General features: G+C 53.0%; 53 protein-coding genes and 1 riboswitch (2 of these 54 cut by a window edge). Of the genes, 18 read left to right on the top strand and 35 right to left on the bottom strand.

All coding sequences use genetic code 11. The features are described from left to right. The 3 genes in view from WKI47_RS07820 to WKI47_RS07810 are tightly spaced (at most 48 nt apart) and all read left to right on the top strand, a layout consistent with a single transcriptional unit that may run on beyond the window. Nucleotides 1-254, top strand: the end of a protein-coding gene (locus WKI47_RS07820) for an extracellular solute-binding protein (RefSeq protein ID WP_340226594.1). It extends 1,459 nt beyond the left edge of the window; only the last 254 of its 1,713 coding nucleotides appear in the window; its start codon lies off the left edge, out of view; it ends in the stop codon at nucleotides 252-254. Between the two features lie 48 nt (nucleotides 255-302). Further along, nucleotides 303-1,193 (top strand): ABC transporter permease, encoded by an 891-nt coding sequence (locus WKI47_RS07815; protein ID WP_340226593.1) that lies wholly within the window; start codon nucleotides 303-305, stop codon nucleotides 1,191-1,193. A 16-nt stretch (nucleotides 1,194-1,209) separates the two neighbouring features. Further along, nucleotides 1,210-2,100 (top strand): carbohydrate ABC transporter permease, encoded by an 891-nt coding sequence (locus WKI47_RS07810; protein WP_340226592.1) that lies wholly within the window; start codon nucleotides 1,210-1,212, stop codon nucleotides 2,098-2,100. 535 nt (nucleotides 2,101-2,635) lie between these two features. Here the strand turns inward: WKI47_RS07810 and WKI47_RS07805 are convergent. The 7 genes from WKI47_RS07805 to WKI47_RS07775 form a co-directional block, all read right to left on the bottom strand. Further along, on the bottom strand, nucleotides 2,636-3,229 hold the full coding sequence (locus tag WKI47_RS07805; RefSeq protein WP_340226591.1) for a GNAT family protein: 594 nt from the start codon (nucleotides 3,227-3,229) through the stop codon (nucleotides 2,636-2,638). A 25-nt stretch (nucleotides 3,230-3,254) separates the two neighbouring features. Next, nucleotides 3,255-4,061 carry an AAC(3) family N-acetyltransferase gene (locus tag WKI47_RS07800; protein WP_340226590.1) on the bottom strand — a complete coding sequence of 269 codons (807 nt, stop codon included), beginning with the start codon at nucleotides 4,059-4,061 and terminating at the stop codon, nucleotides 3,255-3,257. 172 nt (nucleotides 4,062-4,233) lie between these two features. After that, a complete protein-coding gene (gene sdhB / locus WKI47_RS07795; protein ID WP_340226589.1) occupies nucleotides 4,234-5,019 on the bottom strand; it encodes a succinate dehydrogenase iron-sulfur subunit in 786 nt (261 codons plus the stop codon). Between the two features lie 496 nt (nucleotides 5,020-5,515). Next, nucleotides 5,516-7,258 carry a succinate dehydrogenase flavoprotein subunit gene (sdhA, locus tag WKI47_RS07790; RefSeq protein ID WP_340226588.1) on the bottom strand — a complete coding sequence of 581 codons (1,743 nt, stop codon included), beginning with the start codon at nucleotides 7,256-7,258 and terminating at the stop codon, nucleotides 5,516-5,518. Nucleotides 7,259-7,275: 17 nt separating this feature from the next. After that, the gene (locus WKI47_RS07785) at nucleotides 7,276-7,947 is read right to left on the bottom strand and encodes a succinate dehydrogenase cytochrome b558 subunit (RefSeq protein WP_340226587.1); all 672 of its coding nucleotides are present in this window, start codon (nucleotides 7,945-7,947) and stop codon (nucleotides 7,276-7,278) included. Nucleotides 7,948-8,551: 604 nt separating this feature from the next. Further along, nucleotides 8,552-9,223 carry a TrkA family potassium uptake protein gene (locus WKI47_RS07780; RefSeq protein ID WP_340226586.1) on the bottom strand — a complete coding sequence of 224 codons (672 nt, stop codon included), beginning with the start codon at nucleotides 9,221-9,223 and terminating at the stop codon, nucleotides 8,552-8,554. Nucleotides 9,224-9,238: 15 nt separating this feature from the next. Beyond that, on the bottom strand, nucleotides 9,239-10,579 hold the full coding sequence (locus WKI47_RS07775) for a TrkH family potassium uptake protein (protein WP_340226585.1): 1,341 nt from the start codon (nucleotides 10,577-10,579) through the stop codon (nucleotides 9,239-9,241). 198 nt (nucleotides 10,580-10,777) lie between these two features. On the opposite strand from WKI47_RS07775, the gene WKI47_RS07770 reads away from it, so the two are divergent. After that, the gene (locus WKI47_RS07770; protein ID WP_340226584.1) at nucleotides 10,778-12,796 is read left to right on the top strand and encodes a CPBP family intramembrane glutamic endopeptidase; all 2,019 of its coding nucleotides are present in this window, start codon (nucleotides 10,778-10,780) and stop codon (nucleotides 12,794-12,796) included. Between the two features lie 566 nt (nucleotides 12,797-13,362). Here the strand turns inward: WKI47_RS07770 and mnhG are convergent. The 11 genes from mnhG to WKI47_RS07715 all read right to left on the bottom strand — a co-directional run bounded on the left by mnhG (nucleotide 13,363) and on the right by WKI47_RS07715 (nucleotide 25,822). Beyond that, complete coding sequence (gene mnhG, locus WKI47_RS07765) at nucleotides 13,363-13,761, bottom strand: monovalent cation/H(+) antiporter subunit G (RefSeq protein ID WP_340226583.1); 399 nt, start codon at nucleotides 13,759-13,761, stop codon at nucleotides 13,363-13,365. Further along, nucleotides 13,745-14,029: a Na(+)/H(+) antiporter subunit F1 gene (locus tag WKI47_RS07760; protein ID WP_340226582.1), complete on the bottom strand. Its 285-nt coding sequence runs from the start codon at nucleotides 14,027-14,029 to the stop codon at nucleotides 13,745-13,747. The genes mnhG and WKI47_RS07760 overlap by 17 nt, the downstream gene beginning before the upstream one ends. Then, nucleotides 14,026-14,505, bottom strand: a complete 480-nt coding sequence (locus WKI47_RS07755) for a Na+/H+ antiporter subunit E (RefSeq protein ID WP_340226581.1) — start codon at nucleotides 14,503-14,505, stop codon at nucleotides 14,026-14,028. Before WKI47_RS07755 ends, WKI47_RS07760 begins: the two co-directional genes overlap by 4 nt. A gap of 6 nt (nucleotides 14,506-14,511) precedes the next feature. Further along, entirely contained in the window at nucleotides 14,512-16,041 is a 1,530-nt protein-coding gene (locus WKI47_RS07750) for a Na+/H+ antiporter subunit D (RefSeq protein ID WP_340226580.1), read from the bottom strand. Next, complete coding sequence (locus tag WKI47_RS07745; RefSeq protein WP_340226579.1) at nucleotides 16,038-16,385, bottom strand: Na(+)/H(+) antiporter subunit C; 348 nt, start codon at nucleotides 16,383-16,385, stop codon at nucleotides 16,038-16,040. Before WKI47_RS07745 ends, WKI47_RS07750 begins: the two co-directional genes overlap by 4 nt. A 1-nt stretch (nucleotide 16,386) precedes the next feature. Then, entirely contained in the window at nucleotides 16,387-19,245 is a 2,859-nt protein-coding gene (locus WKI47_RS07740; protein ID WP_340226578.1) for a Na+/H+ antiporter subunit A, read from the bottom strand. Nucleotides 19,246-19,279: 34 nt separating this feature from the next. After that, nucleotides 19,280-19,939 (bottom strand): hypothetical protein, encoded by a 660-nt coding sequence (locus tag WKI47_RS07735; protein ID WP_340226577.1) that lies wholly within the window; start codon nucleotides 19,937-19,939, stop codon nucleotides 19,280-19,282. A gap of 206 nt (nucleotides 19,940-20,145) precedes the next feature. Beyond that, entirely contained in the window at nucleotides 20,146-22,296 is a 2,151-nt protein-coding gene (gene uvrC / locus WKI47_RS07730; protein WP_340226576.1) for an excinuclease ABC subunit UvrC, read from the bottom strand. A gap of 477 nt (nucleotides 22,297-22,773) precedes the next feature. After that, on the bottom strand, nucleotides 22,774-23,094 hold the full coding sequence (gene trxA, locus WKI47_RS07725) for a thioredoxin (protein WP_037291158.1): 321 nt from the start codon (nucleotides 23,092-23,094) through the stop codon (nucleotides 22,774-22,776). A gap of 221 nt (nucleotides 23,095-23,315) precedes the next feature. Further along, entirely contained in the window at nucleotides 23,316-24,263 is a 948-nt protein-coding gene (gene dnaI, locus WKI47_RS07720) for a primosomal protein DnaI (RefSeq protein WP_340226575.1), read from the bottom strand. A gap of 50 nt (nucleotides 24,264-24,313) precedes the next feature. Continuing rightward, entirely contained in the window at nucleotides 24,314-25,822 is a 1,509-nt protein-coding gene (locus WKI47_RS07715) for a DnaD domain protein (protein ID WP_340226574.1), read from the bottom strand. Between the two features lie 410 nt (nucleotides 25,823-26,232). Here WKI47_RS07715 and hemQ point away from each other — a divergent pair, with 410 nt between their 5' ends. Continuing rightward, nucleotides 26,233-26,979 (top strand): hydrogen peroxide-dependent heme synthase, encoded by a 747-nt coding sequence (gene hemQ, locus WKI47_RS07710; RefSeq protein ID WP_340226573.1) that lies wholly within the window; start codon nucleotides 26,233-26,235, stop codon nucleotides 26,977-26,979. A gap of 460 nt (nucleotides 26,980-27,439) precedes the next feature. Here the strand turns inward: hemQ and WKI47_RS07705 are convergent, their stop codons facing one another. Further along, on the bottom strand, nucleotides 27,440-28,630 hold the full coding sequence (locus tag WKI47_RS07705; RefSeq protein ID WP_340226572.1) for an NAD(P)/FAD-dependent oxidoreductase: 1,191 nt from the start codon (nucleotides 28,628-28,630) through the stop codon (nucleotides 27,440-27,442). Between the two features lie 460 nt (nucleotides 28,631-29,090). Between WKI47_RS07705 and WKI47_RS07700 the strand changes: the two genes are divergently transcribed. The 7 genes from WKI47_RS07700 to WKI47_RS07670 all read left to right on the top strand — a co-directional run bounded on the left by WKI47_RS07700 (nucleotide 29,091) and on the right by WKI47_RS07670 (nucleotide 35,103). After that, nucleotides 29,091-30,092, top strand: a complete 1,002-nt coding sequence (locus tag WKI47_RS07700; RefSeq protein WP_340226571.1) for an NAD(P)/FAD-dependent oxidoreductase — start codon at nucleotides 29,091-29,093, stop codon at nucleotides 30,090-30,092. 382 nt (nucleotides 30,093-30,474) lie between these two features. Next, complete coding sequence (locus tag WKI47_RS07695; RefSeq protein ID WP_340226570.1) at nucleotides 30,475-30,675, top strand: hypothetical protein; 201 nt, start codon at nucleotides 30,475-30,477, stop codon at nucleotides 30,673-30,675. Between the two features lie 24 nt (nucleotides 30,676-30,699). Further along, nucleotides 30,700-31,392, top strand: a complete 693-nt coding sequence (locus WKI47_RS07690) for a TraX family protein (RefSeq protein WP_340226569.1) — start codon at nucleotides 30,700-30,702, stop codon at nucleotides 31,390-31,392. Nucleotides 31,393-31,491: 99 nt separating this feature from the next. Beyond that, nucleotides 31,492-31,812, top strand: a complete 321-nt coding sequence (locus WKI47_RS07685) for a hypothetical protein (RefSeq protein WP_340226568.1) — start codon at nucleotides 31,492-31,494, stop codon at nucleotides 31,810-31,812. 288 nt (nucleotides 31,813-32,100) lie between these two features. Then, nucleotides 32,101-33,138, top strand: coding sequence for an ABC transporter substrate-binding protein (locus WKI47_RS07680; RefSeq protein WP_340226567.1), 1,038 nt, complete (start codon nucleotides 32,101-32,103; stop codon nucleotides 33,136-33,138). Between the two features lie 247 nt (nucleotides 33,139-33,385). Then, complete coding sequence (locus tag WKI47_RS07675) at nucleotides 33,386-34,309, top strand: ABC transporter permease (protein ID WP_340226566.1); 924 nt, start codon at nucleotides 33,386-33,388, stop codon at nucleotides 34,307-34,309. Beyond that, nucleotides 34,309-35,103: an ABC transporter ATP-binding protein gene (locus tag WKI47_RS07670; protein ID WP_340226565.1), complete on the top strand. Its 795-nt coding sequence runs from the start codon at nucleotides 34,309-34,311 to the stop codon at nucleotides 35,101-35,103. Before WKI47_RS07675 ends, WKI47_RS07670 begins: the two co-directional genes overlap by 1 nt. A gap of 794 nt (nucleotides 35,104-35,897) precedes the next feature. Here the strand turns inward: WKI47_RS07670 and hprK are convergent. Continuing rightward, complete coding sequence (gene hprK / locus WKI47_RS07665) at nucleotides 35,898-36,818, bottom strand: HPr(Ser) kinase/phosphatase (protein WP_340226564.1); 921 nt, start codon at nucleotides 36,816-36,818, stop codon at nucleotides 35,898-35,900. A 236-nt stretch (nucleotides 36,819-37,054) separates the two neighbouring features. After that, nucleotides 37,055-37,417: an iron-sulfur cluster assembly accessory protein gene (locus WKI47_RS07660; RefSeq protein ID WP_340226563.1), complete on the bottom strand. Its 363-nt coding sequence runs from the start codon at nucleotides 37,415-37,417 to the stop codon at nucleotides 37,055-37,057. Nucleotides 37,418-37,844: 427 nt separating this feature from the next. Here WKI47_RS07660 and mqnE point away from each other — a divergent pair, with 427 nt between their 5' ends. Together mqnE and WKI47_RS07650 are read left to right on the top strand one after the other, a co-directional pair. Further along, nucleotides 37,845-38,951, top strand: a complete 1,107-nt coding sequence (gene mqnE, locus WKI47_RS07655; RefSeq protein ID WP_340226562.1) for an aminofutalosine synthase MqnE — start codon at nucleotides 37,845-37,847, stop codon at nucleotides 38,949-38,951. A 159-nt stretch (nucleotides 38,952-39,110) separates the two neighbouring features. Beyond that, the gene (locus WKI47_RS07650) at nucleotides 39,111-40,175 is read left to right on the top strand and encodes an NAD(P)/FAD-dependent oxidoreductase (protein ID WP_340226561.1); all 1,065 of its coding nucleotides are present in this window, start codon (nucleotides 39,111-39,113) and stop codon (nucleotides 40,173-40,175) included. 551 nt (nucleotides 40,176-40,726) lie between these two features. Here the strand turns inward: WKI47_RS07650 and WKI47_RS07645 are convergent. Continuing rightward, entirely contained in the window at nucleotides 40,727-40,984 is a 258-nt protein-coding gene (locus WKI47_RS07645) for a YuzB family protein (protein WP_340226560.1), read from the bottom strand. A 203-nt stretch (nucleotides 40,985-41,187) separates the two neighbouring features. On the opposite strand from WKI47_RS07645, the gene WKI47_RS07640 reads away from it, so the two are divergent. The 4 genes from WKI47_RS07640 to WKI47_RS07625 all read left to right on the top strand — a co-directional run bounded on the left by WKI47_RS07640 (nucleotide 41,188) and on the right by WKI47_RS07625 (nucleotide 43,650). Further along, nucleotides 41,188-41,433 (top strand): NifU family protein, encoded by a 246-nt coding sequence (locus tag WKI47_RS07640; RefSeq protein ID WP_037291198.1) that lies wholly within the window; start codon nucleotides 41,188-41,190, stop codon nucleotides 41,431-41,433. 435 nt (nucleotides 41,434-41,868) lie between these two features. Continuing rightward, nucleotides 41,869-42,474 (top strand): TetR/AcrR family transcriptional regulator, encoded by a 606-nt coding sequence (locus WKI47_RS07635; RefSeq protein WP_340226713.1) that lies wholly within the window; start codon nucleotides 41,869-41,871, stop codon nucleotides 42,472-42,474. Further along, nucleotides 42,455-42,961, top strand: coding sequence for a flavodoxin family protein (locus WKI47_RS07630; protein ID WP_340226559.1), 507 nt, complete (start codon nucleotides 42,455-42,457; stop codon nucleotides 42,959-42,961). The genes WKI47_RS07635 and WKI47_RS07630 overlap by 20 nt, the downstream gene beginning before the upstream one ends. Next, nucleotides 42,958-43,650 carry a hypothetical protein gene (locus WKI47_RS07625; protein ID WP_340226558.1) on the top strand — a complete coding sequence of 231 codons (693 nt, stop codon included), beginning with the start codon at nucleotides 42,958-42,960 and terminating at the stop codon, nucleotides 43,648-43,650. The genes WKI47_RS07630 and WKI47_RS07625 overlap by 4 nt, the downstream gene beginning before the upstream one ends. 108 nt (nucleotides 43,651-43,758) lie before the next feature. Here the strand turns inward: WKI47_RS07625 and WKI47_RS07620 are convergent, their stop codons facing one another. The 13 genes from WKI47_RS07620 to WKI47_RS07560 all read right to left on the bottom strand — a co-directional run. Further along, a complete protein-coding gene (locus WKI47_RS07620) occupies nucleotides 43,759-44,622 on the bottom strand; it encodes a MetQ/NlpA family ABC transporter substrate-binding protein (RefSeq protein ID WP_340226557.1) in 864 nt (287 codons plus the stop codon). 115 nt (nucleotides 44,623-44,737) lie between these two features. Continuing rightward, nucleotides 44,738-45,409, bottom strand: coding sequence for a methionine ABC transporter permease (locus WKI47_RS07615; protein WP_340226556.1), 672 nt, complete (start codon nucleotides 45,407-45,409; stop codon nucleotides 44,738-44,740). Continuing rightward, nucleotides 45,406-46,425 (bottom strand): methionine ABC transporter ATP-binding protein, encoded by a 1,020-nt coding sequence (locus tag WKI47_RS07610; RefSeq protein WP_340226555.1) that lies wholly within the window; start codon nucleotides 46,423-46,425, stop codon nucleotides 45,406-45,408. The genes WKI47_RS07615 and WKI47_RS07610 overlap by 4 nt, the downstream gene beginning before the upstream one ends. Nucleotides 46,426-46,637: 212 nt before the next feature. Then, nucleotides 46,638-46,781, bottom strand: a riboswitch (SAM riboswitch). A 342-nt stretch (nucleotides 46,782-47,123) separates the two neighbouring features. Next, nucleotides 47,124-48,029: a COX15/CtaA family protein gene (locus WKI47_RS07605; RefSeq protein WP_340226554.1), complete on the bottom strand. Its 906-nt coding sequence runs from the start codon at nucleotides 48,027-48,029 to the stop codon at nucleotides 47,124-47,126. A 332-nt stretch (nucleotides 48,030-48,361) separates the two neighbouring features. Then, nucleotides 48,362-48,712 (bottom strand): thioredoxin family protein, encoded by a 351-nt coding sequence (locus tag WKI47_RS07600; RefSeq protein ID WP_340226553.1) that lies wholly within the window; start codon nucleotides 48,710-48,712, stop codon nucleotides 48,362-48,364. Nucleotides 48,713-48,925: 213 nt separating this feature from the next. Next, nucleotides 48,926-50,974 carry a methyl-accepting chemotaxis protein gene (locus tag WKI47_RS07595; RefSeq protein WP_340226552.1) on the bottom strand — a complete coding sequence of 683 codons (2,049 nt, stop codon included), beginning with the start codon at nucleotides 50,972-50,974 and terminating at the stop codon, nucleotides 48,926-48,928. A 263-nt stretch (nucleotides 50,975-51,237) separates the two neighbouring features. Further along, complete coding sequence (locus WKI47_RS07590; RefSeq protein WP_340226551.1) at nucleotides 51,238-52,851, bottom strand: polysaccharide biosynthesis protein; 1,614 nt, start codon at nucleotides 52,849-52,851, stop codon at nucleotides 51,238-51,240. Between the two features lie 45 nt (nucleotides 52,852-52,896). After that, entirely contained in the window at nucleotides 52,897-53,376 is a 480-nt protein-coding gene (locus tag WKI47_RS07585; protein WP_340226712.1) for a DUF456 domain-containing protein, read from the bottom strand. Nucleotides 53,377-53,415: 39 nt separating this feature from the next. Continuing rightward, nucleotides 53,416-54,246: a Cof-type HAD-IIB family hydrolase gene (locus WKI47_RS07580; RefSeq protein ID WP_340226550.1), complete on the bottom strand. Its 831-nt coding sequence runs from the start codon at nucleotides 54,244-54,246 to the stop codon at nucleotides 53,416-53,418. 169 nt (nucleotides 54,247-54,415) lie between these two features. After that, nucleotides 54,416-55,390, bottom strand: coding sequence for a Gfo/Idh/MocA family oxidoreductase (locus WKI47_RS07575; RefSeq protein WP_340226549.1), 975 nt, complete (start codon nucleotides 55,388-55,390; stop codon nucleotides 54,416-54,418). Between the two features lie 215 nt (nucleotides 55,391-55,605). Next, on the bottom strand, nucleotides 55,606-56,484 hold the full coding sequence (locus tag WKI47_RS07570) for a metal ABC transporter permease (RefSeq protein WP_340226548.1): 879 nt from the start codon (nucleotides 56,482-56,484) through the stop codon (nucleotides 55,606-55,608). Further along, nucleotides 56,481-57,425 (bottom strand): metal ABC transporter permease, encoded by a 945-nt coding sequence (locus WKI47_RS07565; RefSeq protein ID WP_340226547.1) that lies wholly within the window; start codon nucleotides 57,423-57,425, stop codon nucleotides 56,481-56,483. Before WKI47_RS07565 ends, WKI47_RS07570 begins: the two co-directional genes overlap by 4 nt. A gap of 64 nt (nucleotides 57,426-57,489) precedes the next feature. Next, nucleotides 57,490-57,671, bottom strand: partial view of a metal ABC transporter ATP-binding protein gene (locus WKI47_RS07560; protein ID WP_340226546.1) — the 3' portion only. 592 nt of this gene lie beyond the right edge of the window; the window shows 182 of its 774 coding nt (coding positions 593-774); its start codon lies off the right edge, out of view; the stop codon is at nucleotides 57,490-57,492.

The raw sequence follows: 57,671 nt of genomic DNA, 5'->3' as shown, positions 1-57,671 counted from the left end.
GCGCCTACTCGATCATGGTCGGCGGCAACCCGATCGTCGATACCGAGATGGAACGGATCAACAGCCTGATCTACGAGCAAACGCCGCTGATGGAAAGCCGTTGGGTCAACCTCAAAAAGATGGAAGACGAAATGTTCCTGAAGATCGTGATGGGCGTCGCTCCGGTGGACAGCTTCGATCAGTTCGTCGAGGACTGGAAACGTCAAGGCGGCGAGCAGATCACGAATGAAGTCGCGGAAGCGATCCAACAGTAGTCGGATATGAACGGGACATGCGTTTCCGTTTCAGAAAGGAGTTCATCCATGCGGATCAAAAGCTTCGACAAGCATTACTACCTGATGCTGCTCCCCGGTTATCTGTGGCTGATCGTGTTCAGCATCGTGCCGATGTTCGGGATCGCGATCGCTTTTCAATACTTCAATCCGGGCAAAGGCATTTTCCATTCCGAATGGGCGGGCCTGGAGCATTTCCGCTATATGTTCGTGCTCAAGGACACTCGGGAAGTCTTTTTCAATACGCTTATTATCGCCGTACTTAAAATCATCGCGCATCTGGTCGTGCCGTTGGTGTTCGCGCTTATGCTTAACGAACTGCGCAAGCTGGTGGTCAAACGCTGGATTCAGACCATCGTCTATCTTCCGCATTTTCTGTCCTGGGTTATTCTCGGCGGTATCATTCTCGACCTGTTCTCCTACAACGGTCCGGTGAATCAGCTGGGTGCCCTGTTCGGCTTCAAACCTACCCTATTTTTCGCTCAAGCGGAGCTGTTCCCGTGGTTGGTGGTCGGCAGCGACGTCTGGAAAGAGTTCGGCTTCAATACCATCATCTATCTGGCGGCGCTCACGGGCATCAATCCGGCGCTGTACGAAGCGGCAGGCATGGACGGAGCCGGACGCTGGAAAAGCCTGTGGCACATCACCCTGCCCGGCATCCGCACGACCGCCGTGCTGCTCGCCGTGCTCAGTCTCGGCAACGTGCTGAACGCGGGCTTCGACCAGATTTTCAACCTGTATAATCCGCTCGTCTACTCCACCGGAGACATTATCGACACGTGGGTGTACCGGACGGGTCTGTTGAACTTGCAGTACGAGCTTGCGACCGCGGTCGGCTTGCTCAAATCGGTCATCGGGTTTATTTTGATCAGCGTCTCTTATTTCCTGGCGTATCGGCTGATCAACTATCGCATATTCTAAAGCAGGAGGTACGTCTATGATCCGGGATCGAACATGGAGTTCGCGCCTGACGGATATCGCGATTCTGGTCGTGCTGATCGGAATCACGCTGACCTGTATTTTGCCGATCTGGTACACGCTCGCCCTGTCGCTCAGCTCCAATTCGGCGGCAGCGGCGGGTCAGGTATGGCTATGGCCGGTCGGATTCAACGTTAACGCGTACACGCAGATTTTAAAAGACACGCAATTTTTCGGCTCGTTCTGGATTTCGATTCAGCGCGTAGCGCTCGGCGCGGCGTTGAATTTCGTCGTCGTGCTGCTGATGGCCTACCCGCTCTCGCGCACCAGCCGGCAGTTCAAAGCGCGCGGCGTGCTGATGTGGATTCTGATCTTCTGCATGCTGTTCAACGGCGGCCTGATCCCTTTGTATTTGACGGTAAAAGGTCTCGGCATGCTCAACAGCATCTGGGCGCTCGTACTGGTCGGAGGCGCGCAGACGCTGGTGTTTAACGTTATTTTGACGGTAAACTTTTTCCGCAACTTGCCCAAAGAACTGGACGAAGCGGCTTTGGTCGACGGAGCGGGACCGTGGTATTCGCTGTTCCGCATTTACCTGCCGCTGGCCGTGCCGGTATTGGCGACGATTACGCTGTTCAGCATCGTGTACCATTGGAACGAATTTTTGTACGGATTGATCTTTATGACGCGGGAGCAGTATTATCCGCTGCAAACGTATATTCAGCAATTGGTCGTCTCGGTCGATCCGGCCACGATGAGCGAAGATCAATACCGGCGCTTGTCGGAGCTATCCAACCGAACGCTGGACGCGGCGAAAATCTTTATCGCGATGCTGCCGATCATGGTGGTGTATCCGTTTTTGCAGCGGTATTTTATTCATGGGATCACGTTGGGGTCGGTGAAGGAATAAACGGGAAGCGGGAAGTCCTGTTCGGGAAAGAAGCTGGGAGGCTACGGGAGAAATTGCCAGCATAGGCTTCCGAAGTGCATTTCTTCGAAATGCTTCACAAGACGCTGTTTCACTCGGGAATTCGGATTCAATTTTTATAAGGAAGATTCCCGAGTTCAAAGGCGTATTAAACTGAATTTCTCCCTTCGCCGTGTAGCTTCTGTTTCCGGAAGGACTTCTTTTTTTATTCCTTGGTGGGATCGGCCGGGCATTCTTGCGGAAAAGCAACAATTGTGGTGATGACTTTGGGACAGCTCTTTTGTATGTGGGGAGCTATGAGCAGCGGAATTGTCACTGTAAGGCAGCCCGGAACAAAAAAAGTGACCCGGACGGTTGTCCGGGTCCAATCACTTCTATTTCAAAAGGGGGTCATGTCTTATTTATACCCCACGCATGTTAGAGAACAATGTCGCTTATATTTCAATTGTGTAACAAATCCAGTTATTTGGTAAAAAAATCGTTTTGCCGTTTCAAAAGCTTAAAGTCAATCAAACCATCAAGCTTGGCCTTCTTTGAGTTTTTCGGGCGTCAAGGTGAATACGACAACGCCCAGTTCGTCGTCGCGGCGTTTGACGCCGAAGCCGAATTCGGGGCGGTGTTGGCGCTCCATGCCGATCTTCGCCAGGACGCGCAGCGAAGCTGCGTTTTTGACGAAACAGCGGGCTTGGATGCGTTCCAGCTCCAGATGCTCAAAGCCGAAATCGGCCAAAGCGGCTGCCGCTTCGGTCGCATAGCCTTTGCCCCAATATTCGTGCGACAAAGCGAAGCCCAGTTCTGCTTTGCCGCCTCGGGCATCCCAGCGTTGGAACGAGCACAAGCCGATAATCTCTTCTCCGCCGTGCAAAAAGATGCCCAAGTGAAGCGCGCTCAAGCTGCGGTAGGCTTCTTCGATTTGCCGGTACACGCGATCCGGGTTGCCGATACCAAACGTTCGTCCGGCTGACGCCAAGTAACGGTTCACCTCGGTATCGTCAGCTGTGCGGCTCCATTTCCGAATATCTTCATGAGTCAAGATCCGTAATTCCAGACGCTCCGTTCGAATCGGCAGCCAGCTCGGTAAGCTACCGGAAATTCTCTCTTTATCCGCCATGTCTTCGTTCTCCCCTCGTTATCCGTTAGCGATACAGCTCCAGCCAGCGCACGGCGTAATCCACCAGCACACGCTGGCGAATCAGACGGCATTCCGCTTGGCCGATTTTCCCGCGCAATATGGCAGCGCTCCGTTCGGTCTCGAAGTCGGCTCCCATCCGTTCAAAATCATCCGAATCGAAATTGATATCGCCGAACGATGTCCATTCCGGTCCGTTTTCGCCTATCACTTTCGCCGTGGGACGCAGCTCTTTTTTACCCCTGTAGTTCGCACGGTACTCGCCCAGATGAAACGACGTATTCGTGCCGTATCCGGTGCCCAGCATCAGCACCCAGGCATCCCGCTCGTACAAACGCGCAAGCGGCGAACCTTCTCCTAATCCGTAGCCTAGGGAATGTTTGTCCGTAACTTCCTTTGCCTGAGGTCCGCGTGCGGCAAAAGACAGATGCGGGTGACTGCTGCGGACTGTCCCGCGTTGCTTGCGAAATGTCTCGGGAATCGCCCCCATACCGGTGGTGAGCGTCATATCCGGATCGTAGACAGGCATCTCGTCTCTCACCAGATCCCACCAGCGCGGATCAAGCGGCGGATTCATCCAGATCGCCGGATCGGTCAGCTCCGACGATTGGGTCGGCATGACGAGCGTCCCCTCTTCGCCAAGCGCATCTTCCAGACCAAGTACTGCCGCCTCGGCTCCGCCTGCGATCCATCCACCTATAGCTTTGAGGGAGGAATGCACCAACAGTACAGAACCAGGCTGTACACCGATCGCTCGGGCTTGTTCGGCAATCGAACTTCTTGTATGAGGTCTTTCTGTAATGGGTTGTTTCATCGTACTCACTCTATTCTTTGAATTTACGAAGGCTGTTCTATTAGTGTAACACGAAATACAGCTATAAAGGCCTTTATCCGGAACGATGGATAATGGATACGCAAAAATCCGAGCAGCTCGTTACCGGGCTACTCGGATCGATAAACGGGATCATAACGGCTTCATCCCCTACTTACTGTGCGAACCAACGCTTGAACATCCGCTTTGTCGTCTGTTTGTTCAGCTCGGCGATCGAGGTCGTGAGCGGAATGCCTTTCGGGCAAGCACGTACGCAGTTCTGCGAGTTGCCGCAGCCTTCGATTCCGTCCGTGCCTTCCATCAGCATATCCAGACGATCGTCGGCATTCATCTCGCCCGTTGGGTGGGCATTAAATAGGCGAACCTGCGACAGCGCAGCCGGGCCGATAAAATCGGTCTTGTCGTTGACGTTCGGGCAGGCTTGCAGGCAGACGCCGCAAGTCATGCACTTGGACAGTTCATACGCCCATTGACGCTTTTTCTCCGGCATACGAGGGCCTGCGCCCAGATCGTATGTGCCGTCAATCGGAATCCACGCTTTGACTTTTTTCAACGCGTTAAACATCCGGCTGCGGTCTATAACCAGGTCGCGCACGACCGGGAATGTCGACATCGGCGCGATGCGCACCGGCTGTTCCAACTGATCGACCAGCGCCGAACAGGCTTGACGCGGCTTGCCGTTAATGACCATCGAGCAAGCGCCGCATACTTCTTCGAGACAGTTCGACTCCCAGCATACCGGTGCCGTCGTTCCGCCGCCCGAATTGACCGGATTCCGCTGAATCTCCATCAGGGCGCTGATCACGTTCATCCCCGGACGGTAAGGGAGATCGAACTCTTCGGTGTAGGATTTGCTTTCTGGTGTGTCCTGACGGGTGATAATGAATTTGACTCGTCTGGCTGTAGTCTGAGCTGCGTTCGGTGCAGTTGTTTCCGCCATCGTCTGTTCTCCCCCATTCATTTTACAGAGAAGTCCTGTTCGTTTAAAAGAAGGGAAGAAAGGGTGGGAAAAGGAAGGTCGTTTCCCTTTTCTTCTTCTTTTAAAAACATGACCTCTCCGTTCAATCTTTTTATCGGGTTAAAAGAGGTTCCGCGTCATAGGTCGATGACGCGATCACTGTGATTTTTTAAAAATTAAGTTTGAGAAGATCCTTATTCTCGTCGTGTATCATACGGCTAGCAGTATACAAATATATTAGACTTCATCGCTTCTTCTGAAGCGTGAAGCGCTTTAATAACTACCATCCCCTCAAAGCCCTTGAAGGAGCGAAGCGACTGTGCGGAGGGAGAAATTCAGTGAAGGAACGGTAGTGTTCGCCTTTGAAATCGGGAAGCAACCTTACAAAACTTCGATCAGCTTCCCGATTTTAACACGCGACCGGAACGAATTTCTCCCGCAGCACAGTTTCTAAGCTTCCCTCCCGAACAGGACTTTCTTAATCCTTCGAATAGTCGCGAACGCGGGGCGGGATCAGAGATACGTCGACCGGATCGTACGAGATTTTCGGACCGTCCGCCGTCCATTCGGCTTTCGTCGTCTTCAAGAATTCTTCGTCGTTACGCGTCGGGAAGTCCGGCTTGTAATGGGCGCCGCGGCTTTCGTCGCGCAGCAGAGCACCTTTGGTCATCGCTTCGGACAGTTCAAGCATGTTCCAGAACTGGCGTGTGAACGCGACGCTGGAGTTGTTCCACTTGGCCGTATCGATCATGTTGATGTTCTTGTAACGCTGTTTGAGTTCCTTGATCTTGCCGATCGTCTGCTCCAGCTTGTCGTTGTAACGAACGACCGTCATATTGTCGGTCATCCACTCGCCGAGTTCGCGGTGCAGCACATAGGCGTTTTCCGTACCGTCCATGCCCATAAGCTCGTTGTAACGGGCCGTATGTTTCGCGGTTTCGCGTTCGAATACCGTGCTGGACAGATCGGCTGCCGATTTTTTGAGACCTTTGATATACTCGACCGCTTTCGGGCCGGCGACCATGCCGCCGTAAATCGCGGAAACGAGCGAGTTTGCACCCAGACGGTTGGCACCGTGGTATTGATACTCGCATTCGCCGGCGGCGAACAAACCGGGAATATTCGTCATTTGGTTATAGTCGACCCACATGCCGCCCATCGAATAATGGACCGCCGGGAAGATTTTCATTGGAATCTTGCGCGGATCGTCGCCCATGAACTTCTCGTAAATCTCGATGATGCCGCCGAGTTTGACGTCGAGTTCTTTCGGGTCCTTATGCGAAAGGTCCAAATAGACCATGTTCTCGCCGTTGATGCCCAGCTTCTGGTCGACGCAGACGTTAAAGATTTCCCGCGTCGCGATATCGCGAGGCACCAGGTTGCCGTAAGACGGGTATTTCTCTTCGAGGAAATACCACGGCTTGCCGTCTTTGTACGTCCAGATCCGGCCGCCTTCGCCGCGTGCCGATTCGGACATCAGGCGCAGCTTGTCATCGCCGGGAATCGCGGTCGGGTGAATCTGGATAAACTCGCCGTTCGCATAATGAACGCCTTGCTGGTACACGGCGCTGGCCGCCGTACCCGTGTTGATGACCGAATTGGTCGTTTTGCCGAAGATGATCCCCGGTCCGCCCGTCGCCAAAATAACGGCGTCGGCCACGAACGTCTGGATTTCCATCGTTTTCAGGTTTTGCGAGCTGACGCCGCGGCAGACGCCTTCGTCGTCCAGCACCGCGCCGAGGAATTCCCAGTTCTCGTACTTGGTGACCAGACCTGCGGCTTCGTAGCGGCGAACCTGCTCGTCCAGTGCGTACAAAAGCTGCTGGCCTGTCGTTGCGCCCGCGAATGCGGTACGGTGGAACTTCGTGCCGCCGAAGCGACGGAAATCGAGCAGGCCTTCCGGCGTACGGTTGAACATGACGCCCATCCGGTCCATCAGGTGGATAATGCCGGGAGCGGCTTCGCACATCGCTTTGACAGGAGGCTGGTTGGCCAGAAAGTCGCCGCCGTAAACGGTGTCGTCGAAGTGAATCCAAGGCGAATCGCCTTCGCCTTTTGTATTAACGGCCCCGTTGATGCCGCCTTGCGCGCACACGGAGTGCGAACGCTTAACGGGAACCAGGGAGAATAACTGTACAGGAACGCCGGCTTCGGCTGCTTTGACGGTTGCCATAAGGCCCGCGAGCCCGCCGCCGACGATAATAAGTCCGGATTTTGCCATGTCTGCTTAAGTCCCCCTTAACCAATCAGTGTTTGGAGTGTTGTAGTAATGACGCTGGCCGTATCGGCGAACTCTTCGCTACGGAAAGCAAACAGCGACATCATGAACAGCGCGGTCACGATCGCGAACAAGCCCAGGCAGATAATCGAAGAGATACGCTGCGCGCGTGGACCGACCGTGATGCCCCAACTAACAAGGAATGCCCACACGCCGTTGGCGAAGTGGAACGTCGTCGCGATTACGCCGACGAGGAAGAAGATAAAGAATCCGGGCTGAGTGACGATATTGTGCATCCAGCCGCCAAGCTCGTCGTGCGTGACGTTGCCGAGCGTAATTTGGAAGCGCGTGGTGTAGACGTGCCAGATGATGAAAACGAAAGCGATCACGCCCGTGACGCGCTGCATCACGAAACGCCAGTTGCGTTCGGTCTTGAAGTGCCCCAGGTTAGGTTGTGCCTGATAAGCGATGTAAAGCCCGTATACGCCATGAAAGAGCAGCGGAAGCCAGATCGCGAACAGTTCAAGGAAAAAAACGAGTGGTAGATCGTTGAGTGTGCGCACCGCGTCGCGGAAACCTTCCGGACCGCCGTCATAAGCCGCAAAGTTGGTGATCGCGTGCTCGATGAGGAATAAACTGATCGGAATCAGTCCCAATAACGAGTGCACCTTTCTGGCGTAGTAACCTTTCATCTGCCGAACCGTCCCCTTTCATCATTCGACATTCCGCTGCCCGTCGGAATCAAGTCCTTCATGCCGCAAAATGTCCGTTTTAGAACGTTTTCATAAATCCCATAACGAGATTTTCCGCTTTGCCGGCCCTTCTGCCGCAGCCGGGGGTCCAAACCCTTTACAATTTTGTGAACAAAGCAGCTTCCCTTTTATGTTACTCCAAAATTTCGGAGAATGGAACCGATATGGCGACTTTTTGAAAACAAAAAATTCCTGCATAGTATATGTAAGCGTACGTAAAGGTTAACTTATCAACAACCATTTAAACGAGCTTGGCCGCTTTGAATCGAGTGCTGAAGCGCGTTATAGCGGTCTCGATGCCTTTACCCATAAGGAAACGCTTCCAATATTTCGGTGTTCACCAATTTGCCACTTTTCCGAAAAAACCGTTCTCGCCTGGTTGTTTATTTCCGCTTGCTTGCGCTTGCTCGGATTTTAACCGTTTCATGGTCATTCATTCGTTCCCAAAAAAGCAAAAAAAGGCGGCCAAGTCGAGGCGCACAAACGAACCGTACTCCTTTTTCCGAAGTTCGCTTGCATGCCCCGCCTTTTTGCCGCCTGACCGTTATTCTTCCACATTCACCACTTCGCGCTCGAACTGTTCGATCCGGTCGTTCGGCCCCGCGATCACCATAATATCCCCTTCGTGCATCTGATCCAGCGCCGTCGGCGCGATCGTCACTCCCGCTTCCGTACGCAAAGCGACGATGCTACAGCCGAAGCGCGTACGCGAATTCAGATCCGCGATCGTTCGGGCGTCGAGACAATTAGGAACCCGCATCTCCACGATCGAATAGTCGTCCGACAGCTTGATATAATCGAGCAGGTTCGGCGTGACGAGCTGGTGCGCGACCCGTATGCCCATATCGCGTTCGGGAAAAATGACCTGGTCGACGCCGATCTTTTCCAGCGCCCGCCCGTGCAGCACCGTGATCGCTTTGGCAACCACTTTTTTCACACCCAACTCCTTGAGCAAAATAGCCGCTAGGATGCTGGTTTGCATATTTTCCCCGATCGCCACGATGCCGCAGTCGAAGTTCCGTATGCCGAGCGAGCGCAGCATCTCCTCGTCCGTCGCGTCGGCGATCGCCGCATACGTGAACCGATCCCCGACCTCCTCGACAATCTCTTCGCTGCGGTCGACGCCCATCACTTCATAGCCGAGTTCGATCAGCTCCATGCCCAGGCTCATACCGAAACGTCCCAATCCGACTACCACAAACTGTTGCGTACCCAATGTACATGCACCGCCTTAACCAATAATGATCTTGCCTTCGGGATACCGGAATTTCTCGGGGCTTTTTTTCGGCTTAAGCGCGTAAACGAGCGTCAGCAGACCGACCCGTCCGGCGAACATCGTCAGCGCGATCAGCACTTTGCCGAAAGTCGACAAGTCGGGCGTAAGTCCGAGCGATAAGCCGACCGTGCCGAACGCCGATGTCGTTTCGAATAAAATGACGATAAAATCATGGTCTTCGGTTGCCGACAATACCATCGACACGGCGATAACCAGCGCGAGCGCCAACAAAATGATCGTCAATGCTTTGAGAATGCGTTCGCGGGCCAGCCTTTGACGGAAAAAGACAACGTCTTCGCGGCCGCGCATCATCGCGATCATCGCGCCGATCGTAACCGCGAATGTGGTCGTTTTGATACCGCCGCCCGTCGAGCCCGGCGAAGCGCCGATAAACATCAGAATCAGCAGCATGAACTGCGTCGAATGATGCAAAGCGGTCAGATCCACCGAATTGATGCCCGCCGTTCTCGGCGTAACGGACTGGAGCATGGCGCTCCAAAACTTTCCTCCCCAGCCGAAACGCCCCAACGTACCGGCATTGCTCCACTCGAAAATCAAAATAACGACGAAACCGAGCAAAATCAGAAACCCCGTTGTCGCCAGAACCACTTTTGAGTGCATCGACAATTTCTTTTTGCTACGAAAATCAGCCAGATCGGACAGCACAATAAAACCGAGTCCGCCCAGTACGATAAGAGCCATGGCGGTCAGATTCATGATCGGATCGTCCGCGTAATCGGTCAGGCTGCGAAAATCGCCGAAAATATCGAATCCCGCATTGTTGAAAAAAGAGATCGAATGAAAAATCCCGAAATACAGCGCCCTGCCGAAAGGCATATCGAAGGCTAAACGAAAAGCAAATAAAAGCGCCCCGGCCGCCTCGATCGCCAACGAATAGTACAACACCCGCCGTATCAGCCTCACGATGCCTTCGACGGAACCCTGATTCATCGCTTCTTGCAGCAACAGTCGGTCGCGCAGCGATATCCGACGTTGGAACACAAGCGCGAATAAGGTAGCCATCGTCATGAAGCCCAGACCGCCGATTTGGATCAACAGCAAAATGACCATTTGACCGAAGGTGCTAAAAAACGTGCCTGTATCCACGACGACAAGCCCTGTGACGCAGACTGCCGAAGTCGCCGTGAAAAACGCATCGATTAACGAAAGTGATTGTCCAGTCGTATTGGAAATCGGCAGCATCAACAGCACCGTGCCGATCAGCACCATCACCGCATACCCCATTGCCAAAATCTGCGGCGGAGCAAATCTCATTTTGGGAACCGCTATAGCCATATTGTGCGCGTCTCCCCTTTCCTTCACAAGTTCAAGTCAGATATCGTGTCATTCGTTCTATTATATCCGCAGCCCCTCGTCGACCACAATAACGATTTGAGCAGGAAAAACCCTTCGATTTATGTGCATTGTGGTATCGGACTTTCGGAATATGGTATTTTAGAAAGAGGAATCCCATATCCGGCAAGGAGGAAAACCATGAATGACCCGCAACAACGCATTTTGAACGTCAATTATAAGAAACTTGGCCTGGTCGCAGCGATCGCTTTGGTCATCTATTTCCTGTTCAATTTCACGACCCTGTTCCAAAGCGACATGACGCAGCAGGAGCCTTACTCCTTGATCAGCGAGGAACAAGCACAGACCGTCGCGGCCGACTTTGCTTCCTCGAAGCTCGGAATCGAGCAACCGCTCGGCGACGCTGCCGTCAGCTATCACAGCGACTCGGAGCTGTATGGATATTTGTCCCGTGAAGGCTTGGTAGCCGAATACGACGATACATACGTAGACAGCTTCCCTTATGAAATGTTCCGCGTCGTATACCATTATGAAGCCGACGGCGAGGCGCGAACCCTGTCCGTCGACGTCGGCGGGCAGAGCGGCAAAGTCGTGGCTTTTAACAGCTTGCCTTCTTCTTACGCCCAGCAACTGACAGACGCGGATATCCTGCCGGAACCGCTCGAAGACCTGACGTTGTCGCAAGCCGACAAAGAAGAGATCGCCCGGCCTTTGCTCCAGGAAATGGGCTTGGATACGGCAGGATTGGAACGCGCGTCGATCGACAGCCAAAGCGGTCTGAACTATGTATCTTCTTCCGCCAAGATCGGCGACAGCGAGCTGAAAGTCAATGTATCGTTCGAAGGCGACCAGGTCGCTTCGATCCGTTCCAACTTCAGCATCCCTTCTTCGTACACGAGTTACATCAGTGAACAAACGACTTGGGCAAGCATCATGACCTACGGCGGCTACATGCTGCTGACGTTCGTGCTCGGCGTATTGGCGATTATTTATGCTTTCGTGCTGAAAAAATACGCTTCGTTCACGCGCGGCATTTTCTTGTCGGCCTTCTACTATGTAGTCTCCGTATTTTCCGTTTGGAACATGCGTCCTTTCTTCGAAGGCAGCAGTTACTCGGATATTCTTTTCATGGTTACGATTGTGTTGCAGATCGTTATGGGCTTCTTTATGGCGGCCTCCCTGTACTTCTGCTTCGTGGCCGGGGATGCCATGTGGCGCAGCCAGGGCAAAAACATGTGGGCGAGACGCGGCGAACCGCAATACGGACGCCATGTGTGGGAGTCGCTCAAAACAGGTTATTTATGGGCGATCATTTTGCTTGCGGTACAGGCGGTCATCTTCTTCATACTGGAGCATACGCTCGGCGTTTTCTCGACCACCGACGATTCGCAGTCCACGTACAATATGATGTATCCGTGGCTGTTCCCGATTCTGGCCTGGATGGCCGGGATCTCCGAAGAAGCGATCTACCGACTGTTCGGCATTCCGATGGTCAAAAAGATCGTACGCAGTACTGTCGTAGCCAGCATCATCACATCGCTGATCTGGGCGCTCGGCCATACGTTGTATCCGATCTACCCGGTCATCACGCGTCCGATCGAACTGCTGTTCCTGGGTCTGCTGTTCAGCTTTATCTTCCTGCGCTACGGCTACATCACGGCGATGTTCGCGCACGTCGTGTTCGACAGCATCCTGATGGGCCTCAGCCTGATCTTCATGGGCACGCCTACGTACGTTGCGGTCGGAATCGTATCCATTGTGATGCCGGCGATCGTCGCGTTCGTGATTTATCTGATGTACGGAAAAGACAAAACGCGGCCACATGACGAAGGAAACGGTACCCGCAGCAAAGAGATTACGCAAAACGCGGCTCCGGGCTTTTTGGACAGGCCCCAACCGGTAGCGGAAAATCGTAGGAATACGGAAGCTCCGGTCGCGCAGCCCTCGCCTCCGGCAACGATCGTTCCGGAAACCAGGGTCGAATCGATTTCCGAGCCGTACGCGCGGGATCGACGTGCGGTCGAGGAAGAGCAATACGCGTTCCAAGAAGACCCACGCGCGGTCGAAAAGGATCAGGTTCCGGTCCAGGATCGAATCCCGGATACCGAACGAACTTCGGGAAGCGGGTTGTTCCGCGAATCGAACACTTCCGACCTTCCTCGCGGAGAACGACGTGAAGACGATAAACCTCGCAAATAAACGTTTTGGGCCGACGAGCCTTCTGATCGACTCGCTACTTGCTGGAATTGATTAATCTTAGAATGCGCCCGACCCAGGGCTTTCCCCAAAAAACGACCGCAACATCCACATCAAAGTGGAGATCGCGGTCGTTTTTTGCTGCGCCTGTTTATTCCGTTTGAAAAAACCGAAACCGAACCGACTGCTGATCCAGGCCGAGTTCGGATTGAATTCGGCCTGAATTCAGATCGAGTTCGGCTTTGCCGTAACTTGGACTGGACCTCGTTTAGCGTTGGTTCAAAGTTGAACAAGCTACTAGTACTCTGCATCAGAGCCAACCAGAAATAAGTGCGTATAAGCAACTATTGGATTCGAATTGTGCTCAGATTCGAAAATAAATGCGGATATGCAGTTATTTCAACGAAAAAAGAGTGAATAGCAAAAAAAGAAAGAATTAATTGCATCTGAGCACTTATTTCGCCCAAATCGAAAAATCGGACTGAATTAAGTGTATATACGCATTTATTTCGATTTCTGCTGTTGATTTTCTTTCCCCGCAAGTAGTTTGGGATAGTGCTTTTAAGGATTTAAGGTCGCTTCGGCGGCTCCGGTTCATTTACGGCTTCCGGAACGGATGTCCCTTCGCGTTCCAACACGCCCTTAAAGTCATCGCGTACGCTGCCCTTCCAAAGCTTCACGCCGGAACGATAAGCCGCGCGCCCGTTCAGATGCCCCGCTACCGGAGAAGTCAAAAACACGAAAACGATAGCCAAAAGCAACTTGACATTAATTGCTCCATCGACCGCCCAGAAATAGAGGAACGCTCCGACAAGAACGAACAATACGCCGAGCGCGGCGCTTTTGGTTGCGGCATGCGAACGAAGGTACACGTCAGGCAGACGGATTAGTCCAAAAGCGCTGATCGCGCAAAATACGGCTCCGGCCAAAGCCAAAACAATCGCGATCCATTCAACGATCGTCGCCATCTTCGATCACGCTCCCTCTCTCGATATACCGCGCCAGCACGGTCGTGCCAATGAATGTCAGAATGCCGATGACCAGAATGATTTCGGTCAGATCCTGCGTATCGAGCAGCATGCACAACACCGCGATCATGGCGAGCAGATTGATGCCGATCGTATCAAGCGCGGCGATCCGGTCGGAGCGGCTCGGACCTACGATCAAGCGATACGCACAGCCAAGCACCGCCAGAGCAAGAATAGCCAGAGTCATGCTCAAAAATACCGTACTCATGATCGCGTCACCTCCATGATCGCTTTTTCGAATGTATCACGAATCTTGCCTGACATCTCACCGACGTCGGAGATATCGAGGGCATGGATATACAAGGTTTGATTATCGTCCGACACTTCCAACGTCAACGTGCCAGGCGTCAAACAGATCAGGCAGGATAAAATCGTGACCTCCCAATCCGAACTTAATTCCGTGCGATATTCGAAAATGCCGGGGCGCATCTCAAGTTTGGGACGCAGGATATGGCCCATGACTTCGAAACTGGAGATCAGCAGTTCGCGAATAAGCAACACGATCAGCTTGAGTACGGCCCAGACTTTCGTCAGGTAAAAAGGTTCCGGACGGAATTTGCGCACGACGTACAGCACGGCGATCCCCAACACGTAACCTACAATAAAACCGGAAGCCGTCCAATTGCCGTTCAGCATCATCCAGAGCAGCGCGATCATCAGATTAAGCAAAATTTGAAATGGCATATCGATCTACTCCCCCAATACGGCTTCAATGTAGAGTCCGGGATTCGCCAATGTTTCTCCGGCCTGCGAGGTAAAACCGAGCAAGCCATTGGCTCCGACGCCCAAAACAATCACAACCACCAGCAGCAGGATCGCTGAGATGTTGGCAATACCTCCGTTTAAGCTCTCGCTTGGCTTGGACTTATGCGTATCGACCGGAAGTTCCTCCGCTCGATTCTGATCTCGATCGCTATCTGGTTCGGTCCCCCAAAAGGCTTCGCGGAAAATTTTAATGAGTGAATATAACGTCAACAGACTAGAAGCAAGCGCGACCAACGTCAGCGTCAACATGCCGTCTTCCAGACCGCCGCGCACAATCAGCACTTTTCCCGCAAATCCGCTGAGTGGCGGAATGCCGGTCAACGCCAGCGCCAGAATGAAAAACATCCAGCCGAGTCCCGGACGCCGACGAATCAATCCGCCCATGCCGTCCAGCCGATCGGTTCCCGCCGCCGAGATCAACATCCCGCCCAGCACGAACATCCATCCTTTGGCGATAATGTCGTGCAGCATATAGAAAGCGACGCCGTCTAGCGAATCGCGCGTCGCAGACGCCAAACCGAAAGCCACGAACCCGACGCCGATCAACACATTGTAATTCAGGATACGCGGAATATCACGGTACGCGACCGCGCCGATTCCGCCCAGAATCATTGTGGCGGCGGCCATCCATGCGATCCAGCCATGCGTGAACGATGGATCGCCAGGGAAAATCAGAGTGAATGTGCGAATAATCGCGTACAGCCCGACTTTGGTGAGTAGAGCGCCAAACAGCGCGCGTACCGCAAACGGCGGCGCTCCGTAAGCACCCGGCAGCCAGAAGAACAAGAAGAGGCCGGCTTTAAGCGAGAAAACGATCAGGAACAGCACGGCGATCACGTTCAGTACGCCGCCTTGTCCCGCTTCCGCGATCCGCAGCGACAGATGCGCCATATTGAGCGTCCCTACAGCCGCATACAGATAAGCGACTGCCGCAACGAACAAAGTAGAGGACAAAATGTTGATCAACAAATATTTGGGCGCTTCGCGAAGTTGCTTTTTGTCTCCGCCCAATGTAATCAGCGCATAAGACGAGATCAACATAACTTCGAAGAATACGAATAAGTTGAAAATATCTCCGGTCAGGAACGAACCGTACACGCCGACGAGCAGAAAATGAAAGAACGAATAATAATAATGCCGTTCACGTTCTCTGCCGATGCTGGAGAACGAATAGATGAGTACGGCAAGACCTGTAACGGCGGCAGCCAGCAGCAGCAGCGCCGCGAACATATCGGCCACGAATACGATGCCGTAAGGAGGAGCCCAGCCGCCCAAATGTAGCGTCTGGATACCGTTCCCGCGGACTTTGAACACGACGGCAAGCGCGACGGCTATATTCGCGATCCCCCCGATCAGGCCGATCATGCGCTGCAATACAATCTTTTCGCGGAAAAACATAAGCAGCACCGCGATACTTAGCGGCAGCAGGACAGGTAGAACCAGAAGATTGTTCAAGATTCCGCCCCCTTGCCGCCAACCTCTTCGCCGTCAATTTCATCTGTGCCCCGCGTCTGATAGGCCCGATAAGCGAGTACAAAGAACAAGGCAGTTACGCCGAAGCTGATCACGATCGATGTCAAAATCAAAGCCTGCGGAAGAGGGTCGGTATAGGAATCGCTGCCGCTACCCAGTACGGGTGCCGCGCCGCGCTTAAGACCTGCCATGGTCAGCAGCAGCAAATGGACGCCGTGCGTCAATAGCGACGTGCCGAGAATGACGCGAAGCAGGCTTTTGGTCAAAATCAGATATACGCCGATCATAAATAAGGCACCGATGGCGATCGCCATAATCCATTCCATGTCAGTCTTCCCCCTTTATCGTAAAGATGATGTTCATGACCACACCGACGACAGCCAGGTAGACACCCAGGTCGAACAGAACGGCTGTTGCCAATTCGGTATCCCCCAGAACCGGCAGATCGAAATGTCCGAACGCATGACTAAGGAACGGCGCCCCGAACGCGAACGAACCGACTGCCGTGAGCAGAGCGATGCTCAAACCGATCGCCGTAAGCACCCGATAATTCACGCGAATGATTCGTCGCACCGTATCCATCCCAAATGAGACGGCGAGCAGAATGAGCGCAGCCGCGGTCATCAGCGCTGCGATAAAGCCGCCGCCCGGATGGTTGTGCCCCGCGAAGAACAGATACAACGAGAACGAAATAATGATCAGCACGATCACCCGCGACATCGTGCGCAAAATAACGTCGTTGGCAACCAATGGGAAGCCTGCGCGTTTTTGCTCGGATGGTTTGGCGGCATGCGGTTCGGTCTGCGTCTGAACCCCCAGCTTGATCAATCCATAGATCCCAAGCGAAGCAATGCCCAGCACCATAATTTCGAACAGCGTGTCAAAGCCGCGGAAGTCGACCAGAATGACATTAACGACGTTTTTGCCGCCTGCCGATTCATAACTTTCGTTCAGGAAATAATTCGAGATCGGTTCGAACGGACTGCTACCCATCGAGGCAAATGCGACAAGCGTCACCGTAACGCCGACGCCTGCGGCCACGATCAGGTTCGTCCATTTGAACGTCGGCTTTTCTTTTTCCGTCTTCAGCTTCGGCAGAAACTTAAAGCAGAGCAGGAACAAAATAACGGAAACGGTCTCCACGATCATCTGCGTCAACGCCAGATCCGGCGCTCGGAAGATCAGGAACAGCGCCGTAACCATATATCCGGCTGCACCGGTGAACAGAATCGCGTTGACGCGCGATTTTGCGAACGGCACTGCCGCTGCCGCTGCCAACATGACCACAACCAAGGCCACTTCATAGAATGTAATCGGTGCGTAGTCATCCATACCGAGTACGATATCCGGCGAGAACATCAGCGTTCCTCCGACGGCTACGATCAGAAACAGGAAAATATAGATCAGGTAACGCCGAACGGAACCGGTCATATAGAGATCCGTAATGCGGCGTCCTCCGTCTTCCATTAGCCGTAGGGTACCGTTATACAATCGGTTGAGCGTATCGCGCCCACTCCATTCGCGGTCCAGCAAGCTGAATCGGGTGTAGGTTCGGTAGAGCAAAATACCAAGCAGAACGACTCCGATCGTCATGAACAACTCCGGCGTCCAACCGTGCCAGAAATGAATAGAGACGTGAGTGGATTCGGCACTTGCGCCTCCTCCGCGGATCGCGGCAACGGCCGGATCAATCAGAGACTTGGACAAACCGTTTGGAATCCATGCGAATATAAGTGCCAGGGAGACAAGCAGGATCGGTGAAGCCAACAAGCCCAGCGAAGCTTCATGTGGCTGCTTATCCAGCTTATTGTTTTTAACGTTTCCGCCAAACGTTTTGAATACGAGAATCATACTGTAAACGAAGGTGAACACGCTGGCTACCCAGGCAAGAATCGGCAGCAGCAACATCCAAGAGCCGGCATTTGCCGCATCGAATTCCAGAATGCTCACCATCGCCGTGAAAAACATTTCCTTGCTTAGAAAACCGCTGAACGGAGGCAACCCAGCCATAGAGAATGAGCCGATCAATGCAATGACGAACGTGATCGGCATTAGCTTCATCAATCCACCCAGCTTACGCAGATCCCGCGTCCCCGTCTCGTGGTCGACGATGCCGACAACCATGAAAAGCGAACCTTTAAATACGGCGTGATTGAGAAGATGGAATACAGCCGCCGTGGTAGCAAGACCAAACAACGCCACCTGCTCACTGTCCGTAAAGAAGGAAGCCGCCGAGCCGACGCCGAGCAAACTCATGATCAGACCGAGCTGACTGATTGTAGAGTACGCGAGCAGCGCTTTGAGATCAGTCTGCCGGATCGCTTTGAACGAGCCGTAGAGCAGCGTGATCAATCCGGTCAACGATACAATCCAGAACCACTCCAAACCGCCTGCGAAGATCGGACTTACTCGGGCAACCAGATACAGCCCTGCTTTGACCATCGTTGCCGAGTGCAAGTAGGCGCTGACGGGAGTCGGCGCTTCCATCGCGTCCGGCAGCCAGATGTGGAACGGAAACTGGGCCGATTTGGTGAATGCGCCCAACAGAACGAGAATCATCGCAGGCAGGAACAGCGAATGCTCCGGCAACAGCGACGCTTGGGTTGCAATCTCCCGAATGCTATAGGTACCCGTCATCAGATAGAGCAGGTTGAAACCCGCAAACATGGCAAGCCCGCCAAACACCGTAATCAGCATCGACTTCAAAGCGCCGTAACGCGAACGTTCGCGCCGATACCAGAATGCGATCAGCAGGAAAGACGCAATGCTGGTCAACTCCCAGAAGGCATACAGCACCATCAGGTTATCCGACAGCACAACGCCGAGCATCGCTCCCATAAACATCAGCAGATACACGTAGAAATGACGGATGGAGTCCGTTCTTTTTCCCATATAAAACATGGAATAGCCTACGACAAGCGTCCCGATTCCCGTTATCAATAGAGCAAACAGCAAGCTCCAGCCATCCAGCACGACCGACAGATCGATACCGATCTCAGGCATCCAAGGCACGCTAACGAATTGTGTTTCCCCTTGGCTTATCCGGGAGATTTGGCTGAGAAAATAAACGAACAGGCTAAGCGGCACGGGTAGCACTGTCCAGCCAGGATGTATACGGGGCAGCCAGCGCATCATCGGAATCAACACTGCCCACAAAAAAGGAATTAAAATGGCGATATGCAGCACGTGTTAGCGTCCCTCCTTTCTAAAAAACAAACGGTCATTTTTTGATCCATTCGCCTTGTACAATTTTTAAATATTCAGCCTGGTCATTTTTGACGATTTTGAACAACCCGCTATCGAAGTCCGTATCCAGCTCGCGGAAAAAGATCCCTTCGACGGCTTCTTGCGAAGAGTCTGCCTCCGTCGTCTGTTCCTCTTCGGAACTCAGCATGTAATGTCCGTCTTTGTTCACCAGAAGAGCAGAAAAGCCTTTCTCGTGCGTTTCTTCAAGCATTTCCGGATAGCGCTGCACCGCCACGATATGCAGGTCGGTCGCCCCGATCCGGTCCAGCAAATCATCCACGAAGTCGCCGTGCGTGATCTCATGCCAAAACGAATGGCTGGCGCGCCCGATAATGATCTGCGTGACGCTTGCTTCTCTGGACGCTTCGGCGATGACGTCGGCTGTTTTCTGACCGCCGCCGCATTTGCGTACAAGAAATTCGCCCCCGGATTCTTCCGTCTGCTTACGCCAGGCCGATAGATATAGTTCCTTTTCCGGGCTATACGTCTCCTTACGCGCAGGTTCGACCGTCAACACCCGCAGCGGTGCATCCAACAGCTTGGCCAACCGACTGCCACGCTGAATCAATCGTTGTCCGTGCGGCCCGTAATGTACACAGACCAAAATGCTTTCCTTACGCATCTCCATATTCATATTCAGCCCTCCGCCTTGTTATTTTCTGTCTATTACCCGTATACTTCCTTTAAAAAAGCACAAAAAGAGCCCGCTGTTGGCAGGCTCCTCCGGGCAAAACATATACAATTACGAACCATTATATCGATCCTTTATGCAAAAGTAAAGGTGAGCAAGCAGGTGAATGAATCTTCATCAACAGGTGATGGGTCTCTTCAAGGCTCAGGCTAAGCTTCGTCTTTCAACGCATCGAGAATCTGGCGGGCAAGCTTGTCGCCGATCGACAACGGACGGAAATCTTCGACCGAAGCTTCGCGGATTTTTTTGAGCGATCCGAAATGTTTGAGCAGCGTTTGGCGGCGCTTGTCGCCGATCCCCGGGATCGAATCCAGCTTGGACGTGACCATCGACTTGGCGCGCTGCTCGCGGTGGAAAGAGATCGCGAAGCGGTGCACTTCGTCCTGGATACGTTGCAGCAGATAGAACTCTTCGCTGTCCCGCGCCAATGGCACAACCTCGGGCGGATCTCCGCTCATCAGCTGCGCCGTCCGGTGCTTGGAGTCCTTCACCAGACCGGCGACCGGCACGCTAAGACCCAATTCGTTCTCCAACACGTCGATCGCGACGGAGATTTGGCCTTTGCCGCCGTCGACAAGAACCAAATCGGGCAGCGGCAGATTTTCTTTGAGCACGCGCTCGTAGCGGCGGCGAATGACTTCGCGCATCGTGGCGTAATCGTCCGCGCCTTTGACGGTGCGGACTTTGTATTTGCGATACTCCTGCTTGGCGGGCTTGCCGTCGAGGAAGACGACCATCGCGGATACCGGGTTCGTGCCCTGGATATTCGAGTTATCGAACGCTTCGACGCGGTGCAGGCTGTCGAAGCCGAGCGCGTAGCCGAGACGATCGGCCGCGCCGCTGGTGCGTTCTTCGTTCCGCTCGATCAAGCGGAACTTTTCTTCCAGCGAGACGCGCGCGTTCTCGCTCGCCATCTCGACCATTTTACGCTTGGAGCCGCGCTTGGGCACGAGGGTCTTCACGTTAAGCCACTGTTGGAGCGCTACGGCGCCGTTCAGATCGCCCGAACCGGAGAGGCCGGAAGCAGCAGCGTTTTCCGCGCTTTCACCCGCGACGCCTGGCGCCGTTTCCGCGCCTTCACCCGCGGCGTGATTACTTCCGTCGCCGCTTGCGGCTTCCCCGTAGGCCGCGCCGGACTCCGCGACCAGCGGAAGTTCCGCGGCCGCTTCGCCGTAGCGGTTTTCCTGCTGCGGCTCTTGCTCGCTTTGCGCTTCGTCTTCGCCGTCGTCTCCGTCCGCGTCGGCGGCTTCGTTCGCCGCCATGATATCGGCGCGCGAAGCGGCTTGCTGCGACCGCGTTTCGCCTTCGGCTACGACCGCGACGCCTTCATCGTTCGCCGGCAGCAAGATTTCCTGAGGCAGCGCCGGGTTGTCGCTGTAATACTGCGTGACGTAAGACAGGAAATCGGCATAGGCTTCTCCGTAGAACGGAAAGCTTGACGCGTGGCGTTCGATCATTTTGCCTTGACGGATATAGAGAATCTGCACGCACATCCAGCCTTTATCGACCGAATAGCCGAATACGTCGCGGTCTTTTTTATCCGTGGCGTTGATCTTCTGCTTTTCCATCACCGCTTCGATATTGAGGATCTGGTCGCGCAGTTCTTTGGCCCGCTCAAAATACAGGTCTTCGGCCGCTTCTTCCATTTTCCGGCGCAGTTCTTTCTTGATCTCTTCATGGCTGCCGCCGAGAAAACGTGCGATCTCGTCGCGAATGCCGTCATAATCTTCTTTGCCGATGTCTTTGACGCACGGCGCCAGGCATTGGCCCATATGGTAATACAGACAAACTTCTTTCGGCATCACGCCGCATTTGCGCAGCGGATACATGCGGTCAAGCAGTTTTTTGGTCTGTTGCGCGGCGTAAGCGTTCGGATAAGGCCCGAAATAACGCGCTTTGTCTTTCAACACCCGCCGCGTGACTTCGAGCTTGGGATGCTTTTCGTTCGTGATTTTAATATAAGGGAACGTCTTGTCGTCTTTGAGCAATACGTTATAGCGCGGCTGGTGCAGCTTGATCAGGTTGCACTCCAGAATCAGCGCTTCCATGTTGCTCGACGTGACGATGTATTCGAAGTCGCGGATATCGATCACGAGCCGCTGCGTTTTGCCTTCGTGGCTGCCCGTAAAATAGGAGCGCACGCGGTTTCTCAAAATTTTGGCCTTGCCGACGTAAATGATCGTGCCTTCTCTATTTTTCATCAGGTAACAACCCGGAAGTTCCGGCAGCAGCGCCAGTTTATCCCGAATATGTGCCAATGCTTTTTCTTGTTCCTGAATCGTTTCGAGGTGCGTATTCAATCTGTGTTCGACCTCCCTGTATGCTTGCGGTGTCTGACTTTCTCTGGGTGAATGATTCTCTCAACCTGTCGATGAAGTTACGTTGGAGCGAGAAGCGAGAAGACTGCGAGAGAAATTCGTTCCGGTCGCGTGTTGAAATCGGGAAGCTGATTGAAATTTTATAAGGTTGCTTCCCGATTTCAAAGGCGAACACTATCGTTCCTTCACTGAATTTCTCTCTCCGTCTTCTCGCTTCCAGTCACGTTGGACTTTATCGACATGTTGGAATAACTTTCTTTTATTATACGCCAAAAATGGCTGTATGACACGAAAAGACGAACATGCGCTCTCTCTGCTCGCTCTCTTGGATATGAACGCAAAAGTGAGCAGGAAATGAAAAGAGAAACGAAAACAAAAACCCCCGGCTATTCGCCGAGGGTTCTTCTCGTTCATGTCCGATTGGCTCTGGATGGAGCAATCACGGGCATGACGTTGAAATTATTCGTGTTTCGAAAGTACGCCTTTCAGCGCTTCTTTGGAGTTTACGCCGATCAGTTTGTCGACCGGTTGTCCGTCTTTGAAGAAAATCATAGTCGGGATGCTCATAACGCCGAAACGGGAAGCCGTTTCAGGGTTTTCGTCGACGTTGACTTTCGCGATTTTCACATTTGCGCCAACTTCGCCGTCCAGCTCGTCCAGGATTGGAGCGAGCATTTTACAAGGTCCGCACCATGGTGCCCAGAAGTCAACCAGGACGGTTCCTTCGCCAGCTTCCACTTCGGTTCCGAATGTTTGGTCGGATACATTTACAATAGCCACGAAAAATTCCTCCTTAATATATGCTGCAAAATTTATATATGGCGTACGTTCGTACACCGCAAATCGCATAGTTAAAGATAACTTGCGCTTGTCTACCTGTCAATTATAACACGGATTTTCCGTTCCCGAAACAAATATTTGTATGTTTTTATAAACATCTAACCTTTTGTAAGTGAAGATTTCATGAAGAAACGCTTTGCTCGCTTTTGCGAAGCCCGTTCTTATCCGCGCTTGTTTTCGCCCAATACCTGAATTGTTTCCACGAAAGGCTGGATACGGTTCATCAAACGTTCTCCCTTGTACGCTTCTTCCCCGTCTTTGTTGGTGAAGCTCAGATGCTTGCCGAGATCGGACAACGAGTAATTGGACGTGTAAAAAGTCGGCTTGCGGTTCATGCGATGATTCAGTATGGAGCCCAGCACGTGGTCGCGAACCCAGGGTCCCATATTTTCCGCGCCGATATCGTCGAAAATCAGCAGATCCGTATTTTTCATCAGCTCGATCGTGTCGCGCAGCTTTTCTCCGTCCTGAATCATGGATTTGACGTCCTCCACGAAGTCGGGCATATATACAATCACGCCGGAATGGCCTTCCTTCGCCAGCTCATGCAGCAGATAGCACATCAAGAACGTTTTGCCCGTGCCGAACGGTCCTTGCAGATACAGACCTTTTTTCTGAAGCCCGGAAGCTTTCGCCGCGTCGATATAATCGAACACCTGCATGACCGCCGAAGAACGCACCGGATCTTTACGCATGATCTCGACATCGTCGTAACCTTCCTGCAAAGCACGTTCATCCACGTAAAAGCTGCGGATGCGGCTGCTGATTTGCTTATCCCGTTCGTGGGCAAGCTGCAAGTTGCACGGCGATTTGTAATCCCGGATACGCAACTGGCCGTTCACATCGTCAACGCTCAGTTTCGTATAATGACCTTGAAAATCGTTTGGACAATTCTCTAGCCCTGGGCAGTTATCGCAATGTTTTTTTTCTTTCGCGAATTCATACAAACGACTGAGGTTGCGGGTCAGCTCCTGGTCGGACAGTTCCGGGTAACGCAGCCGCAGTTGGCGCACGTCCGGCTCGTTTAGAATCTTCGTTTTCAAATCTGCGGTTTGCTGACGAATGCGCGAACCGCCCATCTGTTTGAGCACATCGCCGATCGAATCCATTTTCGTTTGACCTCCTTTCTGAAAATCAGTCGATATCGCCAAACCAACTTTTAACTCCGCGGAGTATTTTTACTTGCTTTTCTTTGCTCCGCTAACCGTACATACTCCGCAAACTCTTCGTCGCTCACAGCGGTTTGAACCGGCGTGTTTTGCACGATCGGCAGCTCCGGCTTGCCTCGGACGGCTTTGCTTTGGGCGCGGGCGCGGGAGCTGTTTTGCGGCGCGGCTTGGCGCTTCGGGTTGTTTTGGTCGCGAATGTACCGAACCGCCTTCTCGTACGTGTCGATCTGCCGCAGCAGCATGTTGGAAGCGATCGAGTCGACGAAGTTGCGGCTGATGCGTTGATCGCCGTCTTTGCCGAGCAACGTGACGAGATAATGGATCAGCACGTTGATGACTTCGCCGGGCAATTTGTAGCTCAGATCGATCTTGCTGAACATATCGAGCCACGGACCCGGAACGGTTCCCGGGAAAAAGTTGCGCAGCAGACCGGTATACGGCTCGTTGCGAAGCAGCATATTATATTGGTGAATATCGCATTTCGATTGGAACTGCGCCGGGACTTCCAGGTAATACTCCATTTCCACGGCGTGCTCGACAGGCATATCGTTCGCGGTTTCCGGTTCTTCCGGGCGAATAACGCGGGCTGCGCGAACCTGTCGCTCCTCGGTGCGCTTGGCCGTTTGCCGGAAGGTGAGATTGGCACGGTTCTGGAGGTTGTCCAGCATCAGCTCTCCGTCATTGGAGAAAATGCCTTCCTCGTCCAGCAGCCGCACAATGTCTTCGACGTTCAGATCGAATTTGCGGGCGACATGGTTGATCATGCCCATTTGCTCCCGATTATGCCGCAATCTTTCAACGAACGGTCTGTTGCGAGCGCCGCGAGGGAAATGCAGGATCACGTCGGAATAATCGAACAGCGGGTCTTCGACCGGCATATTTTTACTTTGACGACGGGTAGGAGTGGCTTCGGATAACGCCTGCTCCAGCTCATAATCAATAACATGCGTGTTCAGTTCGAAAATTTCATAAAAAGGCTGCGAAATATTTTCTTTGGCGGCCCGCCCGATTTCCCCCAACTCTTCCGGCTCGCCGCTCCAAAATCGCTCTTGCAGCGCCAATACGGCAAACTTGCCGATTCGGTCCCGCAGTAGCAGCGTCAAATGTTGGGTAGCGAAAAAATCAGACGGCGGCAGCGGTTGCTGAAGCTCGTATTCGTACATATATTGGTCTTGCTCCGGCCGATACAGCCGATGGGTCTGAAGCAGTCCCACCGCTTCCAGCTTCGAGGCGTTCTCGACCATCAACGTCCGTCCCCGGTCGTTCGGCTCGATCCCCAAGGTCAAAAAAAGCCCGCGCTGCGGCTCAGGTACGGAATAACCCGTGCGTTCTCCCGGCAAATGCTGGGCCAATAAGCGGTATAAAGCGATAGCGGACGTCCCGACCATCGGCTGGTAAACCAAGGTCAACATACGCTCGTCCAGATTGCTCAGGCTGAAATCGCGATACGTATAATAACGGTGATGTTCCGTGTAGTGTAACAAGCTCTTCATGCGCATCGGCGGATGTCCCCCTCTTGTCCTTGCAAAATTGCGCGTAAAAATAGATGTGCTCCTCGGAACGCGCCCTTGGCTGTGGACAGGTTCTTTGGAGCCCCTCCATTTTACCACAATTCCATCTGCATGAAAGGGCGGAAAGCACCCAAATTTCGAGGAATACAAAGTAGCCGCTCATTCAGATGCGTTCGGGCTTCGGAATGCTTATTTTCTTACGAACGGCTATTACGGCAAGAGCTGTTTTTATAGAGGGGATTTTTTTGCGGAGTGAATTGCCCTTATCTTCTCAATTGCGATACAATGGAAAATGGGAGTTCCCGGAAGCACGTATTCGGTATCTGTACAAACGGATTTTTGCAGCAGGGTTTGTGAAAATCTCCACCATACAATCTGATTTAGGAGTGATACGATTCATGAATGAAGCTACGCTGACGCTTGAAGGCTGGTATTGCCTGCACGATTTCCGCTCGATTGACTGGACGCTGTGGAAAGCAGCCGACCAGGAAGAACGCGCCGGAGCGATCGAAGATCTCGAAGAGTTCATGAAAGAATTCTCCGAAACGGCCGAAGCCGGAACAGGCAGCACGGCGGTCTATTCGATCGTGGGCCAAAAAGCCGACTTCGTCTTTATGTATCTGCGCGAGACGCTGGAAGATATCAACAGGCTGGAAACGGCATTCAACAAAACCGACTTTGCCAAGTTCACGAAAAAGGAATATTCCTATGTGAGCGTCGTGGAGCTAAGCAACTATCTGAGCAAAGAAGGCGAAGACCCGATGCAAAATCCGCACATCATCGCCCGCCTGAAGCCGGAATTGCCGAAGTCCGCACATATCTGCTTCTACCCGATGAACAAAAAGCGCGATCTGAACGACAACTGGTACATGCTGTCGATGGACGACCGCAAATCCATGATGCGCAGCCACGGCATGATCGGACGCGGCTATGCAGGCAAAGTGAAGCAAATCATTTCCGGCTCGGTCGGCTTTGACGATTGGGAATGGGGCGTTACGCTGTTCTCGGACGATGCTTTGCAGTTCAAAAAGCTGATCTATGAAATGAGATTCGATGAGGTAAGCGCCCGGTACGGGGAGTTTGGGGCGTTTTATGTCGGGAATCTGCTGGATTGGGAAAAGGCTGTGGAGATGTTGAAGGTTTAATAGTGGCAGGCGGGAAAAAGTTTGAAAAAGCGTCTTGGAATAAGGCGGCTGAGAAGTCGCGTTTTTCTGGGCGCTTTTTGCGTACTTGGAGCAAGCACGTGATCTTAAGTTTTTGAGAAGTCCTGCGCGAAAATGTGTGCATATCGTCAAAATTTTTACGGAATGACGCCCTTTTTCGTTTTGAATGCTGACGTTTCGTCAACAAATTTCTTAAAAAAGCTTCAAGATCGGCTTTTTCACGTAAATATGTTGATGTTTCGTCAGCATTTTCGAAAAACCGGCTTAATTTCTTATAAAATGTGTTCAAAACGTCAACTTTCGTGAGCAAGCGATTTTTGAAAAAAGAAAAAGGCTGCCCGCGCGATCCGTTTGCACGGAGCGAAGACAGCCTTTGAATCAAGCTTTTTGAGAACATTTCGTTCGTTTACCCGGCGAAATGTCTATTCGTGCGAATGTCGGCTTACAGGAAGCGACCTTTTTTCAGCACCAGACCCATACCGCCGATGATGAACAGGTAACGAGCATCAACCACTTTTTTCAGTTGAGCGGCTGGCCAGCCTTTGATTTTCTTGCCCGCGACAACGGCTACGGCTTCGCCTTTACCCAGGGAAGCGACGGTGCCTTTGTTGCTGAATACGAATTTCTCGGTTTGTTGACCACGGATCGTCGCGATCAGGTTTTTCGCAACGCGCTCGCCTTGTTGCATCGCGATTTGCGCAGTTGGAGGGTATGGACGGCCTTCAGGTCCGATCATAAGCGAACCGTCGCCGATGATGAATACATTTTCGTGACCTGGCGCTTTGAGGAACTCGTCGACTTTGACGCGTCCGCGCATCGCTTCGAATCCAGCGTCTTCGATCAGATGGTTACCGCGGATACCGCCAGTCCATACGACCGTTTTCGCTTCGATACGTTCGCCTTCGCCAACCGTTACGCCGTTTTCGTCGCAAGCTTTAACCGGTACGCCGATACGGAACGTTACGCCTTTTTTCGTCAGCGTGTCCATTGCGTACGTTACCAGCTCCGGATCGAAGCCCGGCAGCGCGGAAGGAGCCGCTTCGACGTTATACAGACCGACTTTCGAAGGGTCCACGCCGTATTGTTTCGCCATTTCGGGCAAGCGGTTCGCCAATTCGCCGACGAATTCGATACCCGTGAAGCCGGCGCCGCCGACTACGAAGTTCAGGCGAGTTTCGTCGCCGTCTTTTTTGAATTCTTTGAATTGCGTCTCGATATGCTCGCGGATTGCGCGCACGGAGTTAATGCTGCGGATCGAGAAGGCATGTTCTTTCATACCCGGGATGCCGAACGTCTCCGGGTCGCCGCCCAGAGCGATAATCAGGTAGTCGTACGACAATGTGCCGTCTTCCAGCACGACTTGACGCTCTTCCGGCTTGATTGCCGTTACGTTCGATTTCACCAGATCGATCTTGAACTCGTCGATCAGGTTCGAGATTTTCTCGTAAGTCTTCGTTTCCGGTTGCGTGCCAGCTGCTGGCATATGCAGTTCCGTTGTGAAGTAGTGGTAGTCGTGACGGTTAACCAGTGTAACATCGGCTTCGTTGTTTTTGAGTTTCTTTTGCAGGTTTTGAGCTGTGAGGATACCGCCGTAGCCCGCACCCAGAATTACGATTTTGGGAATGCTGTTCATTGTTTTCCTTACCCCTTTTCGATTCAATAGTCATTTTATGGGATAACCTCTAAAAGGTTGGAGCCTCATGTGAAATCTTACACAAAAACGGAGAGAACTCTCCCTATCGGTTACTTATCCCGTCCGCATCTTGACTGCGACTTTTATCACATACATTGTACGCTTTTCCCGCGCATATTACAAAACAAAATTTGAAATTTGGACGCAAAACGGACAAAAAATATTCATAGTTGCCAGAGAGCCAGCAATCCCCTCCCTTTTGCACCAAGTGTCGCGAAACTCATGCGGTACGTGAACCAAAACCGCTAGCCACAAGTATAGGAACAAAGAAAAAAGCCGGGAATTCGCTTTGCAATCCGGTAAAAAACGAGTTTATAATAGATAGGAATTGAGAAACAAAATCATTGCGATACATTCATCGTGATTGATAACGATTGATACCTTCGGAGGTGCTTATCAAGTGACAGAGATCCACAACGGCGAAAACATCGCTGATATTCTGATCATCGGCGGCGGTCCAGCCGGACTATTTGCTGCTTTTTACGGGGGAATGCGTCAAGCATCCGTAAAGCTGATCGAAAGCATGCCTCAGCTTGGCGGACAATTGGCTGCCCTTTATCCCGAAAAATATATCTACGACGTAGCCGGTTTCCCAAAAATAACCGCACAGGAATTGGTTAACCAGCTTGTTGAGCAAATGAATCATTTCGAACAGGAAATCTGCCTCGAAGAAAAAGTAATCGCAGTCGACAAAGAAGACGAGCAACGCTTCAAAGTCACGACTGACAAAGCCGTGCACTATGCCAAGTCCGTGATTATCACGGCAGGCGTAGGCGCGTTTGAACCGCGTCGCCTGACGCTTGAAGGCGCTGCGCGTTTCGAAGGCGTCAACCTGCATTACTTTATTAGCGACCTGAGCAAATTCGCGGGCCGCAAAGTATTATTGAGCGGCGGCGGCGACTCCGCAGTCGACTGGGCACTCATGCTGGAACCTATCGCGGAACAAGTCACGCTGATCCACCGTCGCGACAAGTTCCGTGCCCACGAGCACAGTGTCGAGAACCTGCTGGCCTCCAAAGTGAATGTCGTTACACCGACGGAAATTACGGAACTGGTCGGCGAAGAGCGTATCGAGCGCGTCGTTCTTTCCCATGTGAAAACAGGCGAGACGCAGGAAATCGAAGTCGACGACGTAATCGTTAACTTTGGCTTCGTCTCTTCGCTCGGTCCAATCTCCGAATGGGGCATCGAGATCCAAAGCAATTCGATCGTAGTCGATACGCGTATGGAAACCAACATTCCGGGCATTTTTGCTGCCGGCGATATTACGACTTATCCGGGCAAGCTGAAGCTGATCGCAGTTGGATTCGGCGAAGCGCCGACAGCCGTCAACAACGCTAAAGTCTACTTTGATCCGGAAGCCAAATTATCCCCGGGTCACAGCAGCAGCATGAAACGCTAATCGATCGGCCTGATCGAATCTCGCGATTCAATTCCCGGGATTCAATAAATTATCCACAGAATCGACATAAATTGCCTGTATATAAGCCCGTTATGCACTCCAGCGCGGTAGCGCCCGGTATAACGGGCTTTTTGCTGGGTAGAAAAGATACTCTTATCCCCTGTTTTCTGTGCGCAACTTGTGCATAAAGTGGGTATAACAAGCTTGTAAGCTCGTTATGGCGCTGTGGATATGGGGATAACTTTATACACAGCGTTATCGCTTGTACCGACGAAGGCACAACATGGTATGATGGGAGCGAAACGTGACAAATCTCATTTTTTCTTGATACGCTTTTGGCGGATGATGATCCGTTTCTATTTATGGACAAGGAGGAACCCCCGTGGAAAAATTCGCGAGCGGTTTGTATTTGGTGATTTCAATCGCGGAAGTCGTCATTCTTTTGATGATCGCAACATTTATGGTGATGCTTGGCATTAAATTTTGGAAAGAAAAACGGTTCGGGCCCGTCATTGCTTTTGCTGTTTTTCTGATCGTCTGCCTGACGTTGACCTGGTGGAGTGTGCAGGACAAATTTTTATAGCGGACGAAGGAGCGTGAAGCCGGCATGCAGTTGATTGCCATGATTACGATGCTGATTGACCATCTGGGGTATGTCTTTTTCCCGGGCGAACCCTGGATGCGAATCATCGGACGTATCGCATTCCCGATTTATTGTTATCTGCTGGTAGTTGGCTATCAGCGAACACGCAGCAAGAAGCGCTATGCGCTGCGATTGTTCGGCCTTACTCTTCTGTCGCAAATTCCGTTTATGGCCGCGTTTGTCACCACAGGCGTGAACGTGATCGGCACCTTGTTCGTCTCTCTTTTGATTATCATGGCGATCGATTATTTCAAAGACCAACAAGCCTTGCAGGTATTGGTAGCCCTGATTTTGCTTACCGCTACAGCCTGGCCTTTGGAAGAGCTTCATTTCGATTACGGAACCTATGGCGTATTGTTAGTGCTGATTTATCGCTATTTGCCGAATGCTTGGGCTATGGTCGGCGGGCATCTGGCGCTCAACATGGTATGGATCAGCGCTTTTCATTTAAGTGCGGATATTCAATTTTTCAGCATGATCTCTACCTTTTTCATTGCGGGAATCCATTCGGCTTCGCCGGCTACCCAAACCGAAATTCGCTTGCCCCGTTGGCTTTGGCGCTTTTTCTACCCGGCCCATCTGGCGATTATCGCGGTGATCTCCTGGCAGCTTAACGATATAACCTGGGATCAGTTCGTGCTTTGGCTAACGTACTGATTTCTTTTTCATTGCTTTCTTGTGATTCATTCCTCCGCAGGATGGGTAGTATACCATGTCTTGTCTTTTAAACACATAAGGGATCTGGGGGAGTATCATATGGTGCTCGCACGTACGTTCAAAGGAATCAGCGGCCTGTTTGAGCTTATGCTCGGTCTTCCACTGTTGGGCGGTATGGTAGTCATGGGAAGCGGTTGGGGCATTTCCATGGTCATGTTCGCTTTGCACGCTGTCACCCTCTTGTTGTCGTTGCAGCACCGGCAATCGTTTTACGGATCGGCAGCAGGGATTGTCACTTGTCTGCTCGTATCCGTCCCGGTTGTAGGCATGTTCGGTCATTGGGTAGCGGCCGTCCTGCTGCTTGTCAGCATGGTCGACCGATATGGAGCGGGAATGTCCAGTAGCTTCCGTCGCTTCTGACCAACATGGCCGAAAAAGAGGTTCGTTCTGCTGAAATCGAAGTCGATTTCTGGAACGGACCTCTTTTTATTTAGGAAAAGATGCGATTGTGGATTGACTGTCAGCAAATGCTCAACGTAAGATAGGAGAAAACATTCGCCAGCTTGTTTTTGACCCTTACATGCTTCGTCACTTTCTCGCACGAAAGCTACAATGCGGTTTCGCGGTCGCTTGTTAAACAATTCAGGCTCAGCACGATGTTTCGTATCGCTCATACTTCCGTTTCATAGAGAGAGGGGTTCTAAGATTATGTTGAAAAAGAAATGGCTTCCGCTTGTTCTGACGCTATCGCTCGCCGCTCTGGCCGGTTGCAGCCAAAACAGCTCGTCTACGGGCGCTGAAGGCGGCGACACAGCAAGTAATTCCGATGCCAAAACGTACAAAATCGCGATCTCGCAGATTGTAGAGCATCCGTCTCTTGACGCGACGCGCGAAGGGTTTATCGCTGCTCTCAAAGATGCCGGTATCGTAGAAGGCGAAAACCTGACGCTTGATTACAACAATGCCCAGGGCGACTCCACCAACAACCTGTCGATCGCGCAAAAGCTGGCAAGCGCCAATAACGATCTCGTCTTCGCTATTGCAACGCCTTCGGCTCAAGCGGTTGCCGCGCAAGTCAAAGAAACTCCTGTCGTATTCGCTGCCGTAACCGATCCGGTCAGTGCCAAAATCGTAGCCAGCATGGAGCAGCCGGGCGCCAATGTCACGGGAGCCTCCGATACGAACCCGGAAGCGATCAAACAGTTGGCCGATTTCATCGCCGCAGAGCTTCCAAACGTGAAAACAGTCGGGCTCGTGTTGAACGAAGGCGAACCGAACGCGGTCGTCATGGCGGATCGTGCTGAACAAGAACTCGGCGCACATGGCATCACTTTGGTAAAAGCTGCTGTGACCAACACCTCCGAAGTTCAACAGGCAGCCCAGTCGCTCGTAGGTAAAGTCGACGCTCTGTACATCACGCTCGACAATACCGTAGTGAGCGCCGTCGATACGATCATCAAGATCGCCAACGACAACAAGCTTCCGTTCTTCTCCAGCGATCGCGATACCGTCGAGAAAGGCGCGTTTGCAACCGTTGGCTTCAAATACTATGACCATGGCTATCAAGCAGGCGAAATGGCGGTTCAAATCCTGAAAGACGGTAAAAAACCGGCCGATCTCCCTGTCGCGATGCAAGAAAAACTGGACTTGATCCTGAATCTCAAAGCCGCCGAAGCCCAAGGCATCGAAGTGACGGACGAGATGAAAAGCAAAGTGCAGGACCAAGAAAACAATATCATTCAGTAATTCGGATTGCAGCGGTCTTTTCGCGTGCCTGATCCGTTTCGAACGATCAGAGTCACGATACTGTTCGATACCAACTTCATGTTAGACGAACGCTATACATGAGGCTAAAAGAAACGGGATGAGCGTGTGCTTCATCCCGTTTTGTTTTACTCGCTTATTCGTTAACCCGTTACATTGTCTCGCTCGACGATAGATCCGCGGCGATCCGGACAATGTGCGATCCCTTTTCACACAGGAGGCGTCATCCATGTTCGAAAATTTCGTTAGCTCGCTTCCCGGCGCCGTCTATCTGGGTCTGCTTTACGCCCTGATGGCGCTTGGCGTCTACATCACCTTCCGCATTCTCGACTTCCCCGATCTCACGGTTGACGGGAGCTTCACTACAGGCGCAGCCACGGCGGCCGTCATGATCTCGCATGGCGTGTCGCCGTGGTTGGCATCGCTCACTGCGATCCTCGCCGGTATGCTCGCCGGCGCTTGTACAGGACTGCTGCATACGAAAGGAAAAATCAACGGCCTTTTATCCGGGATTCTCATGATGATCGCGCTCTATTCGATCAATCTGCGTATCCTCGGCATGCCGAATGTCTCGATTATGGGCGAAAATACCGTACTCAGCGCATTCCCGCCGATTCCATTTATGATCGTGGTTGTGCTGATCTTCAAGTTCGCTTTAGATGCTTTTATGAAAACGGATCTGGGATTGTCGCTACGCGCAACCGGCGATAACAAACGCATGATTCGCAGCTTTGGTGCCAACACAGACAACACCACGATTCTCGGCATCAGCTTGTCCAACGGTCTTGTCGCTCTGTCCGGCGCACTGATTGCGCAGCAATCGTCATTCGCGGATGCAACGTCCGGGATCGGCATGATCGTGATCGGCTTGGCCTCCGTCATCATCGGCGAAGCGATATTCGGTGCCAAAACCGTCTTCCGCGCTACCCTGGCCGTGATCCTCGGCTCTATCGTGTACCGCATCGTGATCTCGCTGGCGCTGCAAATCAAAGGCTTCGAGACCTCCGATCTCAAACTGATTACCGCTGTTATCGTCATCATCGCCCTGGTCTTCCCGACGGTGCGCAGCGCGATCAAGCAGCGCGGAGCCGCCAAAAAACGTTCGGCCGAGCTGCTCAAATCACTCGAAACCACTCCGGGAGGTGAACGCTGATGCTGCATGTATCGAACGTCTCCAAGCTGTTCAACTCCGGTACGATCGATGAAAAAATCGCGTTGATCGGTATCGAGCTTCAACTGAATCCCGGCGACTTCGTCACCGTGATCGGCAGTAACGGCGCAGGCAAATCGACGCTAATGAACATGATCTCCGGCGTGATGAAGCCCGATACGGGCGATATTATCATCGGCGACCGCTCCGTCACCGCTCTGCCCGAACACCGCCGCAGCCGCTGGATCGGCCGCGTTTTCCAAGACCCGATGGCCGGAACCGCGCCGCGCATGACCATCGAAGAAAACCTGGCAATGGCTTACTTGCGCGGCAAACGCCGCGGTTTCTCCTTCGGCGTCAGCAGCTCCCGGCGTAAAATCTTCCAAGCCGAACTCAGCCGCCTGGGCATCGGTCTGGAGAACCGCCTCAGCGCCAAAGTCGGGCTTCTATCCGGCGGCGAACGCCAAGCCCTCAGCCTGCTGATGGCGACGTTTACCCGTCCGCAGATCCTGCTGCTCGACGAGCATACCGCCGCTCTCGACCCTTCCCGCGCCGAACTGATCACGTCCCTGACCGACGAGATCGTCCGCGACATGAACCTGACCACCCTGATGGTTACGCACAACATGGAACAAGCCATCCGCCTAGGCAACCGCCTCGTCATGATGGACAAAGGCCGCATCATCCTCGACATCGGCGAAGCCGACAAACAGCACCTCACCGTCGAACGCCTGATGAACGAATTCGAACGCATCAGCGGCAAAAAAATGGCGGATGACCGGACTTTGTTGGGTTAGTTTGGGTCGAGAATCTTTTCGACTATATGTGCATGATAGCTGTATACAAGGACTAGATTGCTTTTTGAGCAACGTACAGCTCCTAATCGATCTATTTTCGCGTCTACATTGAAAAAAAATCAACGTAGACGCGAAAAGTTAAAGAAATTCATCCTTTGCAAGCCTTCTACATTGCTGATTCGACAACGTAGCTCAGCCATAGGAAGATATCGAAAAGGTTACGTTGCTTTGTAGGCAACGTAACCTTCTTCACATCAAGCAAGCAACATCAAACTAATCATAATTAATCCACGTATCCTGTAGCGTGTGCAACATTTCACTCACGAAAAGCACATTTTTCTTCGCCGAATTGTAAGTTCTACAAAACTCAGACTACATGCTTATCCTTTTAAAATCCTATCCCACCCAAAATGCTGTATATTCTACACCTTTGACGTGTCAAATGTCCTTTTTCAGCCTCACAATCCTACATTAAATACAACTTGCTCGGCATAAACTAATCGCTATATACGTAAACACATATCCCTAACCTAAAAAGGCTGCCCTCTTCGCATCATCCGCGAAGGGCAGCCTTTTTAGGGCGCGTTTTAAAACTCAACAATATACATCCTTTACCGCCTCTTCGCCTTTTTCTTTTGCTCTTTTCTCCCCACAAAAATGAGGACGTGCCGCCAGACGAGCGGATTCTGCATGGAAGCGACTTTCGGCTTTCCGAAGGAAAACGAGCATGAGCGCCCAGGCAGAATCCGCTCGTCGCCCCACCAAACTCCGACTCCCCCGCCAAAGCCACGCCCTCATGACCCCGGCATCTCGTCCTCCAACCGACTCATAAACTCCTCCGCCGCACTATATCCCAACTGCTTCAAGTACCAGTTGTTCGCCGCAGCCTCGATCAGTCCCGACGTGTCCCGCCCCGGCTGAAGCTGAATCTCGATATGCGGAATTTTGACACCCAAGTATTCCGTGAACTGATCCGCAACCTCCAGATCGTTGTTGAGCGCTTTGTCCTCCCACGGCGTCAGCTCGATATCCAGCACGATGCGCGTCTCGTCCTGAAAAGCCGTCCGCCCATACTGCCGCACCACGTTGATCAGCCCGATGCTCCGCAACGCCAAAAACTCGCGCGTGATCGTGTTATGCGTGCCCAGCAGCGTAGCCGGACCGAGCTTTTTCAACACGACCACGTCGTCCGCGACGAAACGGTGGCCGCGGCCGATCAGCGTATGCGCCGTTTCGCTTTTCCCGATGCCCGAACGTCCGCGCAGCAGCACCCCGATCCCCGACACGTTGATGCACACGCCGTGAATCGACATTTCCGGCGCCAGTGCTTTTAACAAATAGCCGTCCAGCTTGGTGATAAACTCCGTCGTTTTGTCCGTCGTCCGCAGCAGCGGAATGCCTTCCTGGTCGCAGTACATTTCGAGAAACGGAATCTCTTGCAACCCCGTCGTCACGATAAAGCACGGCGGATGGTATTTGACGATGTTGCCGATATGCAGCCTGCGTTCTTCCACGGTCTGCTGAAGCAGGTATGTAATCTCTTTGCGGCCCAGCACCTGAACCCGATTCATCGGAAAATAATCGAAATAACCCACGAATTCCAGACCCGGCCGATGCGCTTTGGAGCGGTTGATTTCGCGATCCAGTTGATCCGCGCCCGATAGCACCTCCAACTTGAACGCCTTGACAATGCTTTCTACGGAAACCGACTTCATGCGGTACTCCTCCTTAAATCGTAAAATGAAACCCGGTACGCCGGCAAGTTGTTTTCCCAAACAGTTTGTCTCAAACGGTCGGGACAATCGGCTACTCAGTAACCGTCGAAGATTGCGCAGTAATTCACAAATCACGGCGCAGCAAAATAAACGACCGGCAATCCGGCCTATAAAAAAAGCTTCCAGCCCGGAAATGGCATCCAAGCTGAAAGCTTTGTTCAATCAAATGCAATCGATCAATCGCAAGGCTGTGCCAGCACTTCGTCTTCTTCCCGCGTACGGAACGAAGATCCGCAGCCGCAAGTCGCAACCGCGTTCGGATTGAAAATGGTGAAGCCTCCGCTCATGCCGGATTCTTCGAAGTCCACTTGCAAACCGTTCAGATATTTCAGATCGTCTTTGGCTACGACCAGCTTGATATCCTGTACGTTCATATATACGTCGTCCGCATCGGACTCTTCATTGTCAAAGCCCATTGCATACGAAAAACCGCTACAACCGCCGCTGGCTACGCCCAGTCGAAGAAACATGCCCGGCGTCTCCTGCTGCTCCAGCATCTCTTTGATGCGCGAAGCGGCCGCTTCCGTGATTTCGATCATGGTTTTTCCTCCTTTGCGCTTTCTCTCTGCATTATACGCCTCTGCGCCGCATGACTCAAGCATTTAGGCGGTCTTCTTCGTGACAATACTTTTCATGAACACTTTTCTATTATGGTTATTTTTACATATTAAACTCGTGTTGCCCACTTTCGCGACTAGGTTTATAATGGGAAAGGAATGACCTTTTAAATTTTCGGAATTTCGACAAAAAGAGTGGGCCAAAATTACCGATAGTATCTAAAGACAGGCCACTCGATGTAACTTTTTTCACACCTTTTTCAAAACGCAAGCGCGTTTTGGCCAGATAGCTGCCGCATAAAGCGGCTTTGTTTTTGTCGGTAGTCTACTCTACTTTTCCGGTCATACCCGGACCGGCCCGTTCGGCGTTATCCGCGCCGACTCGGGATCTACGAGGAGGTTCACACTAATGTCTACAATCATCAATCCGACAATGGATAAGCGCATGGCGGAAATCGCGGAAAAGGTCCACAACGGACAGCGTTTGAGCTTGGAAGACGGCGTTTATTTATATCAGAGCGAAGATATTTTGACGATCGGCCAGTTGGCGAACGAAGCCAATCTGCGCAAGAACGGCAAAAAAGTCTATTTTATCGAAAACATGAGTCTGTACTTCACCAATGTCTGCGAAGCCCACTGCGCATTCTGCAACTTCCGCAAAGACCAGGGCGAAGACGGTTCGTACACCTTGAGCGGCGACGAGATGGTTCGTTACGTCGAAGAGAATATCACGCCGGGCGTACGCGAATTCCATATCGTGGGCGGCCACAACAATCATGTACCGTTCCAGTATTATGTCGATTCGCTGGCTGCGCTGAATAAGCATTTCCCGGAAGTGACGATCAAAGCCTATACCGCAGCGGAAATCGACTTCTTCACACGCATCAGCGGCATGTCGATCGAAGACGTCCTTAAAGCCCTTCAGGCAGCCGGACTCCAATCGCTGACAGGCGGCGGCGCGGAAATTCTGTCTGACGAGTACCGTAAAAAAATGCGGGTGAACAAAGCCAACGTCGATCGTTATCTCGAAGTGCACCGCACCGCTCATAAGCTCGGTATGCGCACGCACACAACCATGCTGTACGGTTCGATCGAAAGTTACGAAGACCGCATTAACCATATGATTCAAATCCGCGAGCTGCAAGACGAAACGAACGGTTTCATGGTATTCATTCCGCTGTCCATGCAGCCGAAAAACCGGAATGCCAGCATCATGCGCCGCAACTCGGCCTATGAGGATTTGAAAACGATCGCGATCAGCCGTCTGATGCTCGATAATATCGACCACGTCAAAGCATACTTCATCAATATCGGTACGCAGCTTACGCAGATGGCGCTCACGTTCGGCGCGTCGGATGCTCACGGTACCATCGTAAAAGAACGGATCAGCCACGCGGCGGGCGCCGTCACTCCGGAAGGACTGACGCGCAAAGAACTGATCTGGCTCATCAAAGGGGCAGGCCGCATTCCGGTGGAACGCGACACGTTCTACAACGAGATCGAAGTTTACGAGTAATCGCACAGATCATAGACCGGTAAGCGTCCGAGTTCAAGCTGGAGTTTGGAGAGACGTTCGCTCAAGATTCCGGAACAAATTCGAAGTCGGCCGCCCATTCGTCGAAGACCGCTGCCGGCTCCGTCCTTTCCACTATTTCATTCACAAGGAGACCTGCACATGAAAAATCTCGTTATTCTCGGCGGTGGCTACGGCGGCCTGACCATCTTAGACGGACTTCTCGAAAAGCTCCCTTCCGACGTGAATGTGACTTTGATCGACCGTCTGCCTTTCATGGGACTGAAAACGGAATATTACGCGTTGGCGGCAGGAACGGTATCCGACCATCATCTGCGTATCTCGTTCCCCGATCATCCGCGCATGACCAAGCATTTCGGCACGGTGGAAGAGATTGATCTGGCGGGTAAAAAGGTAATGCTGCAAAACGACGAGCCGGTTGCTTACGATCAGCTCGTGATCGCGCTAGGCTGCACCGACAACTATCACGGCGTTCCGGGCGCGGAAGAATTCTCGTACAGCATCCAGTCTTTGCACGCTTCCCGTCGCACCAACGATAAGCTGAGCAGCATGAAACCGTCCGCGCACGTGCATATCGTAGGCGGCGGTCTGAGCGGAATCGAGCTGGCGGCGGAGCTGCGCGAAAGTCGTCACGATCTTCAGATTACCTTGCTGGATCGCGGCGACCGCCTGCTCTCTTCCTACCAGCCCCGGATTTCGCGTTATGTTCAGGAATGGTTCAAAAAGCACAACGTCGAAGTCTGCCACAAAGTCTCGATCAGCCGCGTCGAACAAGACGCGCTGTACAACGGCGACGAGTTGATGCACTCCGACGCTGTCGTCTGGACCGCGGGCATTCAACCGGTCGAGGTGGTGCAAAAGCTTAACGTCACCAAAGACCGCTCCGGGCGTGTCGTGGTCAACGAATATTCGCAGATCGAAGACCACCCGGAAATTTTCGTTTGCGGCGATTGCGCCAGCCTTCAGTTTGCGCCGAGCGCCCAAGCCGCCGAAGCGCAAGGCGAACAGATCGCGCATGTGCTGCTGGCTTTCTGGAAAAACGAAACGCCGAAACTCAAGCCGATCAAGCTCAAAGGCATGCTGGGCTCGCTGGGTCAAAAAGCCGGCTTCGGCTTGAACGTAATCGGCGATACGTCGATTACGGGACGCGTGCCGCGCATGCTGAAAAGCGGCGTGTTGTGGATGTCGAAGCACAACCTCGGTTAGAGGGCGCAGCTTCTCGCAGCCGGTAAAATCCAGTTTGTTCGAAGTTCGGAAGGAGCCAACGGCTCTGGAGAACTTGATTCCGATCGCTTGTTGCCTTCGGGAAATTGGATTGAACTTGTATAATGGGATTTCCCGAAGACAAAGGCGAGCGCTGACGCTTCTTCATTCAAGTTCTCCTGCACCAGGGCATCCTTTCAAACATCGAACGAATTTCACCAACTCAAGAAGCCGTACTCGGACCGAGTACGGCTTGTTTTTTGTTTATGGGCTAACAGCTTTGCCTTTCTGGCTTGTGGAAACACAAAAAAGCACTCCCAAAAAAAGGAGTGCGAAGTTCGCGCAGCGAAAAGTCTTTGTTTTTAACAGGCGTAGCAGGCGGAGGGGAGGATTGCAGTTCAGGAGCGGTAGCGTTCGCCTTTGAATTTGGAAAAGTACAACTGACATACAATCAACTTTTCCGAATTCAACAAGCGACCGAAACGCAATCCTCCCCGGAGCCGGCATCTCCCGCCTCTCAACGAACAGGATTTTCCCCGAGCGATCAAGAGCGCTCAATCCAAGTCTAGCGAAGCCCACGGATCTTCCTCGTTCATCTTGGCGTCGATCGCTTTTTCCAGCGCTTCGACGGTGTCGGCTTCGACCACGTCGCCGTTGACCATCGCGTAAGGGCCATAGTCGCATTCCGTGCAGTTGCCGAGGCAGCCGTATTCGATCACGTCATATTCGGGGTTGGTTTCCAGCTTATTGAAAAGTTCTTGCGTGCCGTGATGCATGTTGCTTGCACAGAACTCGATAATCGGTCGGATCATATTTTCTCACCTATTCTTAATTATTCTCAGTCGCAGGGCTACAAAGCTGTAATGGTTCTTTAAATTTGGGTGATTCTATATTATAATACAAGGGAGAGTTTTGCAAAACGAGTCTTTATGTTTCAATCGTTTGCAAAAAGATCTCCGAAGTGGTTAAGCCGTTCTGACTGTACGCTTCAAACATTTGAGAGGAGCTGACTATAATGAGTGAAAATACACAACTCGACATGTATGATGAAGTATCCGACGTTCTGGACAAATTGCGTCCTTTCTTGCAACGCGACGGCGGAGACGTTGAACTGGTAGACGTTGAAGACGGAATCGTGAAGCTGAAGCTGGTCGGCGCTTGCGGCAGCTGCCCAAGTTCCACGATCACGCTGAAAGCCGGTATCGAGCGCGCGCTGTTCGAAGAAGTCGAAGGCGTTAACGAAGTTATCCAGGTCTTCTAAGACCGCTTAAATCAAACGGTGTACCGCTTCGGCGGGCGCCGTTTTTTCGTATGCGCAAAAATTTCTAACGAAAAGTCAACATTTTGTACGCAAACCGAGCTTTTTTCGAAAGATCTTGACGTTTGGTCAACATTTTCACAAGATTAGCTCCAAAACAGGCCGGAAATCAAATGATTGTTGACGCGTCATCAGCATTTTCGAAAAAAAGAACGATAAAGACGCAAAATGTGGTCAAAAAGTCAACAACAAGAGCCAATCCTCAAAATCGGATTTAGAGCAAGCTTTCGTTTCGCGCCGATTATGCCGATTTGCTCTGATAACTCGAACCGCTTAAGTCGCTCAGATCGCCTTCCGCACTCTTCCCGCACTATCTTGACACTGTAAAGTTATAATGTTATCTTTACAGTGTAAAGTTTAGAGAAAGGAGGTTTTGTTCTGAAAGAAACCAACTATCACCATGGCGATCTGCGTAACACGCTGATCGAGAACGGCATCGAATTGATCAATGCGGAAGGCATCGGCGGATTTTCGCTGCGCAAGGTGGCGGCTCGCTGCGGAGTCAGCCATGCTGCACCTTATAGCCACTTCAAAGACGTTCAGGAGCTGCTGGCGGCGATGGCGGACCATGTTACTTCGCGTTTTACAGAGTCGCTGCAACGCTCGATCGACGGCGATTATGTCCCGCAAAAAGCGATGAATCGACTGGGTACCGCCTATATCGCCTTTTTTCAACAACATCCGGCCTACTTTCCGTTTCTATTTTTCCATTCCGGCATCCGAATCCAAGTCGACGGCGAGGTTGAAGGTGAGCCGCCGTATCCTCCGTTCGCCGTATTTCGTGAAACGGGAATGCGTTTATTTCGAAGCCAGGGACTGCCGGAACAGATGGATGACAAAATGCTGCTCGCCTTCTGGTCTTTGGTGCATGGCGTGGCTTCATTATTGAGCAGCAGCGGGATTCGTTACTCCGGCGATTGGCAAGAAGTCTGGCAAACCATTCTTCAATCGGGAGGCAATGTACATGAAAATGATCGTACATGACTTGGAAGACGCCGGGGCGATATCCTGGCTGACGGAATTCGGTGAGGGACAGGATATGATCGGAACCAACGATGCTTTGATTCGCCATTGTACGGGTTGCTTCGGCTGCTGGACGCGTACTCCGGGAACGTGCGTGTTAAAAGACGAATATCGCTATCTCGGCGCCCGTCTGGCACTCTGCGACGAGATGGTACTGATCAGCCGCTGCACGTATGGAGGCTATAGCCCTTTCGTTTGCAATGTCATGAACCGCATGCTTCCCTACGTACTTCCTTATTTCAAAACGCTGGAAGACCAGACCCATCATCAACTTCGATATGAGCAGACGGTTCGGTTGAACGTTTATTTTTACGGGGAAAATCAGACCGAGAACGAACGGCAAACGGCTCAAGCGCTGGTTCGCGCCAATTCGCTCAATATAGGTGCCAAGCATTACGAAGTCTCTTTTTATGAGGATGTGCAGCAATTGAAGGAGGCCTTGTCTTGAAGATCGCGATGATTAACGGCAGTCCGAAAGGCGGCTCAACGAACTCCGGCTTTTTACTGGAAAAGCTCCGCCCTCTTCTTCCGCCAGACGCTGAGGTTACAACCTACCGGATCGGACCGAAAGCGTTAAAAGACGAGCAATACCGAGAGCTTCACGGCATGGATATGCTTGTACTCGCCTTCCCGCTCTATTTCGACGCGATTCCCTCTCATCTGGTACGCATGATGACAGAGGTGGAGCGACGACGCCCAGCCTATACGGATTCGCAGCCGATTCGGGTATATGCGATGGTCAACAACGGATTTTTCGAAGGGAATCAGTGCAAGCTTGCCGTCGAAATGGTCCGGAACTGGTGCGAACGCTGCGGATTTGTGTTTGGCACTGCTTTTGGACATGGCGCAGGTGAGATGTTTGCCTCCCTGGGCAATGTTCCGGTTGGATCGGGTCCGTTGAAAAATTTCGGCGTAGCACTGGAGTATCTGACGAAAGCGATCCATAACGGCGAGAGCATAGAACCCCTTTTCACTCAGCCCAATTTTCCGCGTGCGCTCTGGAAATTGTCGTCTACTCGCCTTTTCTGGCATGCCACTGCAAAAAAGAACGGTCTGAAGCCCAAGGATTTGAGAAGACGTCCAGGCATTCCGCCTATCCCTTTATCGCCGACCGGAGCTAAAACGCGAGACTTTTAAACACGCATATGCAGGCTCACAGCCTTTTTCCGATCAGCAAAAAGCCCTGTTCCCACACTCGGGATACAGGGCTTCGTCATGCAAGATGTCGGTCACATTCGCGGGTTTTTAGAACGCCGGAACGATTGCGCCTTCGTATTTCTCTTCGATGAACTTTTTCGTGTCTTCGGAAGTCAAAGCCGCGACGAGCTTTTTGATCGCGTCGGAATCTTTGTTGTCTTGACGCGTAACGAGCAGGTTCGCGTACGGGGAATCCGCGTCTTCGATAAACAGAGCGTCTTTCGTCGGCACGAGGCCGGCTTCCAGCGCGTAGTTCGTGTTGATCAGGGCCAGATCGACTTCGCTGAGTTGACGCGGAAGGGCGGCAGCTTCAATCTCGATGAATTCCAGGTTTTTCGGATTTTCTTCGATGTCGCTGACAGTCGCCGTGATGCCTGCGTCGGCTTTCAGCTTGATCAGACCTTGTTTTTCAAGCAGCAGCAGCGCGCGGCCGCCGTTGGTCGGATCGTTCGGAATCGCGACTTTGGCGCCGTCTTGCAGCTCGTCGACGGATTTGATTTTTTGCGAGTACGCGCCGAAAGGTTCAACGTGAATTTTCGCTACGCCGACCAGATCGGTACCGAGTTTCGAGTTTTGATCGTCCAGGTACGGTTGGTGTTGGAAAAAGTTCGCGTCCAGTTCTTTTTCGTTCAACTGGGTGTTCGGCAGGATATAATCGGTGAACTCGACGATTTCCAGGTTCACGCCTTCTTTTTCCAGCTCCGGCTTCACATGCTCCAAAATTTCGGCGTGCGGTGTCGGGGAAGCGCCGACTTTGAGCGTTACCGGCTCGGTTGTCGTTTCCGTTGTTTCCGTCGTGCCCGTATCGGTCGATCCGGTCGTAGCCGTGTTCGACGTCGAGCTATTATTGCCGCATGCGGCCAGCAGTAAGACCAAAGCCATCGTGAGTACTGCGAAAGTCCATTTTTTCATGTGTGTTCGCCCCTTTGTTTGTGTATGGCTGGATCAGCCTGTGTTGTATAGGAAGCCTCGCCCGTCGCCCAAAGCGATCCGCAAGGCTCGATACCGATCAAACGTTGCTGTTTTTTTATTTGCGGGTAAAATGGGCCACCAGCCGATCGCCGACCATCTGGATGATCTGGACCATGATGACGATGATAACCAACGCCACCAGCATAACCGACGTTTCGTAGCGGTTGTAGCCGTAGCTGACCGCCAATTGGCCGAGACCGCCGCCGCCGACCAGACCGGACATGGCCGTGTAGGAAATCAGCGTGATGACGGTAATGGTGAAGCCCGCGACCAGACCCGGCAAAGCTTCAGGCAAAATGACCCGAAGCACGATCTGCCTCGTCGAAGCTCCCATCGCTTGAGCGGCTTCGATCACGCCCCGATCGACTTCGCGCAGCGACGTTTCCACCAGACGGGCGAAAAACGGCGCCGCGCCGATCACGAGCGGCGGGATCATTCCGCGTACCCCGATTTGCGTGTCCACGATAAATTTGGTGAACGGCAACAGCGCGATAATCAAAATGATAAAAGGTACGGACCGCAGCAAGTTGACCACGAAAGCCAAAACCGCGTAAACGCTGCGTGCTCCGGCCGACGAAGAACGCGCGGTCAGAAACAGTATAATTCCTATGGGAAGACCCAGAATTAATGTGAACAAGCTGGAATAGCCCAGCATTTGCAGCGTCGCGTTGGTCGCTTTGCCAAACTCCGCCCAATCCACCTGCGAAAAATCAAGTTCCCTGTTCATGCTTCAAGTTCCTCCACTTCAAGCCGCTGCTGCGTCAATCGTTCCAGCGTCCGGCGAATATCGGCCGTATCGCCTTCGAATCGAACCACCAGTTGGCCGTAAGGCGTTTCTTTGATCCGCGAGATCGTACCTTGCAGGATCGCGAAGTTCACGCCCGTCTCCTTGACGGTCTGCGACAGAATCGACTGGTACGTCAACTCCCCGATGAACGTCACTTTGACCGTACGCGATGATGCGGCGTCCGTCGCGCGAATCGCCTCTTCGAGCGCTTCCGCGTTCTCCGATTCGCGATTGATGAAGTCGCGCGTGACCGGCTGCTTCGGCTTCAGGAACACGTCGATAACAGGTCCTTCTTCCACGATCACGCCGCCTTGGATGACCGCGACTTTATCGCAGATGCTCTGAATCACGTGCATCTCGTGCGTGATCAGCACAATCGTCAGTCCCAGCTTGCGGTTGATATCGAGCAGCAAGCGCAGGATGGAATCCGTCGTCTGCGGGTCAAGCGCCGATGTCGCTTCGTCGCAGAGCAGCACGTCGGGATCGGTCGCGAGCGCGCGGGCGATGCCTACCCGCTGCTTCTGTCCGCCGGACAGCTGCGCAGGATGCTTTTTGGCATGTTCGGTCAAGCCGACCAGCTCCAGCATTTCCTTGACCTTGCGATCAACCTCGGCTTTCGGCGTTCGAACCAGCCGAAGCGGAAACGCGATGTTTTCGTACACGGTGGCCGAAGACAGCAGATTGAAGTGTTGAAAAATCATGCCGATCCGGCGCCGCTGCTGCTGAAGCTGTCCTTTTCCGAGCCGGGTCATATCGGTTTTGCCGATCAGGATGTCTCCGCTCGTCGGCCGCTCCAGCATGTTGATACATCGGATCAGCGTACTTTTTCCTGCGCCGGAATGGCCGATGATCCCGAAAATTTCGCCTTTGGCGATTTCCAGGTCGATGCCTTTTAACGCGGTCATCGCTTTGGCGCCTGTTCCGTATGTTTTAACCAGATTTTTGATCGTAATCACTGCGTTGTTCCCCCTACTCGGTCGGACGCCAAGCATCTTGATTCGAGGCTGCGCCTCTAATGCTCCGCGTTGCTGCTTTAAAGCCGTTGGTTGATGATATGCAAGAACCGGAATCCGCTCCCTGCCGTATCGGTCTGCCGCTATTCGCGTAAATCAAAAAGAGCCCTTTTTGGTTAGACAAAAAGGGCTCGCATGGTATGCGTAAAGGCACCTTCTCATCTGCCAGAATCCTGTTGCGTATGAATTCTGTAGGAATTAGCACCATGACATCCTGACACCTCGTCCCTAGGACGTTCGCGTTCAGAATCGGTTGCCGGGCTTCATCGGGCCTATCCCTCCGCCTCTCTCGATAAGAACAAATCTGAGATATCTAATTGGAAAGCTTGGTATTAAGAACATTGGAAAGGGGTAAACCCGAATCTTTAACTCAGTATATTCAGTTTGACACGGTTTGTAAAGGTTTAGCCTGAAAATTTTCACGACCTTTTTTCCGTTTTTTTCTGATCGCAATCAGCGGATGCTTGTCTTTCTATTGAGGACAGCCGCAAAGGCTCGCCATCGGAAGCAGAAAAGGAGCCTTTCGCAAGGCCCCTCAAACTTCTCCCGATTCCGATAGGCGTTCGAACCGGAGGTTGAAACGAAGTCCCCAAACCTTGACCCATCCACCCTGTACAGACGCCTAAAACCTTTTGTAAACCTTACGCTTGAGCGGTCTTTTTCACGGATACGGATGCTTCCTCGCCTGCCGGAACCTGGCTGAGTTCCCATGTGCGGATGCTCAGGAAACACAAGAATGCAAACAGGAAATCCGTAATCAGCGTGTGCAGCATCGGAGCGAACATATAATACTCGCTGCCGAGCGCGACCAGGTTGAGCACGCCGCTAAGCGGCAAAGCAATCATGAGCACCACGATGATGATGCCCAGTTTGCGAATATCGCGGATATGGCCGTAATTGCGAACCGCCATATGTCCGACCATCAAAACGAACAGCAGCAGTACAGCCGAGGCAATATGCAGAACGACCGACATTTTCGCCAGCTGCGTATGGCTGACCAGCGCGCCCGTATAGACGACCGCGTAAGTGAATGCAGCCGAAAAAATCGTCAGGTTGCGCGTACGCTTGCTGACCCGATGCTCCGTTGGCGGAGCCTGATACCGTTCGAGACTACCGGCCCTTCGGACGGATAAAGCCAACACCAATGCGCTGGCGAACGCGATCAACGCGAAGCCGAAATGCAAAGCCATGATCGGAGGAGATTGCGAGAACACGACCGCGAGCGCGCCCATGACCGCTTGCACGACCACGAAGAAAGCCATGATGGCCGCATAGATCTGGAAGTCACGGCGCTTGCGCGCCCAGATCAAGAAGGCAATCAACGTAATAAGCGCGAGCAATCCCGCGATTCCCGCCGTTAAGCGGTGCGTGTACTCGATCAACGAACCGATTGTCGTGCCTGGAACAAATTTACCGTGACAGAGTGGGAATTCGCGTCCGCACTCCAAGCCGGAGCCTGTTCTTGTAACGACTACGCCGTTGAACGAGACGAGCAGCATGATTATACAAGATGCGTAGCTCAGCCATTTCAACACTTTATATTGCAAAAGTCTCACCGCCGATTTCAAAAGTAGTGGACGGCATCGTTGCCGACGCTCGCGCGGCGGACTCCGAAATGCCTTTTCCTCTCATTATACCGGAAATGCGTCGGGGTTAAGAATCTTGTTTGTGACAAAAAATGTTCAAATCAAAAACATATTTATCGACGAATACGGCGTTTTTTTATGACTTTATTCACTGTTATGCGCACATCTATTTCTCTTCACGCAAAAAGTCTGCTTCGGCATAAAGCCGAAACAGACTGGAGCAATCAAGAAGATCGCATACGCACGGAAGCCGAAAAGCTCCGGCGGCATAAGCATTTCCGTATATCCCAAGCTTATTGACGGCTTGCCAGTTGACCGTGCACTTCCGCGGCGCGGTCAAGGAAGCTTTCGATCTCGGCGCGCGATTTGCGCGCTTTGTTCACGAAGCGAACCAATTCTTTGCCTCCGGAAAAAGCGACAAAGCTCGGAATGCCCAGAATATTCAGCTCGCGGCTGACTTCTTCGACTTCTTCCACGTCGATCTGAATCAGCTTCACCTGGTCTTTGCGCTGCTCTTCGACTTCCGGCATAAACGGATCGATAAAGTGGCAGTCGCCGCACCAATCGGCGCGGAAAACGGCTACGGTCAGGCCTGGACTTGCGATCGCCTGATCAAAATCGGCTTTGGTACGAATTTGTTCCATATTCGATCTCTCCTTGCGGTTGGTTTGACAGCATAATCGCCGATACGTTCATTGTACACAACTTGCCGCTTTTTCGCATCTGCCGCCGAAAGGCCGCGCCCGTCCGAGCCGCCCTCCGCCGCGTCGGGCGCATCGAAGACGACCCCCTGTCTTGGCGAACTTGCGGTTCGTTTGCAAACTCATACCGGCTTTTGCCGTTCCGGCTCTTTGCACTTACCCGTTTGCGGAAGCGGCTCCGCCTTGCTTGCCCGATCCGACCTGCGGCTCGTCCGAGCCCGTTTCTTCCGCTTCGCCGATATTGAACCGTTCGATCTCCGAACGCAGGCGGTCGGCATGGCGCGCCAAACGGTCGGCGGCGCCGGAGATTCCCGCAATGACTTCGGACTGCTCCACGGTCGAAGCGGCGGCTTCTTCGGTCGATGCCGCATTTTGCTCGGCAACGGCAGCCAGCCCGGTCATCACGTCCGAGACATGGTTGGCACCGGATTGCAGACTTTGCATCGATTCGCCGATGGCGGAAATTTCTTCGACAATCGTGCCGACCGACAGGTTGATCCGGTCGAACGCTTTCGACGTTTCGCGCATCGAGTCTTGCTGCGATTCGTTGTTCAGACGGAAACGCTCCAGTTCTTCGGTACTTTGATGGCCGGCGCGATCCAGTTCCTGAAGCAGCTCGCGAATCCCGACTACGGATTCCGAAGCTTGTTCCGACAGTTTGCGCACTTCGCCGGCCACGACCGCGAAGCCTTTGCCGTGTTCGCCGGCACGCGCGGCTTCGATCGAAGCGTTCAGCGCGAGCAGGTTGGTTTGCGCGGAAATATTTTGAATGCCTTCGGTAATCGCGGAAATCTCTACGATCTTATCCAGCAGCAGGCGATTGGCCGACTCTACGCGCTGCGTCGATTCGCGTCCGGCTTCGGTCAGCGACGTTTGACGGGCGAAAGCGTCTTTTCCGCTTTCCATCGCTTTTTCCACCTCGGATACAGCGGTGCGGGTACGATCCGACTTTTGATAGATCTGTTCGATCTCGGTATTCATGTCCGATACGCGTTCCGCGCCCGACTGGATCGAAGACGCTTGTTCGGATGCTCCGCGCGCGATTTCGTCGATCACCATCGACACCTGCGAAGCGATATCGCGGCTGCCCGAAGCGCCTTCCGACATCGTTTGCGACGAACGTTGGACTTCGCTTGCCGAGTCGTCGACCTGACGGATCAGACTGCTCAGCGACACCGACATTTCGTTGAACGAAGTGCCAAGCTGCGCGATCTCGTCGACGCCTTTGACTTGCACTCGCGCTGTCAGATCGCCGGAAGCCAGTCTGGACGCGCTATTTTTCATCAACAACAGCGGCTTGATTGCTTTGTAGGCCATAAAATAGGACAAAGCAGCAAGCAGCAGAGTAAATCCGATCGTGAACGCGATGAAGAACAATCGAACCTGATGATACTCGGCAAATGCCGCGGACTCCGATACGGAAGTCGCCGCAATCCAGCCGGTTTCCGGTACTTTTTCGAAATACAGAAGCTGCTTGTCGCCTTTGTACACGTATTCGGCTGTGCCGCTGTCTCCGGCTGTGAGGGTCGCGACCAAGCTTTTGTAATCGGCTTGATCCGCCAATTTCGTATTGATCAGCGCTTCGTCCGGGTGCGCCAGTACCGCTCCGCTTCCGTCCAACAGGAACGAAAACGAATCGGCAGTGTTGAGCGCATCCACTTCGTTTTTGACCGACGAAAGCGAAATGTTTTCCGAGATCGCTCCGGCAAAATTACCCGATGCGTTTTTGAGCGGCAACGAGATATAAATCGACTGTACGCCCGCCTGCGTGACATAAGCGTCGCTGACGACCAGAGCGTTCGCTTCTTTGGCCGCCTGATACCACGGACGTTCGCGCGCATCGTACGACGCATCGGGCACGAAGCCGGCTCCGTCCACGTAGGTTCCGTCTTCCAGACCGAAATAAAGCGTCGCGATATCTTCGTTGCCCGGCGTACGGAACGCCTGCAAATGCTCCAGTCCGATCCGGTCCAGCGGAACAGTCTCCTGAATTACGGAAGCTACCGTTTCGACCACTTTGGATTGGGTTTCCGTCCAGCCTGACACATTAGAGACGGCTTCTTTGACTTTCCCGTGCAAATTTTCGTTCACGGCCGCTTCGGCTTCTTTTTGAATATTGATCAAGGCGGCAAAAGTAAGGGGAACGGACAGCAGCAAGCAAATAGCGGAGACGATCAATAAAACTTTGGTGCGGAGATTAAACATATTCTTTTTTCTTCCTTTCGATTTCGATTGCAGCCGGTTCGTTCCGGTTAATCTCGTTAATTCCCTCCTTCGAAGTTTTTGAATCGGACGCCGTACGTCCTTTATGCGTACCGGCTTCGCAAATACCGGGTTCTGGATGCTTACTGTCTTTATCGGCAACCTGACATGTAAAATGAACGACGGAAGAACGCAAAAAAGGCTTCCCGAAAAGGAAAAGCCTTTTTTGCGTAATTTTATACTTCTATTCGGTAAACGATTTACGCTCAACCGCGTTGCAAACGCATCAATGGACGCAACACTTTTTGCAGCGGGCGCGGATAGGTGCCCAACTCGTCGCGGCGGATAACCCGAAGCACGACCAGCAGCAGCAGATACATAGCCGGGACGATCACGCCAACCGCGGCGCAGGCGAGGAAGAAGGCTACACGCGGGTGCATAAATGCCGTCATCCAGCTACCCAGCTCGCTCAATCCGAAGCTTGCCGCCGAAATAAGGATGCAGGTCACGATAAATGCAGGCCAACGGTTGCCCAGTACCGAGAACGATACGATACCGCGCAGCGTATGCAGATTCAGCATCGTGATGACCAAGAAACAGACGCCGGTCATGCCCACGATTCCGTAGATGCCGAATACCGGGGCCAACGCCAAGCTGCCGACCAATTTGACGATGATCCCGATAGCAACATGAACCATCGAGCGTCGGGCCAAATTCATGCCGAGCAGCATCGAGTTGCTGACCATCATCGTGATTTGGAAAATGGTCCCGAGCGTCAGTACGGCAATGATACCTGCACCGTCCAGCGTACTGAACAACAGGCCATTGACCGAATAAGCGGCGAAGCCCAGAGCCAATACCATCGGCATCCCGGTCAATGTCGCGATCCGCATCGCCAACGTGATTTGCTGTTGCAAATGGTTTTCGTCTTTGCGGGCGAAAGCTGCGGAGATAATCGGAATCAGCGACGTGCTCAGCGCAATCGCGAGAATCGGCGGGATGCCCGCTACGCTTTGCGCGCGGCTGCCGAGAATACCGAGCTGCGCGGTTGCCAACGCGTCGCCGATCTGTCCGACCAACAGCGGCTTGACGATGGTCGTATCGATAAAGTTGATCGCGGGTACGGCCAGAGCCGACAGCACGATCGGAATCGATAATTTGAAGATATCGGCATAGATCCGGCTGAGCGGAATCGTTTGATCATGCCGATTGATGAGCGTGCGACCTTTTTTATGTTCGTTTTTGGACAGCTTCACCGAAGCCATCAGCATGATGCCGAACGCGCCCAGACTGCCGAGCACGCCGCCGAACGAAGCGCCGGCCGCGATCGTCGCGCCAGGCTGGTCCAACTGCAGCAAAATGTAGGCCAGCAGAATCGCCGTGAATACGCGCGCGATCTGTTCGACGATCTGCGATACGCCGCCGACCGCCATCATATTGCGTCCCTGGAAGTAGCCGCGCATCATCGCGATGGTCGGGAACAGGATCAACGCCGGGGCAAGAGCCCGAATAGCGGGAGCCGCTTCCGGAAGCTGAATCATCCGCGTATACCAAGGCGCGAAAATATACAAAGCCAGCGTTATCGCCACACCCATCATACCGGAGAACAGCAACGCCGCATAATAGATGCGCCCTGCTTCCTCCGGCCGATCCAGCGCATACCGCTCCGAGATCATTTTGCTCAGCGTGCTCGGAATACCCGCCGTCGCCACGGTCAGCAGCATCAAATAAACCGTATTGGCAGCGGTGAACGACGCGTTACCGATATCACCGAGCATATGCTCCAGCGGAACGCGCTGAACGAGACCCAGAACCCTGGCCACGAGCGCCGCCGCGGCCAGGATAAGCGTCCCTTTAACAAACGATTCCTTTTTGGACAAAACGAATTCCCTTCTTTCCCCCGTAAAAAGCCGTAAACGGCTTTCCTATACGATCCAGATGATGAAGATAACAATCATGATAATCTGCAAAATGCCTTTTACCAGCGTACTGCTGAGCAGGCCGACCAACGCGCCCCAGCCTGCTTTTAACGATTGCTTGAAGTCCGATCCGTGAATCAGTTCCCCGATCACCGCGCCGATAAACGGACCGAGGATCAGACCGAATGCCGGAATGGCGAAAGGCCCGATAATCAGACCTACGGTACTGAGTTGAATCGACAGCTTCGAACCGCCGAACTTTTTGGTCCCCCAGGCGCTCACCACATAATCGGCCACGATCAACGCGACGAAGATGACGGTCTGAATAATCCAGAACCAGACGGTAAGCTCGCTGAACGAGAAGAACCAGCCATACACGAAAAAGGCAAAATAAATCGCGACCGCGCCCGGCAGGATCGGAAAAATCAATCCCGCCATGCCCACGATAAACAGCGCGACGACCAGCACCCAACCCAAAATGTCCAATGCGACCATTCGCAGGCCCTCCTATGCTTTTTCTATACGTTACGCCGAAGGCTCGTCTTCCGGACGAGAAGCCGACGCAGCCGCTTTCGGTCCTGCCGCCGATTCTTCGTCTTCATCGAAAGCCATGCCGTCCAGCATATATTCGCGAATCACCTGCACGATGCCGTCTTCGTTGTTGCTGGCTACCGTGATATCCGCAAGCTCTTTGACCGCATCCTGAGCATTGCCCATCGCGACGCCGAGTCCTGCCGCTTGGATCGCCGCAATATCGTTCAGACTGTCGCCGACGGCAATCACTTGCTCCATCGTAATGCCGAGCAGATCGCACACTTGCTGAATCCCGCTGGCTTTGGAGATGCCGCCGGGGTTGATTTCCAGATTGTCCATCGACGAATTGGTGATCTGAAGCCCGCCCATATCCTGAAGTCGCATCAGGATATTGTGCAGCACGTCATGATCCTTCGTATTGTAACCAAACTTCAACCATTCTTGCTCTTCCGGATTTTCTGCCCAATGATCCCGGTTGTACAGCCGCTCCGTCGTGTACGCCCAGAACCAGACGCCGTACTCTTCCGCGATCGCGTGCATTTTGCGGATCAATTCCACATCCATCAGCGCGCGAAAATGCAGGTCATGCGGCGCTTTCCACACTTCGCTTCCGTTGACCGTCACCATAGGCGTCTCAAGCCCGAGTTCGACCGCGTACGGCAATGCGTGCATCGCCGCCCGGCCTGTCGACAAACAAACGTGGAAGCCTTCCTTGATCGCGCGACGTATCCATTTGGCCGTCTCCTCCGATACCTGATGGTCGTCGTTCAGCAGCGTCCCGTCCATATCGAGCGCAAGCAGCTTATAATCGTAACGTGTCATGTTTTACCCCTTTCCAAACGTGTTCACTCTCGCCATTCTATCATATTACCCTGTCAGCTCCAATGTGCGCACGGCGGCTTCAACAAGTCGTTTTCGGCATACTAAAAAGCCCTCCTTCGGTTTATATCGAAAGAAGGCTTGAGACGGCGATCGGGAAAACGGGATTCCGTTACAGCTTGATGCTGCGGCCGGTCAACGCGGATTGCAGGGCGGCGAACGTCACTTCCTGCGTTTTGCAGGCATCCGCATAGTCCGACAAAATACCCGACGTATCGCCGGTACGCAGCGCATGCAGGAAGGCTTGGGTCTGCTTCGCATAGGGGTCGCTCTCTTCGGCAAACACGCTCTCCTCATTCACCTTGGTCACCTTCAAATGGCCTGTCGTCCACTCCCATAACCCTTCGCGCGTGTAAAAGGATAGCCCGGCTTTACCGACTCCCGGAGGCAGCACGCAGGTGTTGGAGATATTCGCGACGGCGCCGGTTTTGAGCTTCAGTGTGACGGTTCCGATATCGTGGACATTCGTTTGCTCCCATTCTTCTTCCGGGAAACGGCTCGCGTATACGGCATGAACTTCCTCGACCTCGCCCGCCAGATGACGCAGCAGATCCACGATATGCGTCGTCTGTTCGATGAACTGGCCGCCGGATTTCTCTTGTCTGCGCCACCACTCCGCCTGCGGCATATCGCCCATCCACATGCCTGTCGCGATGCCGATCCGGCCCGGATGCAACGCTTCGCGAAGACGCTCCACATTATCCTGATACCGGAAATGGTAGCCGACGGACGTAATCAGATCCGGGGACTTCAGGCGCATAAATCCAAGAATATCCTGCGGTAGTTCGGCGTCCGTTCCAAGAGGCTTTTCAACCAGGAAAGGAATGCCCCGGCCGATCAACTCGCGCTCGATCTCGCCGTGCGCCATCGGCGGAACGCAGATATATACCGCATCCAGCACCTGAGCGTCCGCCATGTCGGTTACGCTTTCATAACCGGGCGCATCGTAGCGGATACCGAATACGTCCCCCTTGTTTTTGCTGCTGCCGACGATCCCCGCGATTTCGACGTCTTCGATTCCGGCCAGCAAATCTGCGTGTTTCCCTGCAAACCAACCTGTGCCCACGATTCCGATTCTCAGCGTCATGTGCCTCATCCCCTCTTCTGTCCGCCGTCCGATCCGGCGCTTCTCCTTACTAGATTACCATGATTTTTCCGTAAAAATCCACTCGTGAAGGGCTATGAAAACTATTCGTTAGGGAGGCTTGAGCGGCTGCGGGAGAAATTACAAGCATAGGCTTCCCCCCCGCCGAAGTCACTTTCGAAAGCAACTTCAATTCATATACAATCGAACCTTGCCGCTTACACGGCTTGAGCGGTATTGCGTCTGCGGGCGAAACGGGCGATCAGGCCGTTTTTTGGGGCCAGGATTAGAGCCAGGATGAACAGGATGCCGGCTACGGACACGATACAGCCTGCGATAGACGCATCGAGTGCGTAGGAGATAAGATACCCGGCTACGGCGGACACGATGCCTACGGCTACGCTGAGTCCGATCATAACGCCGAGGCGGTTGGTCAACAGGTAGGCGGTTGCGGCCGGGATGATCAGCATGCCAACGACGAGAATCGCGCCTACGCTTTCGAACGAAGATACGGCTGTCATGGAGACCATGCCCATCAGCAGGTAATGGAACAGCAGGACCGGAATTCCGCAAGCAACGGCCATAGCCGGATCGAATGCGCAGATTTTGAATTGTTTATAAAAGAGTCCGAGCAGCAGCAGGATCACGGTTAACGTAATGCCCAGCATCCATACGGCTCTCGGGCCCATGTCGGTACCTCCAAGGGTCCAGGTGTCCCACGGCACGTACGCGATTTCGCCGAACAGCACGCAGTCCAGATCCAGGTCGATATGCTGCGCGTTCAAGCTGATCAGCAGCACGCCGACGGCGAATAGCGCGGTAAAAACGATCCCGATCGAAGCGTCGGATTGCAGGCCGGACGTTTGCAGCGTTTGGATCAGGAAAACGGTCAGCAGACCGAATGCCGTGGCGCCGAGCAGCATCCACATGGAATCGCGCGTGCCGCTCATCAGGAACGCGATCGCGATCCCCGGCAATACGGCATGGCTGATCGCGTCGCCGACCAACGCCATCCGGCGAAGAATCAGGAAACAGCCCAGGATCGAGCAGGTGCTCGCAACCAATACGGCGGTCAGGATAATCCAAAAGTCCATCATTTTTGCGAGCCTCCTTCCGCAGCATTCAGCGCGCCGCGCTCGGCCGAGCGGGCATAATCGGCTTTGAGATTGCGATGGCGGAGCGTTTTGGACAAAAGCCCTCTTCCCGGAGCCAATAGCAGCGACAGCACGAACAGAAGAGTAGCGGCAAGCACCGTTACGGGGCCTGTCGGAATGCCTTCGCCAAGCGTGCTGATCGCCGCGCCGGAAGCGCCGCTAAGCGCACCAAATACTCCGGCATAAGCCAGCATGACCGGCAAGCGATCCGTCCAATAACGTGCCGCGGCGGCAGGCGTAATAAGCAGCGCCGCTACAAGGACGACACCGACAGCCTGAATTCCGGCTGCCACCGCGACTGTAGTGAGAATCAGCATGGCATGTTCCAATAACCCGACAGGTAAACCAATGCCGCGCGCGAACCCCGGATCGAAGCTGATCAGCTTGAATTCTTTGAACAATAGCATGGCGGCTACGACCAATAACACCGATACGCCCATCAGAATATAGACGTCGCTGGTCACCATCGCGGCGGCTTGGCCGAACAGATACTTATCCAGACCACTTTGACTGCCGCTGCCGCTATGCTGGATATGCGTGAGCATAACCGTGCCGACGCCGAAAAAAAACGTCAGCACAATGCCCATGGCGGCGTCGGATTTGATCTTCGTCCAGCGCGTAATCGCACTGACGCAGAAAACGGCGGCGATCCCCGCGACCAGCGCGCCGATAAGGAAAAGGGACGCCGATTTTACTTCATGCAGCATAAAGGCGATACAAACGCCTGGCAATGCCGCGTGCGCCAACGTATCGCCGAGCAAGCTTTCCCGGCGTAAAAAGGTAAAGCTGCCGATGACCCCGCTGCCCAACCCCAGAAGCGTGCAGCCCATCAGAATCCAGCGCGTATTCGGATCGCTCCACAGCGAAATCAGCCAATCGAGCATCGTTGTTTCCCCCTTACTCGTCGAAGTTTGCCTGTTTCGGATATCAACTTCTTTTGCCGCCTCGTCATTGTTTGACCAGCGCTTCCCGGCCGTTCGAACTGACGATCGCCAGTTTACCGCCATAGGTCTCGTGCAGCAGCTCCGGTGTGAACGTCGTCTCCACCGGACCGGCCGCGATTAATTTTTTATTCAACAACAGCACATGGTCAAAATATTCTTCAACGGTAGACAGATCGTGATGGACGA

The organism is Saccharibacillus sacchari (genome assembly GCF_037722395.1).
GTDB lineage: Bacteria > Bacillota > Bacilli > Paenibacillales > Paenibacillaceae > Saccharibacillus > Saccharibacillus sacchari_A.
The sequence above is the reverse complement of the archived record's forward strand: the minus strand, read 5'-3'. Positions and strand labels throughout refer to the sequence as shown.

Coding starts and splice junctions, on each gene's coding strand:
- WKI47_RS07815 (WP_340226593.1), top strand. CDS start 303: ATGCGGATCAAAAGCTTCGACAAGCATTACTACCTGATGCTGCTCCCC.
- WKI47_RS07810 (WP_340226592.1), top strand. CDS start 1,210: ATGATCCGGGATCGAACATGGAGTTCGCGCCTGACGGATATCGCGATT.
- WKI47_RS07805 (WP_340226591.1), bottom strand. CDS start 3,229: ATGGCGGATAAAGAGAGAATTTCCGGTAGCTTACCGAGCTGGCTGCCG.
- WKI47_RS07800 (WP_340226590.1), bottom strand. CDS start 4,061: ATGAAACAACCCATTACAGAAAGACCTCATACAAGAAGTTCGATTGCC.
- sdhB (WP_340226589.1), bottom strand. CDS start 5,019: ATGGCGGAAACAACTGCACCGAACGCAGCTCAGACTACAGCCAGACGA.
- sdhA (WP_340226588.1), bottom strand. CDS start 7,258: ATGGCAAAATCCGGACTTATTATCGTCGGCGGCGGGCTCGCGGGCCTT.
- WKI47_RS07785 (WP_340226587.1), bottom strand. CDS start 7,947: ATGAAAGGTTACTACGCCAGAAAGGTGCACTCGTTATTGGGACTGATT.
- WKI47_RS07775 (WP_340226585.1), bottom strand. CDS start 10,579: ATGGCTATAGCGGTTCCCAAAATGAGATTTGCTCCGCCGCAGATTTTG.
- WKI47_RS07770 (WP_340226584.1), top strand. CDS start 10,778: ATGAATGACCCGCAACAACGCATTTTGAACGTCAATTATAAGAAACTT.
- mnhG (WP_340226583.1), bottom strand. CDS start 13,761: ATGGCGACGATCGTTGAATGGATCGCGATTGTTTTGGCTTTGGCCGGA.
- WKI47_RS07760 (WP_340226582.1), bottom strand. CDS start 14,029: ATGAGTACGGTATTTTTGAGCATGACTCTGGCTATTCTTGCTCTGGCG.
- WKI47_RS07755 (WP_340226581.1), bottom strand. CDS start 14,505: ATGCCATTTCAAATTTTGCTTAATCTGATGATCGCGCTGCTCTGGATG.
- WKI47_RS07745 (WP_340226579.1), bottom strand. CDS start 16,385: ATGGAATGGATTATGGCGATCGCCATCGGTGCCTTATTTATGATCGGC.
- WKI47_RS07735 (WP_340226577.1), bottom strand. CDS start 19,939: ATGAATATGGAGATGCGTAAGGAAAGCATTTTGGTCTGTGTACATTAC.
- dnaI (WP_340226575.1), bottom strand. CDS start 24,263: ATGGATTCGATCGGCGATGTGCTCAAACAGATGGGCGGTTCGCGCATT.
- WKI47_RS07715 (WP_340226574.1), bottom strand. CDS start 25,822: ATGCGCATGAAGAGCTTGTTACACTACACGGAACATCACCGTTATTAT.
- hemQ (WP_340226573.1), top strand. CDS start 26,233: ATGAATGAAGCTACGCTGACGCTTGAAGGCTGGTATTGCCTGCACGAT.
- WKI47_RS07705 (WP_340226572.1), bottom strand. CDS start 28,630: ATGAACAGCATTCCCAAAATCGTAATTCTGGGTGCGGGCTACGGCGGT.
- WKI47_RS07690 (WP_340226569.1), top strand. CDS start 30,700: ATGCAGTTGATTGCCATGATTACGATGCTGATTGACCATCTGGGGTAT.
- WKI47_RS07685 (WP_340226568.1), top strand. CDS start 31,492: ATGGTGCTCGCACGTACGTTCAAAGGAATCAGCGGCCTGTTTGAGCTT.
- WKI47_RS07680 (WP_340226567.1), top strand. CDS start 32,101: ATGTTGAAAAAGAAATGGCTTCCGCTTGTTCTGACGCTATCGCTCGCC.
- WKI47_RS07675 (WP_340226566.1), top strand. CDS start 33,386: ATGTTCGAAAATTTCGTTAGCTCGCTTCCCGGCGCCGTCTATCTGGGT.
- WKI47_RS07670 (WP_340226565.1), top strand. CDS start 34,309: ATGCTGCATGTATCGAACGTCTCCAAGCTGTTCAACTCCGGTACGATC.
- hprK (WP_340226564.1), bottom strand. CDS start 36,818: ATGAAGTCGGTTTCCGTAGAAAGCATTGTCAAGGCGTTCAAGTTGGAG.
- WKI47_RS07660 (WP_340226563.1), bottom strand. CDS start 37,417: ATGATCGAAATCACGGAAGCGGCCGCTTCGCGCATCAAAGAGATGCTG.
- mqnE (WP_340226562.1), top strand. CDS start 37,845: ATGTCTACAATCATCAATCCGACAATGGATAAGCGCATGGCGGAAATC.
- WKI47_RS07650 (WP_340226561.1), top strand. CDS start 39,111: ATGAAAAATCTCGTTATTCTCGGCGGTGGCTACGGCGGCCTGACCATC.
- WKI47_RS07645 (WP_340226560.1), bottom strand. CDS start 40,984: ATGATCCGACCGATTATCGAGTTCTGTGCAAGCAACATGCATCACGGC.
- WKI47_RS07640 (WP_037291198.1), top strand. CDS start 41,188: ATGAGTGAAAATACACAACTCGACATGTATGATGAAGTATCCGACGTT.
- WKI47_RS07630 (WP_340226559.1), top strand. CDS start 42,455: ATGAAAATGATCGTACATGACTTGGAAGACGCCGGGGCGATATCCTGG.
- WKI47_RS07620 (WP_340226557.1), bottom strand. CDS start 44,622: ATGAAAAAATGGACTTTCGCAGTACTCACGATGGCTTTGGTCTTACTG.
- WKI47_RS07615 (WP_340226556.1), bottom strand. CDS start 45,409: ATGAACAGGGAACTTGATTTTTCGCAGGTGGATTGGGCGGAGTTTGGC.
- WKI47_RS07600 (WP_340226553.1), bottom strand. CDS start 48,712: ATGGAACAAATTCGTACCAAAGCCGATTTTGATCAGGCGATCGCAAGT.
- WKI47_RS07595 (WP_340226552.1), bottom strand. CDS start 50,974: ATGTTTAATCTCCGCACCAAAGTTTTATTGATCGTCTCCGCTATTTGC.
- WKI47_RS07580 (WP_340226550.1), bottom strand. CDS start 54,246: ATGACACGTTACGATTATAAGCTGCTTGCGCTCGATATGGACGGGACG.
- WKI47_RS07575 (WP_340226549.1), bottom strand. CDS start 55,390: ATGACGCTGAGAATCGGAATCGTGGGCACAGGTTGGTTTGCAGGGAAA.
- WKI47_RS07570 (WP_340226548.1), bottom strand. CDS start 56,484: ATGATGGACTTTTGGATTATCCTGACCGCCGTATTGGTTGCGAGCACC.
- WKI47_RS07565 (WP_340226547.1), bottom strand. CDS start 57,425: ATGCTCGATTGGCTGATTTCGCTGTGGAGCGATCCGAATACGCGCTGG.